Annotated in this window: 51 protein-coding genes and 4 pseudogenes; 45 read left to right on the top strand and 10 right to left on the bottom strand. The window is 48.0% G+C overall.

What is annotated here, in order from left to right; translation table 11 throughout:
- Both H6F72_RS28185 and H6F72_RS28190 read left to right on the top strand, forming a co-directional pair.
- A pseudogene (locus H6F72_RS28185) lies at nucleotides 1–132 on the top strand (IS1 family transposase); the annotation flags it as partial.
- Between the two features lie 14 nt (nucleotides 133–146).
- A complete protein-coding gene (locus tag H6F72_RS28190; protein ID WP_190443227.1) occupies nucleotides 147–917 on the top strand; it encodes a relaxase/mobilization nuclease domain-containing protein in 771 nt (256 codons plus the stop codon).
- A gap of 296 nt (nucleotides 918–1,213) precedes the next feature.
- On the opposite strand, the gene H6F72_RS28200 is transcribed toward H6F72_RS28190, so the two are convergent.
- Nucleotides 1,214–2,167 carry a DUF5996 family protein gene (locus tag H6F72_RS28200; RefSeq protein WP_190443151.1) on the bottom strand — a complete coding sequence of 318 codons (954 nt, stop codon included), beginning with the start codon at nucleotides 2,165–2,167 and terminating at the stop codon, nucleotides 1,214–1,216.
- A gap of 32 nt (nucleotides 2,168–2,199) precedes the next feature.
- Nucleotides 2,200–2,358: a UBP-type zinc finger domain-containing protein gene (locus H6F72_RS31275; protein ID WP_348252579.1), complete on the bottom strand. Its 159-nt coding sequence runs from the start codon at nucleotides 2,356–2,358 to the stop codon at nucleotides 2,200–2,202.
- Between H6F72_RS31275 and H6F72_RS30605 the strand changes: the two genes are divergently transcribed.
- Nucleotides 2,293–2,430: a hypothetical protein gene (locus H6F72_RS30605; RefSeq protein WP_242017197.1), complete on the top strand. Its 138-nt coding sequence runs from the start codon at nucleotides 2,293–2,295 to the stop codon at nucleotides 2,428–2,430. The two genes, H6F72_RS31275 and H6F72_RS30605, sit on opposite strands and share 66 nt — an antisense overlap.
- 81 nt (nucleotides 2,431–2,511) lie before the next feature.
- Here the strand turns inward: H6F72_RS30605 and H6F72_RS28210 are convergent, their stop codons facing one another.
- From H6F72_RS28210 to H6F72_RS30910, 4 genes are all read right to left on the bottom strand, one after another.
- Nucleotides 2,512–3,087 (bottom strand): antibiotic biosynthesis monooxygenase, encoded by a 576-nt coding sequence (locus H6F72_RS28210; protein WP_190443156.1) that lies wholly within the window; start codon nucleotides 3,085–3,087, stop codon nucleotides 2,512–2,514.
- A gap of 44 nt (nucleotides 3,088–3,131) precedes the next feature.
- Complete coding sequence (locus H6F72_RS28215; RefSeq protein ID WP_190443158.1) at nucleotides 3,132–3,749, bottom strand: FMN-dependent NADH-azoreductase; 618 nt, start codon at nucleotides 3,747–3,749, stop codon at nucleotides 3,132–3,134.
- A gap of 149 nt (nucleotides 3,750–3,898) precedes the next feature.
- Nucleotides 3,899–4,561, bottom strand: a complete 663-nt coding sequence (ycaC, locus tag H6F72_RS28220) for an isochorismate family cysteine hydrolase YcaC (RefSeq protein WP_190443160.1) — start codon at nucleotides 4,559–4,561, stop codon at nucleotides 3,899–3,901.
- Nucleotides 4,562–4,797: 236 nt separating this feature from the next.
- The gene (locus H6F72_RS30910; protein ID WP_255527388.1) at nucleotides 4,798–4,923 is read right to left on the bottom strand and encodes a hypothetical protein; all 126 of its coding nucleotides are present in this window, start codon (nucleotides 4,921–4,923) and stop codon (nucleotides 4,798–4,800) included.
- A gap of 188 nt (nucleotides 4,924–5,111) precedes the next feature.
- Here H6F72_RS30910 and H6F72_RS28225 point away from each other — a divergent pair, with 188 nt between their 5' ends.
- The 39 genes and pseudogenes from H6F72_RS28225 to H6F72_RS28400 form a co-directional block, all read left to right on the top strand.
- Nucleotides 5,112–5,354: a hypothetical protein gene (locus H6F72_RS28225; protein WP_190443162.1), complete on the top strand. Its 243-nt coding sequence runs from the start codon at nucleotides 5,112–5,114 to the stop codon at nucleotides 5,352–5,354.
- A gap of 116 nt (nucleotides 5,355–5,470) precedes the next feature.
- Nucleotides 5,471–12,559: a PAS domain S-box protein gene (locus H6F72_RS28230; protein ID WP_190443164.1), complete on the top strand. Its 7,089-nt coding sequence runs from the start codon at nucleotides 5,471–5,473 to the stop codon at nucleotides 12,557–12,559.
- On the top strand, nucleotides 12,556–13,179 hold the full coding sequence (locus H6F72_RS28235) for a response regulator transcription factor (protein ID WP_190443167.1): 624 nt from the start codon (nucleotides 12,556–12,558) through the stop codon (nucleotides 13,177–13,179). The genes H6F72_RS28230 and H6F72_RS28235 overlap by 4 nt, the downstream gene beginning before the upstream one ends.
- A 240-nt stretch (nucleotides 13,180–13,419) precedes the next feature.
- Nucleotides 13,420–13,794, top strand: a complete 375-nt coding sequence (locus tag H6F72_RS28240) for a peptidoglycan-binding protein (RefSeq protein WP_190443169.1) — start codon at nucleotides 13,420–13,422, stop codon at nucleotides 13,792–13,794.
- Nucleotides 13,795–13,920: 126 nt separating this feature from the next.
- Complete coding sequence (locus tag H6F72_RS28245) at nucleotides 13,921–14,478, top strand: DsbA family protein (RefSeq protein WP_190443171.1); 558 nt, start codon at nucleotides 13,921–13,923, stop codon at nucleotides 14,476–14,478.
- A 263-nt stretch (nucleotides 14,479–14,741) separates the two neighbouring features.
- Complete coding sequence (locus H6F72_RS30610; RefSeq protein WP_242017198.1) at nucleotides 14,742–14,894, top strand: helix-turn-helix transcriptional regulator; 153 nt, start codon at nucleotides 14,742–14,744, stop codon at nucleotides 14,892–14,894.
- 100 nt (nucleotides 14,895–14,994) lie between these two features.
- The gene (locus H6F72_RS31280) at nucleotides 14,995–15,114 is read left to right on the top strand and encodes an AraC family transcriptional regulator (RefSeq protein ID WP_348252574.1); all 120 of its coding nucleotides are present in this window, start codon (nucleotides 14,995–14,997) and stop codon (nucleotides 15,112–15,114) included.
- Nucleotides 15,115–15,273: 159 nt separating this feature from the next.
- A pseudogene (locus H6F72_RS28255) lies at nucleotides 15,274–16,062 on the top strand (SDR family NAD(P)-dependent oxidoreductase).
- The gene (locus H6F72_RS31285; RefSeq protein WP_199299367.1) at nucleotides 16,059–16,112 is read left to right on the top strand and encodes a hypothetical protein; all 54 of its coding nucleotides are present in this window, start codon (nucleotides 16,059–16,061) and stop codon (nucleotides 16,110–16,112) included. The pseudogene H6F72_RS28255 and the gene H6F72_RS31285 overlap by 4 nt, the downstream one beginning before the upstream one ends.
- A gap of 30 nt (nucleotides 16,113–16,142) precedes the next feature.
- The gene (locus tag H6F72_RS28265; protein ID WP_190443173.1) at nucleotides 16,143–17,111 is read left to right on the top strand and encodes a CPBP family intramembrane glutamic endopeptidase; all 969 of its coding nucleotides are present in this window, start codon (nucleotides 16,143–16,145) and stop codon (nucleotides 17,109–17,111) included.
- A 50-nt stretch (nucleotides 17,112–17,161) separates the two neighbouring features.
- Nucleotides 17,162–17,344 carry an SDR family NAD(P)-dependent oxidoreductase gene (locus H6F72_RS28270; protein ID WP_190443175.1) on the top strand — a complete coding sequence of 61 codons (183 nt, stop codon included), beginning with the start codon at nucleotides 17,162–17,164 and terminating at the stop codon, nucleotides 17,342–17,344.
- Nucleotides 17,345–17,451: 107 nt separating this feature from the next.
- Nucleotides 17,452–18,033: an ester cyclase gene (locus tag H6F72_RS28275; protein WP_190443178.1), complete on the top strand. Its 582-nt coding sequence runs from the start codon at nucleotides 17,452–17,454 to the stop codon at nucleotides 18,031–18,033.
- A gap of 159 nt (nucleotides 18,034–18,192) precedes the next feature.
- Nucleotides 18,193–18,861, top strand: coding sequence for an NAD(P)H-dependent oxidoreductase (locus H6F72_RS28280; protein ID WP_190443180.1), 669 nt, complete (start codon nucleotides 18,193–18,195; stop codon nucleotides 18,859–18,861).
- 157 nt (nucleotides 18,862–19,018) lie between these two features.
- A complete protein-coding gene (locus H6F72_RS28285; RefSeq protein ID WP_190443182.1) occupies nucleotides 19,019–19,774 on the top strand; it encodes an SDR family oxidoreductase in 756 nt (251 codons plus the stop codon).
- Between the two features lie 267 nt (nucleotides 19,775–20,041).
- Nucleotides 20,042–21,010, top strand: a complete 969-nt coding sequence (locus tag H6F72_RS28290; protein WP_190443184.1) for an SDR family NAD(P)-dependent oxidoreductase — start codon at nucleotides 20,042–20,044, stop codon at nucleotides 21,008–21,010.
- 73 nt (nucleotides 21,011–21,083) lie between these two features.
- Nucleotides 21,084–21,995 (top strand): alpha/beta fold hydrolase, encoded by a 912-nt coding sequence (locus H6F72_RS28295; protein WP_190443186.1) that lies wholly within the window; start codon nucleotides 21,084–21,086, stop codon nucleotides 21,993–21,995.
- Nucleotides 21,996–22,331: 336 nt separating this feature from the next.
- Nucleotides 22,332–23,300, top strand: a complete 969-nt coding sequence (locus tag H6F72_RS28300; protein ID WP_190443188.1) for a zinc-dependent alcohol dehydrogenase family protein — start codon at nucleotides 22,332–22,334, stop codon at nucleotides 23,298–23,300.
- 88 nt (nucleotides 23,301–23,388) lie between these two features.
- A complete protein-coding gene (locus H6F72_RS28305) occupies nucleotides 23,389–24,144 on the top strand; it encodes an SDR family oxidoreductase (RefSeq protein ID WP_190443190.1) in 756 nt (251 codons plus the stop codon).
- 89 nt (nucleotides 24,145–24,233) lie between these two features.
- Complete coding sequence (locus H6F72_RS30620) at nucleotides 24,234–24,401, top strand: hypothetical protein (protein WP_242017200.1); 168 nt, start codon at nucleotides 24,234–24,236, stop codon at nucleotides 24,399–24,401.
- Nucleotides 24,402–24,523: 122 nt separating this feature from the next.
- Nucleotides 24,524–24,613, top strand: coding sequence for an AraC family transcriptional regulator (locus H6F72_RS31290; RefSeq protein ID WP_370527575.1), 90 nt, complete (start codon nucleotides 24,524–24,526; stop codon nucleotides 24,611–24,613).
- Nucleotides 24,614–24,769: 156 nt separating this feature from the next.
- Complete coding sequence (locus tag H6F72_RS28315) at nucleotides 24,770–25,669, top strand: pirin family protein (RefSeq protein ID WP_190443192.1); 900 nt, start codon at nucleotides 24,770–24,772, stop codon at nucleotides 25,667–25,669.
- A 113-nt stretch (nucleotides 25,670–25,782) separates the two neighbouring features.
- Nucleotides 25,783–26,805, top strand: coding sequence for an LLM class flavin-dependent oxidoreductase (locus tag H6F72_RS28320; RefSeq protein ID WP_190443194.1), 1,023 nt, complete (start codon nucleotides 25,783–25,785; stop codon nucleotides 26,803–26,805).
- Nucleotides 26,806–26,867: 62 nt separating this feature from the next.
- A pseudogene (locus H6F72_RS28325) lies at nucleotides 26,868–26,972 on the top strand (SDR family oxidoreductase); the annotation flags it as partial.
- Nucleotides 26,973–27,118: 146 nt separating this feature from the next.
- Nucleotides 27,119–27,982 carry a dioxygenase gene (locus tag H6F72_RS28330; protein ID WP_190443197.1) on the top strand — a complete coding sequence of 288 codons (864 nt, stop codon included), beginning with the start codon at nucleotides 27,119–27,121 and terminating at the stop codon, nucleotides 27,980–27,982.
- A gap of 30 nt (nucleotides 27,983–28,012) precedes the next feature.
- Entirely contained in the window at nucleotides 28,013–28,510 is a 498-nt protein-coding gene (locus H6F72_RS28335; RefSeq protein ID WP_190443199.1) for a lipocalin-like domain-containing protein, read from the top strand.
- Nucleotides 28,511–28,962: 452 nt separating this feature from the next.
- Nucleotides 28,963–29,652, top strand: coding sequence for an NADPH-dependent F420 reductase (locus H6F72_RS28340; protein WP_199299363.1), 690 nt, complete (start codon nucleotides 28,963–28,965; stop codon nucleotides 29,650–29,652).
- A gap of 104 nt (nucleotides 29,653–29,756) precedes the next feature.
- The gene (locus H6F72_RS28345; RefSeq protein WP_370527574.1) at nucleotides 29,757–30,074 is read left to right on the top strand and encodes an alpha/beta fold hydrolase; all 318 of its coding nucleotides are present in this window, start codon (nucleotides 29,757–29,759) and stop codon (nucleotides 30,072–30,074) included.
- 106 nt (nucleotides 30,075–30,180) lie between these two features.
- Nucleotides 30,181–31,074, top strand: coding sequence for a pirin family protein (locus tag H6F72_RS28350; protein ID WP_190443201.1), 894 nt, complete (start codon nucleotides 30,181–30,183; stop codon nucleotides 31,072–31,074).
- Entirely contained in the window at nucleotides 31,067–31,522 is a 456-nt protein-coding gene (locus H6F72_RS28355; protein ID WP_190443203.1) for a hypothetical protein, read from the top strand. Before H6F72_RS28350 ends, H6F72_RS28355 begins: the two co-directional genes overlap by 8 nt.
- The gene (locus H6F72_RS30625) at nucleotides 31,522–31,620 is read left to right on the top strand and encodes a DUF5996 family protein (RefSeq protein WP_370527576.1); all 99 of its coding nucleotides are present in this window, start codon (nucleotides 31,522–31,524) and stop codon (nucleotides 31,618–31,620) included. The genes H6F72_RS28355 and H6F72_RS30625 overlap by 1 nt, the downstream gene beginning before the upstream one ends.
- Before the next feature lie 169 nt (nucleotides 31,621–31,789).
- Entirely contained in the window at nucleotides 31,790–32,365 is a 576-nt protein-coding gene (locus tag H6F72_RS28360) for a TMEM175 family protein (protein ID WP_190443205.1), read from the top strand.
- A gap of 201 nt (nucleotides 32,366–32,566) precedes the next feature.
- A complete protein-coding gene (locus H6F72_RS28365) occupies nucleotides 32,567–33,322 on the top strand; it encodes a glucose 1-dehydrogenase (RefSeq protein ID WP_190443207.1) in 756 nt (251 codons plus the stop codon).
- Nucleotides 33,323–33,462: 140 nt separating this feature from the next.
- On the top strand, nucleotides 33,463–33,840 hold the full coding sequence (locus H6F72_RS28370; RefSeq protein ID WP_190443209.1) for a hypothetical protein: 378 nt from the start codon (nucleotides 33,463–33,465) through the stop codon (nucleotides 33,838–33,840).
- A 68-nt stretch (nucleotides 33,841–33,908) separates the two neighbouring features.
- On the top strand, nucleotides 33,909–34,310 hold the full coding sequence (locus H6F72_RS28375) for a RidA family protein (RefSeq protein WP_190443211.1): 402 nt from the start codon (nucleotides 33,909–33,911) through the stop codon (nucleotides 34,308–34,310).
- 110 nt (nucleotides 34,311–34,420) lie between these two features.
- The gene (locus tag H6F72_RS28380; protein WP_190443213.1) at nucleotides 34,421–34,879 is read left to right on the top strand and encodes a peptidoglycan-binding protein; all 459 of its coding nucleotides are present in this window, start codon (nucleotides 34,421–34,423) and stop codon (nucleotides 34,877–34,879) included.
- Nucleotides 34,876–35,175, top strand: coding sequence for a hypothetical protein (locus tag H6F72_RS28385; RefSeq protein ID WP_190443216.1), 300 nt, complete (start codon nucleotides 34,876–34,878; stop codon nucleotides 35,173–35,175). Before H6F72_RS28380 ends, H6F72_RS28385 begins: the two co-directional genes overlap by 4 nt.
- 66 nt (nucleotides 35,176–35,241) lie before the next feature.
- The gene (locus tag H6F72_RS28390) at nucleotides 35,242–35,619 is read left to right on the top strand and encodes a nuclear transport factor 2 family protein (RefSeq protein WP_190443218.1); all 378 of its coding nucleotides are present in this window, start codon (nucleotides 35,242–35,244) and stop codon (nucleotides 35,617–35,619) included.
- Nucleotides 35,620–35,648: 29 nt separating this feature from the next.
- Entirely contained in the window at nucleotides 35,649–36,377 is a 729-nt protein-coding gene (locus tag H6F72_RS28395) for a type II CAAX prenyl endopeptidase Rce1 family protein (RefSeq protein ID WP_199299364.1), read from the top strand.
- Nucleotides 36,378–36,406: 29 nt separating this feature from the next.
- Nucleotides 36,407–36,913, top strand: a pseudogene (locus tag H6F72_RS28400) (IS6 family transposase); the annotation flags it as partial.
- A gap of 153 nt (nucleotides 36,914–37,066) precedes the next feature.
- Here the strand turns inward: H6F72_RS28400 and H6F72_RS28405 are convergent.
- The gene (locus H6F72_RS28405; RefSeq protein ID WP_190443228.1) at nucleotides 37,067–37,219 is read right to left on the bottom strand and encodes a hypothetical protein; all 153 of its coding nucleotides are present in this window, start codon (nucleotides 37,217–37,219) and stop codon (nucleotides 37,067–37,069) included.
- Between H6F72_RS28405 and tnpA the strand changes: the two genes are divergently transcribed.
- The 3 genes from tnpA to H6F72_RS28420 all read left to right on the top strand — a co-directional run bounded on the left by tnpA (nucleotide 37,205) and on the right by H6F72_RS28420 (nucleotide 39,890).
- Nucleotides 37,205–37,636: an IS200/IS605 family transposase gene (tnpA, locus tag H6F72_RS28410; protein WP_348252580.1), complete on the top strand. Its 432-nt coding sequence runs from the start codon at nucleotides 37,205–37,207 to the stop codon at nucleotides 37,634–37,636. The genes H6F72_RS28405 and tnpA overlap by 15 nt on opposite strands.
- A 435-nt stretch (nucleotides 37,637–38,071) precedes the next feature.
- Nucleotides 38,072–39,448, top strand: a complete 1,377-nt coding sequence (gene ltrA, locus H6F72_RS28415) for a group II intron reverse transcriptase/maturase (RefSeq protein WP_199299365.1) — start codon at nucleotides 38,072–38,074, stop codon at nucleotides 39,446–39,448.
- 121 nt (nucleotides 39,449–39,569) lie between these two features.
- Nucleotides 39,570–39,890 carry a hypothetical protein gene (locus tag H6F72_RS28420; RefSeq protein WP_190443222.1) on the top strand — a complete coding sequence of 107 codons (321 nt, stop codon included), beginning with the start codon at nucleotides 39,570–39,572 and terminating at the stop codon, nucleotides 39,888–39,890.
- 255 nt (nucleotides 39,891–40,145) lie between these two features.
- Here the strand turns inward: H6F72_RS28420 and H6F72_RS28425 are convergent, their stop codons facing one another.
- From H6F72_RS28425 to H6F72_RS28435, 3 genes are all read right to left on the bottom strand, one after another.
- Nucleotides 40,146–40,922, bottom strand: coding sequence for a transposase (locus tag H6F72_RS28425; RefSeq protein WP_255527390.1), 777 nt, complete (start codon nucleotides 40,920–40,922; stop codon nucleotides 40,146–40,148).
- Between the two features lie 13 nt (nucleotides 40,923–40,935).
- Nucleotides 40,936–41,316, bottom strand: a complete 381-nt coding sequence (locus H6F72_RS28430; protein ID WP_190443226.1) for a ParB N-terminal domain-containing protein — start codon at nucleotides 41,314–41,316, stop codon at nucleotides 40,936–40,938.
- A gap of 192 nt (nucleotides 41,317–41,508) precedes the next feature.
- The gene (locus H6F72_RS28435; protein WP_190443223.1) at nucleotides 41,509–42,108 is read right to left on the bottom strand and encodes a ParA family protein; all 600 of its coding nucleotides are present in this window, start codon (nucleotides 42,106–42,108) and stop codon (nucleotides 41,509–41,511) included.
- Between the last annotated feature and the right edge of the window lie 412 nt (nucleotides 42,109–42,520).

Below are 42,520 nucleotides of genomic sequence, written 5' to 3' on the forward strand. Positions count from 1 at the left end.
CGCTTGCGGCACTATCTGGCTCGTCTGCATCGTCAGAGCTTCTGTTATTCCAAGTCACAAGAGATGCTGGAAGCCTCTATCTGCTTATTGACCTACTATCTGAGACATTGGAAAGTACTGATTCCTGTCTAAATCATTCGCTCTTTGTGCAACGCCCCTCCTTGAGCCTGCCCCATTCTGAGCATCTAGAAAATGATATCTGGCACGAAATTGCCAAAAAATACCTCCAGGCCATGGGCTTTGATATGAATCAGTATGCGGTAGTACGACATCGCGATCGCGACCACGATCATGCCCATATTGTTGCGAGTCGAGTGCGGCTGGATGGCACAACGGTTTCGGATAGCTGGGACTATCGTCGGAGTGAGGAAGTAATTCGCCAGTTGGAACGGGACTATGGCTTGCGTTCACTCCACTCAAGTCATGAAAAGGACAACCGCAGCCCCACGACTGGAGAGCGCCGGTTACTGGCTCGCACGGGTGAGGAGAGTGTGCGAGTGCAGCTTCAGCGATCGCTTGATCAAGCGACCCAAAATTCTGCCACCTTGCCGCAATTGGTTGAGCAATTGCAGCAGCAGGGAATTCGTGTTCGAGTGAGTTATCATCAGACGGGAGAAATAAAAGGCATTAGCTATGAATCCAACGGGATTGCTTTCAGTGGGACTCATTTAGGAAAAGCCTACACTTTCATCGGCTTGCAGAAATACCGGGGGGTGAATTATGACTCATCCAAAGATGCTGAATTAATCAGAACACTGATAGAACCACCCATCCATTCATCAACCAAAATGAATAGCAGTTCAGGCGCGCTTGTGCACGTGTCAAATATAGAAGAGAACCAACGAAACGAGCACGTAGCCAAGGATTGCCAAAAATCAAAATTGCCAAAACACCCACAACGAGAATTAGAACTTTAGATCGCCAGAGTAGCTAACGCCACCAAGAAAAGTAATTCTTGTGACTTAACTGTAATGTCTGCCAATTTACGACAAATGACGATTCAATTTCTTAGGCACATTGCCTTTGTGCTGGGTGCTAAGATTTGGCTACGGATCTCCTGGGATCTTACTCTAGAACTGATTCCCGATAATTGGAGTAATTGCCATAGGTTCATTGGAATTGACCTTCACGCTCAAGGGTTAAGCGTCTTATAAATCAGTCTGCGAAATTGTCCTACATTTCACCACTTAAGATCCGCCAGTTAAACGCCAATTTAGGAATGCAGTTGCGACTTAAACGTCAACTGCTGAAGTTCCTTTTGATTCCAGTTGCCTAACCTGGCGGCAGCTTCGTAGGTGCTTTGCAAGAACTCTAACAACATCTGATCCGGTGATTCTGCCTCGCGGACAGCGTCATAGGGCAAAATAAATTCACCCAACTCCTTACTGTAAAATGCAGCATCAGGGCGAACCTCAGCCTGCTTAAACCCATCGGGTTCTGGGTACGCATAGGAATAAAACGCTGGGTATGATAACCCGGCTCCGGGCCAAAATCCGGCGCTACTGACTTCCTGGGAATAGGCTTCCTTTGCCACTACATCTGGCAAATTCGGCACCCCTCCCGGATGCTCAGGAGCCGATCGCCCCGAAAAACGAGTCACTGCTAAATCAAAACTCCCCCAGAAAAAATGAACCGGACTAACCTTGCCGGAAAAATGTGAACGAAATTCTCGAAAGACTCGATCGGACTGTAGCAGCACTCGCCAGCATCGATTGGCATAATCTGCATCATAAGCAGCATGGGTTTCATCCTGCTCAAATCGAATCGGATCTGGAACTTCATTCGGTTTGGTGTTAATCGTGATGTGAAGATCTAATTCTCTCAGAGTTTCCATCACAGTCTGATAAAAATCAGCAACAGAGCGAGGGTAGAGGGCGATCGCCCGTCTTGCCCCTTCGCTGGTTTGAATCAGCAGCTCATGATCAATGAAATCGAAGTCGATTTGGAAGATCCGGCTGCCGTAGGGAATCGTGGAAGTGGTCAGTCCCCGAACGGTTAAATAGAGGGGAATATGCCAGGAATGATTAATCCACGGAGTTTTGGCAAATCGGATTTTGCCGATGATTTGCGTCCACATGTGTAGGGTGACATAGGTATCCTGCCATGCGTCCAAGGGTAAACTCGGCCAAATATCCGTTGAGGTCAGAGTAGGCTGATTTGACATCATGGTTTCCTCGCGAGTAGAAAAGGGGCGCGTGATCAATAGTTCTTCTGTTGTTCATCGTCAAAGCACCACAGCCATTGTTCTCCCAATTCGGCTGAAGTGATTACCGCATGTCCACTTTCTTCATAATGACGGCGTGCGTGCTGATTTTTAGACGAGTCGCAGCACAGTATTTTGCCGCAGGTTTGACAAATTCTCAAGTGAACCCAGCGATCGCCAACTCGAAGGCATTCCTCACAGCGGAATACCGGGTAATTGGCTTTTGAAATCATGTTCTCTAGCGTCAGTTCGTCCAGGTGTTGACAAGACATGGAAGATTTCTGTGAATGTGCAAGATATGTACTTGATCAAGTGGGATAAAGCCATGTGCGAAAGAGTTGAGTGAGGCGCGGCATAATCACGTAGGTCAGCAGGGCAACCGTTAGACCTGTAACCAACAAGGTTCTGAGCAATACCGGAAGCCCAGCTAGGAGTGGTACTAGCAAACGATTGAGAATAGATATTGTGAAAAACACTGCCAGCCATGTCACGATCGCCATTTTGTAGCGCGGAGGTGGAGCCTTCATGGGTTTGTTGGGAAGCGTAAACCAAGTTTCCAGACCCGTTAGAGTTTGAATGGTTTCAGGCTTTTCAATTAAGGGCTGCAACCGCTCCAGCCAGTCTTGCCGCACACTGGATTCCAGCCAGGTTTTAAGGTTGTTGTAATGATCAAACTTGACAATTGCCACATATTCAGGATGAGCGGGGTTACAGGGGCGAATCACATTGACCCCTAAATGTCCCTGAAATTGATGAGCAGCCGTCGCAATTCCATGCAACCATTCCTCATATCCTTGCTCACGCCCAGGTCGAATGAAGTGAGAAATGATGGCGGTTACCTGGTGAATTTCTTCATCTGTACCCACGACTAGTGGATCCTGCATTACACATGACCTCAAAAACTCTAGCTGCAAGGAAGTGATGATGGTTAATGAGCGATCGCTGCTTTTAAGGCAGCTTGGGCATTAGCGATCGCCAGATTCCGGGCTTCATCCCCAAGATTAAGGCTATCGGCATAGACGAACTCAATATCCGTTATCCCAATAAACCCGAAAATGTGTTTTAGATAGGGTGTTTGTAAATCATAGGTATGGGTTGGGCTACCTTCGGGGTAGGCTCCTCCCTGCGCTATAATGATCGTCATTTTCTTGTTGTGAACTAGTCCCTTGTAACCTGTTTCATCAACGGAGAATGTACGTCCCGCTCGCACAATCTGGTCAAGATAAGCTTTGAAGTTAGCAGGAATGCTGAAGTTATACATGGGGATACTGAAAACGTAGCGATCGGCTGATAAAAACTCGTCGATCAATTCGTTGGAAACTTGAATTGCAGCGGCTAACTCAGGTGTATGTTGATCGGACGGAGTAAATGCAGCCGCGATCCAGTCTTCGCTCACAAAAGGAACAGGGTCATGCCCAATATCACGGTAAGTGATGGTGTCGTTGGGATGAGTGGTTTTCCACTGGTTAATGAACTCTTTAGAGAGTGTGCGGGAGATGGAGCGATCGCCACGCGGACTCGCATCTAAATGGAGAATGTGGGTCATAGGATAAATCTTAGATTGTGAATGAAGAATGTAGCGGAGACAAATGAGCAACCGCTGGCGATCGCCCCTATTTTATGCACGAAATCATCCAGTGCTGCTGCAATGCCGCAAATGAACTGGATCACTGAGCAATGACAACATTCACTTAGTTACACACGAGTCATGAGGCGTTCGCGATTGGCAGAGCCAGCATTTGATGTTGCTGCATAGCTCGTCATTAGATTTTTGTAGTCAGGACTAAACCCTGCAAGGAGATTACCTAGCCCTTCAATATCGTTACGCCAATCACGGTGCAATTCACCCACAACGCTATACCAATTGACCAACTGAGCGCCAGCACGAGACATCCGATCCCAAGCTGCATCGCGACAGGTTTCATTGAAGGTGCCAGAGGCATCGGTGACAACAAAAACGTCATACCCTGCCTCCAATGCTGAAAGTGTGCAAAAAGTGACACAGACATCCGTGACAATTCCGGCAATAATCAATTGCTTCTTACCAGTTGCTTCTACGGCTTTAATAAATTCCTCGTTGTCCCAAGCATTGATCTGTCCGGGGCGCGGAATGAAGGTAGCATCAGGAAACTTCTCCTTCAGTTCCGGCAGGATGACTCCATTGGGACCGTCCTCAAAGCTAGTGCTCAAAACAGTAGGCAGGTTGAAAAACTTGGCTACACTTGCTAGCGCTAGCACATTATTTTTGAAGTCGGCAGCACCAATATCACGCACAAGCGAGAACAGTCCAGTTTGGTGATCCACTAGTAGAACCGCAGCATTATTCTTATCTAGGCGATTGTACTTGAATGTAGACATTAGGTAATTCTCCTATTTGAGTGATTAGTGAATGAGGAATTGCAGAATGAAATCAAAAGCTAAACATCTCTGCTTGTGCTTTTAAGTGAAACGTCTGTTTACCCTCAAGGGTTGATGACGTAAGCGATCGCGCCATGAACTGAGGCTGCAAGACAACGCCAAATTTCGCCACTTAAGCTCCGCGAGTTAAGCACAGAGTAAAGGCATTCGCGTCGCGTGCCCAAAGGGCATTCGCTTCACTGTGCGATCGCTCCTAATGCTTTCAACGTCGCTGCTTGAGTGTGCGTTAATCCAGTTGCGCCTTGAATATTCATGCCTTCAAGCATGGAACCGTGCAATTCCCTTGCTCGATCAAATTGCATGACTGTTTGCACAAACTCAATATAGGGGGTCGCCTTGAAGCTGTCGCCTATAGCAAGTTGAATTTTTTACAGTGCAAATTGATAGATTAACCATGCCATCGCAGAGTAGAAGGCTGGCTCTAACTTAAGTTAGAATCCGAATTTGATCGAAAGTACATTCGTACAACCGATCGACTATCAATGTCTGAATGCAAAATCCGGTAGCGATGTCCCACACCTCTGATGCGGGCGACCACCTGTTTGCCTCCCGAATGAAGCGGTTGTCACTACGAGCTATTGCCGTGAACCGACGACGACAGACCCTGGCTGCCTTAACGCTTCAGCAATACGGCTCTCGATTCCGAGGCAGCCTGTGGGAGATCTTGAATGTATCTCTGCCTTCCAGGCTATTTCCCATGCCCTTGTCTCACACCAGCCTGATTGGCTACTGAGTTGAGCAATTACAAGTCAGGATATAAAGGATCTACACAAGGAGCTTTATATTCTGAAGTTTGGCAAGCGATATACTTTGGGAAACGGATGACAGTCCTTCATGGGGGAGCGTTCAATGATTACCCTGCCTGGAATTATTATCCACAGCAAAATCTATGAGAGCTTAGCTTCTTTAGTGTATCGGGGCATCAGAGAGCAAGATAACTGTGCAGTGATTGCCAAAGTTCTCAAGCAGGATTATCCCTCTCCTCAGGATTTAACTCGTTATCGGCAGGAATATGAAATCACTCGCTTTCTCAATATTGAAGGCGTAGTCAAGGCATACAGCCAGCAAGACTACCAGCGCACGCTGGTTATTCTTTTGGAAGACTTTGGTGGAGAGTCTTTAGAATGCTGGATGCGGCAACAATTAGACTTCTCTCCCATGCCGCTGTCGGTTTTTTTGAATATGGCGATCGCCATTACGGATACTCTAGGCAAAATCCATGCGGCTCATGTCATCCATAAAGATATTAATCCTGGCAACATTGTCTTTAATCCGAGGACTAGCGTTGTCAAAATCATTGATTTTGGCATTGCCACTCGCTTCAGTCGCACCAATCGCACATTCAAAAGTCTCCATCTTCTAGAAGGAACCCCCGCATACCTGTCGCCAGAGCAAACCGGGCGAATGAACCGGATGCTCGACTATCGCACTGATTTCTACTCACTGGGTGCAACCTTCTACGAACTGTTGACGGGACAATTGCCGTTTCCCACTAACGATCTCCTAGAGCTAGTCCACTGCCACATTGCCAGACCGCCGGCTCCCCCGCATGAATTGAACGCAACGATTCCCCAACCTGTTTCAGATCTTATTTTGAAACTGATGGCAAAGAACGCGGAGGATCGCTATCAAAGTGCTTGGGGCATCAAAGCAGATTTAGAACGCTGTGCGCAGCAACTGGCAGAAGTGGGTTTAATTGAACCTATGCCATTGGGTCTGCAAGATGTTTCTGAACAGTTTTGCATTCCTCAAAAACTGTATGGGCGAGAAGCGAAGATTGAAGCATTATTGGCGGCGTTCGACAGAGTGGCAGGGAATGAGGGAGTAGGGGAATGGAGAAGTGGGGGAGCAGAAGAAGACATTACCCTACTACCGCATCGTGAAATGATGCTGGTCTCCGGTTATGCTGGCATCGGCAAAACAGCATTGGTGCAGGAACTCCATAAACCGCTCACAGCAAACCAAGGCTATTTTATCTCTGGCAAATTTGACCAATTTGGGCGCAACATTCCCTACAGCGCCATTGTGAATGCCCTGCAAAAGTTAGTGCAGCAACTCTTGAGCGAACCGGATGAGCAGGTGGAAGTGTGGCGATCGCGCCTGCTCACTGCTTTGGGCAGCAACGGACAAATCATCATTGATGTCATCCCTGAAGTTGAGTTTATTGTTGGTGAGCAGCCACCCGTGCCCGAAGTTGGAGCAACTGAGGCACAGAATCGCTTCAATCTCACGTTTCAAAGATTTGTGCGGGCGTTTTGTGCAAAAGAGCATCCCCTAGTCATTTTTTTAGACGATTTACAGTGGATTGATTCTGCAACGTTGAAGTTAATCGAACTCATCTTACTTGATGAGCAAATCCAGTATCTGTTTTTGATCGGAGCTTACCGAAATAACGAACTGACTCCAACGCATCCGTTGGTCTTAACGCTAGAGAGCCTGCGAAACCAGGGAGCAGTGCTTCAGGAAATCATCCTGACCCCCTTAACCCTGGAACCGTTGAGTCAACTGATAGCTGAGACATTACATCACAATCCTGATACCGTTCGTTCTTTAGCCCAAGTCGTGTTGCGTAAAACCGAGGGCAACCCTTTCTTTGTTGGTGAATTTTTGAAGCTGCTGCATAGCGAAAACCTGTTGACCTTTGATGCCCAACAGTTGAGTTGGCAGTGGAATTTAACTGAGATTGAAGCTCAAGATATCACCGATAATGTGGTGGAGTTACTGCTGCGTCAGTTGCAGAAATTGCCGGAAGCAACACAGCAAGTTCTCTCCATCGCTGCTTGTGTTGGGTCTGAGTTTGATTTGGAAACGTTGGCGATCGTTTGCGAAAAATCACCGAAAGCAATTTTTCAGGATTTATTAGAAGCAATACAAGCAGGATTAATTCAACCTCTGTCTGAATTGGACGAAGATTTGTTGGTTCAAGAGTATAAGTTTCTGCACGATCGCGTTCAGCAAGCGGCTTATGCCCTAATTGATGAGTCGTGCAAACAAGTGGTTCATCTCCAAATTGGTCGCAATCTCCTCAAAAAAACGTTGCCAGAACAGCTATCAGAGCGGTTGTTTGAAATTGTCGATCATCTTAATCATGGAATTGAGCTTGCCTGTGATCAGGCAGAGCGAGATGAAATTGCCAAACTGAATCTATTGGCAGGTCAGAAAGCAAAAGGAGCGATCGCGTATAGTACGGCAGGAAACTATTTAGCTACAGGGAGACAATGGTTAGAAGACTTTAGCTGGCAAACGAACTATGACTTGACCTTAGAGTTATATGTAGAAGCAACAGAAGTTGCTTACTTGTGTGGTGAGTTTGAACAGGTAGAATACTGGGCAGCGATCGTCCTGCAAGAAGCTAAAACGGTTCTCGACACTGTAAAAGTTTACGAAGTCAAAATTCAGACCGATATTGCACAGAATCAGCCATTAAAAGCAACCAATACAGCATTACAAGTGTTGCCGCAACTAGAAATTAATTTCCCTACAACGCCCAGTCAATCGGATATTCGTCTTGAACTAGATACGATCGCCGCTCTCTTCAATGAGAAAGAGGTTGAGAGCTTGATCGATTTGCCAGAGATGACTGAACCGAGCAAGCTAGCGGCGATGCGAATCTTATCTAGTATTACGATCGCTGCCCAAATTGCTGCTTCTAATTTGATACCTCTGCTTGCGGCTAAACAAGTCAACTTATCGATCCAGTATGGTAATGCGTTTGTGTCTCCCTTTGCCTATGCCACCTTTGGGTTAATCCTTTGTGGAAGGTTCGGAAACATCGAGACTGGCTATCAATTTGGACAGCTTGCTCTAAAGCTATTGTCACAGTCTCATAATCACGTACTCAAAGCTAGAACATTGCTGATTGTCAATAACTTCATCATTCACTGGAAAAAACATACTAGAGAATTATCGCAGCCATTACTTGAAGGCTATCAAATTGGGCTAGAAACTGGAGATTTAGAGTCTGCTGCCTACTGTGCTTATACTCACTGTTCTCAATCCTACATCAATGGAAAAGAACTCGTAGAGGTTGAACGCGATCTGGTGACCTATGGCGAAGCAATCCATCACATCAAACAAAAAACAGCACTCACTTGGAATCAGATCCTTCGACAAGTCGTCATCAACTTAATGGGAGGTTCGATCGACTCAACCCGCCTCGTCGGCGAATTCTACAATGAGGAAATTGAACTGCCACAGTATGAAATTGCAAATGATGAAAGCACTATTTTTAGTGTACGTTCCAAAAAACTTTTCCTATGCTACCTTTTTTCTGATTATGCTCAAGCCGTTGAAAACGCAGCCCTAGCAGAAACTTATTTGATCCGATTAACTGGCGCAACCCCTGAGCCTTTGTACTATCTCTATGATTCTTTGGCAAGACTGGCAACCTATTCTGAAAGCAGTACTCAAGTGCGGTCAGAAATTCTCAAAAAAGTTGCTGTCAGCCAGGAAAAAATGAAGCACTGGGCATATCATGCACCGATGAATTATTTGCACAAATATCATCTAGTCGAGGCAGAGAAAGCACGAGTCTTAGGGCAATTTCTTGAGGCTGAAGAGTTTTATGAACGGGCGATCGCAGGTGCTGCTGAAAATGAGTATATCCAGGAAGAAGCATTAGCTTATGAATTAGCGGCTAAACATTATCTGGCGCGAGGTCGGGAAAAGATTGCTCAAACCTATATGAAAGAGGCGCACTACTGCTACGACCGCTGGGGCGCAACCGCTAAAGTTAAAGACTTAGAAAACCGCTATCCACAGTTCTTTTGTCAGTCGCCTAAAGCCGCTTCCACATCAATTCCTATTACTGCTGAAACTATCACTAATCCCTCCCATACTGCTTTCGATTTAGCAGCAGTGATGAAAGCTTCACAGGCGATTTCTCGTGAAATTGAACTGAAGCAACTGCTGCGATCACTGATGCAAACTGTAATTGAGAATGCTGGCGCACAAACCGGATATCTGATTTTAGAAAACTCAGGAGAATGGTCGATTGAAGCGGCTTGTGAAGTCAATGCCGATGAGAATGCTTGTGCGACTCAGGTGTTACAGTCTATTCCAATTGCCGATCAATTGCCAGAGTCAATCATTCAATATGTGATTCGGACTCTGGAGCCTGTCACCTTAAATGATGCGACTCGTGAAGGTGCTTTTATTAATGAGCCATACATTCAACAGAACCAGCCTCAATCTATTTTCTGTTTGCCGCTGCTGAATCAAGCCAAGCTGGTCGGTGTATTGTATTTAGAAAATCGGTTAGCCACTGGAGTCTTTACACCAGAGCGATCGCAGGTCTTGCAGCTATTATCGACTCAAGCAGCGATCGCCATCGAAAATGCCAACCTTTACTCAGAACTGCAGGCTAAGGAAAGCAAGATCACCCAGTTCCTCGAAGCGATTCCGGTGGGAATTGCGATCGTGGATGCGACGGGTTGCCCTTACTATACCAACCAATGCGGCAATCAACTCATGGGCAAAGAAACTGATACTTCCATAGCACCGGAGCAGATCTCAGAGGCTTATCAGCTTTATATAGCGGGAACGGATCAAATCTATCCAGCGGAGAGTTTGCCTGCACAGCAGGCATTAAGGGGCGAACGCATCAGGACTGAAGATATAGAAATTCGTCGAGATCATGTCTCAATTCTAGTTGAGGCACGGGGAACACCAGTTTTTGATCAACAGGGCAATATCACTCATGCGATCGCTACCTTTCAGGACATTACAGAGCGCAAACAAGCCGAGAAACTCCTAGCCGACTACAACTGCACTTTAGAGCAACAGGTCGCAGAACGAACTGCTGCGTTACGACAAAGTGAAGCAAATTACCGCAACCTGCTACAAACCGCGAATTCCGTCATCATTTGCTATGACACGCAAGGACGAATTCGATACATCAACGATTATGGGGTAAAACTTCTTGGCTATGAAGAACATCAGATTGTAGGGCGAACCTTATTTGAAACCATCATTCCAGACATCGAAACCTCTGGACGCGATGTGAGACCCATGGTCCACGATTTACTTCGTAATCCTCAATTGTACCCGCAAGGCGAGGGTGAAAACCTGTGTCGAGACGGTCGGCGAGTTTGGATGGCCTGGTCGAATCAAGCCATCTTCAATGACCAGGGAGATGTCGTTGAAATCTTATCGGTGGGCAACGACACTACCCAGCGTAAACAAGCAGAAGAGGCTTTACAACGCAGTGAAGCCAAGTTCCGAGCTATCTTTGAAAACTCGCAGGTTGGCATCTACCGAACCCGCCTCTCGGATGGATTAATTCTCAATGCCAATCAACGCTATGCCAATCTGCTTGGCTTTGATTCACCAGAAGAAATCATTGGGCTGGAACACACCATCGACTATTTTGTAAATCCCAGCGATCGCCAAAAAGCCATTGAGGTGATGAAGCGGGATGGGGAAGTGCGAAACTTTGAAACTCAGCTGCGAAAACGAGATGGGACATTGTTCTGGGGACTTTCCTCTGCTTATCTGAATGCAGACGATGGCTACCTCGAAGGGGTGACTGCGGATATTAGCGATCGCAAACGAGCAGAAGTCGCTCTACAAATGAGTGAAGAACGACTGCGCTTAGCCTTAACCGCTTCAAATCAGGGACTCTACGATATGAATCTCAAAACTGAAGAAATCGTGGTTAACCCAGAATACGCTTTAATGCTGGGCTACGATCCAGCAACATTTCACGAGACCAAATCTAGGTGGGTTGAGAGTTTGCATCCTGATGACAGAGAAGCAATGTTTGCAGTTTACAATGGTTTTATGACCGGAGAAGCCCCCAACTATCAAGCAGAGTATCGCCTGCGTACCCGAGATGGTCAGTGGAAATGGATTCTTTCTGTCGGCAAAATTGTTGCCTGGAATGAATCCGGTGAACCTCTCCGAGCGTTGGGAGTTTATACGGATATTGATGATTGCAAACAGGCAGAAGCCGCGCTGCAAGCCTCTGAAGCAGAACTGCGGGCACTCGTTTCAGCCATTCCCGATCCGCTGTTTGTCCTTACTGCTGAAGGGCGGGTGATCGAAGCAGTCGAAGTGAAACCGAATCAGTTGTATCGACCTATTGAGGAGCAGATTGGTCAAACACTGCACCAGATTTTTGAAAAAGAACAAGCCGATGAATTCCTGGGTTACGTTCGGCAAGTACTGAGAACCCAACAAATGCTCACAGTTGAGTACAGCTTGCAGATAGCTGAACAAGAAGCTTGGTTTTCGGCTCGCATTGCCCCAATCAGCCTCGATCAGGTGATTTGGTTGGCGCGAGATATTACGCCGCAAAAGCAAGCAGAAGCAGCCTCAATTTTAGAGGAGCGCAACCGCATGGCGCGTGAAATTCACGACACACTCGCTCAGGCGTTTACGGGCATTCTGGCTCAGGTGGGAGCAGCAAAACAGGTGCTAACAGATGATTTAGAAGCAGCTCAAGCACACCTAGACCTGATCAAAGAATTGGGGCGAACTGGACTGACTGAAGCACGGCGATCGGTCGTCGCACTCCGTCCTCAGCTTCTAGAGGAGGGCAGTTTACAGAGCGCTCTGCACCGTCTCGTCGCTCAACTCAGAACTGCCGCAATGGATACCACTTTGTATTATGAGATTGAGGGTGCAGTGTATTCTCTACCGGCTGAAGTCGAGAATAACCTACTACGGATGGGGCAGGAAGCATTAACCAATGCGATTAAACATGCCAATGCTGACGAAATTCGAGTTGAGCTAGTCTACGATCGCGATCAGTTTTGCTTGCGCGTGAAAGACAATGGACAGGGCTTTGGAGTTGGAAGTATTTCAGCCTCTGAGGGGTTTGGCTTACTCGGCATGAGCGAACGAGCAGAGCGCATCGGTGCACAACTCACGATTCGGAGTCAACCTGGAGAAGGAACAGAGATGATTGTCACCATCGATCGGGAGGCATCACAATGAGCCAAGCCATTCGGGTTCTGATTGCAGACGATCATGCCATTTTTCGGCAAGGATTAGCCACGATTATTAATCGTGACCCAGATATGCAGGTGATTGCACAAGCCGAAAATGGGGAACAAGCGATCGCTCTATTTGGGGAACACCAACCGGATGTCACGCTCATGGATCTGCGAATGCCTGAAGTGGAGGGAGTTGCCGCCATCGGTGCAATTCGTGCTACGGCTAAATCTGCTCGGATTATTGTACTGACCACGTATGATAGTGACGAAGATACCTATCGGGGATTGCAGGCAGGCGCAAAAGGATACCTGTTGAAAGAAACTGAACCTGACGAGCTTCTAAATGCCATTCGTACCGTTCATCGGGGTCAGAAGTATATTCCGCCTGACGTGGGAGCAAAGTTGGTACAGCGGCTCAGCAATCCAGAACTGAGTGAAAGAGAACTGGCGGTACTCCGCTCACTCGCACAGGGGATGAGTAACGCTGATATTGCGGCTGCTTTGAGTATCGGTGAAGGTACGGTTAAATCCCATGTCAATCGGATTTTGAATAAGCTAGATGTTAGCGATCGTACTCAAGCTGTGATTGTTGCCGTCAAACGCGGCATTGTGAATTTGTAGGATGTGCTTTCGATCAGATTCGGCTTCTAACTTAAGTTAGAGTCAGCCTTCTACTTTGCGATCGCATCGTTACTCTACCAATTTGTACTGTAAAAGTTTTAACTTGCTGTAGAAGACGACTTAAAGGCGATCTCCTACATTGAATGTATGCAATAAAAGTGCATCCAATCAGACAAATCATACTCCTCTAAAGCGGTAAACCTGATCGAATTTTCAATCCTAATTATTGGAGATAAATCTATGACTTCTACCCCCACAGCCACAGCGACAGACCCAACGCTACGCCAAGGCGATTCTGGTGCTGCTGTCAGTGAGCTACAACAATTGTTGAATACCAAAGGAATCAACATTGCAGTCGATGGAATCTTTGGCAGTGCGACTCGCGCCGCGGTGGTTCAGTTTCAACAGCAAAGTGGACTTGCTGTAGATGGCATCGTTGGACCTAAAACCTGGCAAGCCCTTCGTCGAGGTGGCCCCATTCAACTGACTGATGCAGCCATTTACTACGAGCCATCGAAATATCCCTATCAAAAAGAGGCGTTTGAATGGTTGCAATCCCAGATTTCTAGATCAAATCTAGAGGAATTTGCTCGCCGTTGGCGGAACCTACGCTAACGCAGCCATCACCGATTTCAAAGTTATTCAGCCTAGGTTCAAATTGCTGACGCTGGGAATGCCTAAATCATAGGGTTTTTCCCAGCTTTCGTGGCAATGTTCTAGGTTTGATACAGATGTAGAAAAATGAACGACGATCGTAGCCATAGTTCCTTACTTGTACCTCCTTCAACCCAAGATTGGATGCAAGGTGTGCTGAGTGCTAAGGTCGTGCTGGTGATGTATGGAGACTATCAATGTCCTAGAAGTGCAGACGTTTATAAGCTGATTAAAGCGATCAAACGAGAGCTTAGTGCTGCTTCTGGAGGGGATGATTTATGTTTTATCTTCCGTCATTTTCCACAAACAAAGATTTATCCCCATGCTCAACGGGCAGCCCAAGTCGCCGAAGCCGCCGCCGCCCAAGGAAAGTTTTGGTTAATGAGCGATACTTTATTTGACCATCAACAAAGGTTGGAGAACGGTTATCTTGTCGAGTACGCCAATGATTTAGGGCTTGACATTCCTCAGTTTCTCAAAGAGTTGTCTAAACAAGTGCATATCGATCGCATCAACGAAGATATTGAAGGCGGAATGCAGAGTGGAGTAACGACTGCTCCAGCCCTATTCATCAATAACATTCGATATACCGGACGCTGGAAGATGACAGAGTTAATAACAGCCATTGTTGCTGCAAGTCATTAAGCTTCCCAACCTTTGCTTGCCATCCATTTTTGACTGAGGACAATTTTATGAAATTCAGTCCACGATCGACCAAAAATGATTTCAAGCAATCGAGGTTTTCAACTCAGACTCATTTTCCCACTGCGCGCTCTCCTAATCATGCTCTTGTTACGGTTGCCCAAGAGGTCGCTGAGCGGCTCCAATAAGCCTATCCTCTTTCATCTGATGACAGTAACTCGGTTGAGGCGATCGATATTCGCGCAGTTGATTCAGACTTGAGGCAAATGATTCTCGCTGAATCACTCACAGATCGGGAGTTGGAGGTGTTGCAATTGATTGTTGATGGAGACAACAGTATCGCGATCGCTCGGAAGCTTAATATTTCTGTGGGTACGGCAAAAACTCATATTCGCGACATTCTGAAGAAGTTCAGATGAGCATTCAAACAGGCGATCGACATTTCTCCACACCAGTATGTGATTCAACAACGAGTGGAACAAGCAAAGTTAATGCTGTCGAAAACGGATTTGGCGATACGTGCTACGCACAGGCTACGCCAACGCAGATATTGCTTTACAAGTCGGTTTCTCTAGCCAGAACCATTTAAACCAACAGTTTAAGCGCCGCACTGGAATGACCCCAAAACAGGTGCGCTAACAGGAAGAATCTGACGAGTTAGGTTAAGAATCTGAAAGAAGTCGAGCACAAGAACTCAGAACACTCAGAACATTCAAAATAGATAGAACGGCAGGATTAATATCTCCATTAATCCTATTTAGAAGTACGCCTGATCGTCTTTCATGGAGAAATAAGGCAATGACACAAGATAAACCAAAAATTGCTCTAGTGGCAGGAGCGAGTCGAGGACTGGGAAAGAATACTGCTTTAGCAGTGGCAAAGAAAGGAGTGGGCGTAATTGTGACCTACCTCAACGGTGAAGCGGAAGCAAAATCCGTTGTTTCTGAAGTTGAGGCAATTGGCAATAAAGCAGTGGCATTGCAGCTCGATATCGGCAAAATCGAAACCCTTGATGCGTTTGTAATAAAAGTCAAGCAAGCCCTGCAAAACACTTGGGACATCGAGCAGTTTGATTTCCTCATCAATAACGCCGGAATTAGTAGCGGCTCACTGTTTGCAGAAACAACAGAGGAAGAATTTGATCGAATATTCAACATTAACTTCAAGGGTGTCTTCTTTCTCACTCAGAAGTTGCTGCCATTGCTCAAAGATGGTGGACGAATCGTGAATGTTTCATCGTTTCTGACCCGCACCATAAGCCCAGGACGAGCGATCTATGCCAGCACGAAGGGCGCGATCGAGGTTCTGACTCGCTCCTTAGCGAAGGAACTAGGACAGCGGCAAATCACAGTGAATGTAGTCGCTCCAGGAGCGATCGCAACCGAGGGCAGTGTCGTGCAGGACAATCCAGAGATCAATAAGTACGTCGCGTCCCAAACTGCTTGAGGTCGGGTGGGTGAACCTGATGATATTGGAGGGGCGATCGCGCTGTTGCTGTCGGAAGAGAACCGATGGATTACTGGACAGAGAATCGAAGTCTCCGGGGGCAGTCTCTCTAGCTCGAACTCGCCAGTCAAAGCCATCTGACGCAACAGTTTAAGCGCCTGACTGGAATGACCCCAAAACAGATTCGCTAACTCTATGACGCACGAGTTAAGGAGACAAAGATGAGGATCAAAGCAATCAAAGGACATCTGGGAATCGGACCGGAAGTGAAAGACGCGACTTACGTAGAGGCTGCGAGGTGGGGTAAGTATCGGGGGTGGCGGTATGTTCTGGGGCTGGTGATCATCCTCTTTGCGTGGCTGGTGGTCGGGACTGGTGCCAGCGTACTCGTCGTGATCATCGGCCAGCCGGATTACTTCGTGCTTGATTACCTCGTGCTTGATCCTTTCGAGAAGTTCCTGTTTGTTATGGCAGGTTTCCCATTTTTCCTCGCGGGGGTTCTCATCGCCGTTACCCTTATCCACCGCCGTCATCCCCTGACGCTAATTACGGCGCGGAAGAAGATAAGCTGGCGTCGCATCGGTCAGGGGTTTGTGGCGTGGTCCGTTCCAGCGTGTCTGATAGGCGTGCTGGGACAGTACCTCTTCTACCCCGACACCTTTACCTTCAACTTCGACCTGGCGACATTCGCGCTCTTCGTGCCACTGGCACTGGTCTTCACCGCGATCCAGACGACCACTGAGGAGCTGTTCTTTCGCGGATACATCGTGCAGGGTGCGAGCCTCATCTGGAGCAACCGCGTTTTTCTGGCGCTCGTGGCAGCCGTGGTATTCACCCTGCCGCACCTCTTAAACCCGGAGGTGAGCGCAGGCGGCTGGCTCACGGTCTTCTCCAACTACTTCCTCGTTCCGGGTCTGTTGTGGACCGTGGTCTCGTTGATTGACGGAACCACTGAACTCGCCATCGGCGCACATTTCGCGAACAACATCGGTAGCATACTCCTGTTTAACATCACTGGAAGTGCTGTGACCACACCGGCTCCGTTCACAATCAGCGAGTATCACGCCACCTACGGGGCGCTATCGGTGCTGGTTGCAATACCCATATTCCTGGCGATCGCCTACAAGGTGTTCAAACACGACGAGGCATCCAAACCCGTTTTCCAGGGTGGTCGGATTGGTCGTCGGTGATTTCGTCAGTTCGTTGCTGAAGGTCATTTAATTACAACAGGAGAAACAAAATGATACTGCAAGATAAAGTAGCGTTAGTCACTGGTGGAACTTCAGGAATTGGTCATACAACCGCGGTCGCCTTCGGTGCTGCTGGAGCAAAGGTTGTATTCTCAGGCAGACGCGACGCAGAAGGTGAAAAAACCGCCAAACTGATTCGCGAAACAGGCGCTGAATGCTTATACGTCTATTGAAACAAGTTCACTAACATCACAAGAATTTGACAAATCATTTTAAGAATCTGAAAGCAGTCAAGCATTGGAACTCAAGACACTTTAGATAGAACCAGGAGTATTTAATCATGGTCAAAGAGCAAACTGTAGACGGACAAACAAATTTACAAGCAACTGCCAATTTGACACCAGCCCAGGAGTCTTTGCAAGCACTTTGGGAAGAGCACTTACAGTACGAGTTTGGCACTCACAGTACTGAAGATGCCCTCGCTACGATGGTTGAAGATGCTTACGTTAACCACATTCCGGTAATGATTGGGGGAGTCGGGAAACCAGCACTGCGCGAGTTTTATTCCAAATACCTCATTCCACAGATGCCGCCGGACATGGAGTTGACCCCAATCTCGCGCACGATCGGGACAGATCAACTCGTGGATGAAATGGTGGCTAAGTTCACTCATACTGTTTGGATGGAATGGATATTACCCGGCGTTGCTCCCACCGGAAAACGGGTAGAAGTGCCAGTAGTAGCGATTATTCGGTTTTGTGACGGCAAGTTAGCCCACGAACACATTTACTGGGATCAGGCAAGTGTATTGGTTCAAGTCGGCTTGCTCGATCCGAGTACACTTCCCGTCGTGGGCATTGACAGTGCGCGTAAGGCGATCGATCCCAACTTACCTTCAAACACACTAATCGATCGCGACTAAGTGTAGGAGCCAGCAGATATCAATGCCTAAACCCGCCATTTTGCAACCAGGATCGCAACTCGCCTGACCCAGCCACGTTCTATACCCATGGTGAAAAAGGCTATCTGGATTATCCAGCCCTAGCAAAAGTTTAGAAACTTAGAAAACGAAATAACTCACATGAAAGTTTTGATTGTTCTTGCACACCCAGAGTCGAAAAGCTTTAACGGAGCAATGTTCCAGACAGCAATTGACACTTTCAAAGACTCTGGGCATGATGTTCAATATTCAGATCTCCATACCATGAGATTTGACCCTGTATCCGATCGCCGCAACTTTACGTCTGTCAAAGATCCTGACTACTTTAAGCAGCAACTTGAAGAGATGTATGCAACTGAAGTTGGAGGATTCATTCCAGAAATTGAAGCTGAGATCCAAAAACTGGAATGGTGCGATCTGATGATTTGGCAATTCCCTTTGTGGTGGTTCAGTGTCCCTGCAATTTTGAAGGGGTGGGTCGATCGTGTCTTTGTTATGGGGCGTGTTTACGGTAATAGACATATTTATGAAACGGGCAGATTTCGAGGTAAGCAAGCAATGCTCTCGTTGACCACAGGTAGCACAGAAGAGGACTATCTTGCAGGCGGTTTTAACGGTGATATCCATGCTATTCTGCGCCCAATTCAGCGAGGGATGCTGCAATTCGCTGGTTTTGACGTTCTTGCTCCGCAGATTGTTTATGCCCCCGTTCGCCAAACAGATGCAGTTCGTCAACGTATCTTGAATGATTTTTCGCAACGATTGCGAACCATTGAACGTGAGTTGCCGATCGCCGTAGGTCAGTATTGATCGGCATGGAACTGGCGGGAGTGGATTTATGGGGCACGCAGCCAGGATCGTACTCATCCTGGTTGTAGGAGGCGCTTCTTATTGCTGGCTCCTACACGTATTGCTCATTGAGTTTTTGACAAAGTGACACAGCTATTCACAACAAGAGGTAACTATCATGATGCTTAAAGACAAGGTGGCATTAGTCACTGGCGGAACTTCAGGAATTGGTCGTGCAACCGCGATCGCTTATGCCCAACAACAGGCAAAGGTAGTGGTGGTGGGTCGTCGAATGGATGAAGGTGAAGAAACAGTTCGATTGATTCAGGAAGCTGGCAAAGAGGCTATTTTTGTGCAAGCAGATGTCACGAAAGAAGCCGATGTTGAAGCAATGCTTGATAAAGCAGTGAGTGTTTTTGGTCGGTTAGATATTGCCTTTAATAATGCAGGAATGGTCGGCGAAAACCCCTCATTGATTGAGCAAACAGAAGCGGAATATGATCGCACGATGAACGTCAATGTCAAAGGCGTTTGGTTGTCGATGAAGCATGAAATCGCTCAGATGTTGAAACAGGGAAGTGGTTCAATCGTCAATATGGCATCTGCGAATGGAGTCGTTGCATTTCCTACCCAACCCCTCTACACCGCGAGTAAACATGCAGTAGTCGGTTTAACAAAAGCTGCTGCGCTCCAATATGCCAAAGCAGGTATTCGCATCAATGTCGTTGCACCAGCAGTAATCGAAACAGATATGTTTGAAGCAGTTACAGGTGGGCAGGATGAGGTCAAAGCTTACATAACAGGACTCCACCCGATCGGACGGGTTGGGACACCGCTTGAAGTTGCAAATGCAGTCCTGTTTTTATCATCTGACCTGGCATCGTTCACAACAGGTGAAACGTTGATGGTAGATGGTGGGTATGTAGCGCAGTAGTCGATCGGCAGTGCGACACGTTGCGACCAAGTCGCGATCGACCTGCATTATCTGCTCGATCACTCTCCGTGCTGTTGGTTCCTCAAGGGCATCCCGGTAATACGCGGTGTTTGATTGAGCAGTAATACATCTAAAGGAGTCCATCATGACGACAACACTTGCAGGCATTGCACTGGTAACGGGTGGTTCTCGCGGTTTAGGAGCGGTGATCGTAGGGTATGCGAAAGATCAAAACTTTTACACTCACAATTAACGAAAGGAAAAGAAATGGCTGAAAAATTTGGTGCAAAATCGACCGCCGACGAGGTGCTTTCTGGCATTGATCTCAAGGGAAAGCGATTTCTCATTACGGGTGCATCGTCAGGCATTGGACTCGAAACCGCCCGCTCACTGGTCTCGCACGGCGCTAGTGTAATCGGCGCGGTCAGGAACCTCACTAAAGCTGAGCCAGCCACTGCATCGGTTCGTGATGCCGCGTCGCAAGGAGGTGGCAGCCTGGAGTTGATCAATCTTGATCTGGCATCCTTGCAAAGCGTTCGTGCCTGTGCGGATAAACTGTTGGCTGACGGTCAACCGTTCGATGCCATCATCGCCAACGCTGGCGTTATGGCAACTCCGTTCGGTCGGACGATCGATGGCTTTGAAGTCCAGTTCGGAACTAACCATCTTGGTCATTTCGCCCTGATCAATGGGATCGAGCCGTTGCTCGCCGATAATGGACGGCTGGTCGTCCTGTCGTCGCTCGCGCATCGCGGTGCCGATATCGACTTGGACGATCCGAATTTCGAGCAGCAGTCGTACGATCCATGGGTTGCCTATAGCCGATCGAAAACCGCCAATTCACTGTTCGCTGTGGAGTTTGACAGACGGCATCGCGATCGCGGCATTCGGGCTGCTTCGGTGATGCCCGGAAACAGTCTGACGGACCTACCCCGCCATTTCTCGCAGGAGGAGTTGCAGGGACTTTTACAGACCGTTGACGCAGCGCGCACCGAAGCGGGTCTGCCGCCGAAAGAGTTGAAAGAGATTCCGCAGGCAGCCGCGACATCGGTCTGGGCAGCAGTCGTGGCGAATAAAGACGAGATCGGCGGACACTATCTTGAAGATTGCGCGATCGCGCCAATCAATGACACACCCAACCCATTTGCTGACGGTGTCAGGTCGTATGCACTTGACGCTAACAAAGCTAAGCAGCTTTGGGCGAAAAGCGAGGAATTGATCAGCGCTGTATCTTAAAGGTTTTCGACTTTTGTCAATAAAATTTAGATGCGTTTACCCTGGGATTTGGAATAGTCAGGAAAAACTATTCATGAGAAAGTTCACTCTTCGGTTAGTTATTATCGTTCTGGTTGTCAGTGTGCTTGTTGGCTCTGGTTGGCTGAATCGCGCAACTCCTGCTTCAACCTGTGACATCGCAACTCGCTCTACCCAAATCGGGAGTGGAACGCTCTCCTATAATCAAGCAGGGACAGGACAGCCGATTTTACTGCTGCATGGATTATTTGCCGAGAAAGAGCAGTGGAATGGCATGATGTGCGAGTTGGCTAGAGCAGGCTATCAAGCGATCGCACCCGATCTACCCGGTTATGCCAAGAGTACTGGATTTACCGTGAAAGACTATGCACTAGAGAATCAGGTAGCCCTCCTGCACCAGTTTGTCGAGCAGCTAAAGATTCAATCCCTTGATGTTGCAGGTAGCTCGATGGGGGGCACGATCGCAACCCTTTACAGCCAGCTTTATCCCAACCAAGTTCGCAGCCTCGCCTTTATCGGCTCACCGCTAGGCATAACGAATTGGGCAACTAGCGTCAGGAAATCGATTATTGAGGGCATCAATCCCTTTATTCCGATTACCAAAGAGCAGTTCGATCTAGAAATCAGTCTGCTTTTCGTGACGCCTCCTACGATTCCGGATGAGGTCAAAACCGAGAAAGTGAACGATTATGTGAATCGTAATCGAAATTATCAGCAGACTTGGGACATTGTGAATCTTTATGATGATGTGCTTTGTCAGTTGCCTCACAGTCGGGTTCCGACCCTGGCAATTTGGGGTCAGGAAGACAAAATCTATGATATTCGGGATGTCGATCGCTCACATCGCTGTCTTTCAGGGAGCCAAATTATTCAATTACCCAAAGCAGGACATTTGCTGTTGATCGAAAACGCTCAGGAAGCAGCATCGAATTATCTTGGTTTTCTGAAAACAATCAAAAATCGATAGACGAATCAAGCATTCAGCAATTAGGCTTCGGTGTCGAAGAATTGAATCTCAGCCAGTTGTTGGCTAATGACCTGAACCTTAGGCTTACAAAAGAAAGGAGATCGCTATGAGAAACAATGGAACGACATGACTATTTAGTTAAGTTGCACATCGCCTTTGGCTGGGAGCAAGAAAACTTTTTTGGTGTGCTACGAGGCTGTGATATCTGCATTTGCTACTAAACGGTAACTACCTTACCAAATCGTGCTGACTTACGAAGTTAGGGAGAACTTACCTCCGCTGAGTGGTATCGAAATCCCATCACTGTTAATTCTAAATCAAGGAGAGTTGGCACAGATGAAATCTATGAAGGCAGCCGTATTAACTGCGTTTGGTGATGCTGAGAAGTTTGAGATTCAAACTGTTCCCATACCAACACTGAAGGCGAATCAGGTGTTAGTCAGAGTTTGTGCAACCTCGATTAACCCGGTCGATTATCAAACTCGTCGTGGTGATTACAAGGAACTGGTTCGATTACCCGCCATCATTGGAGTTGATGTTTCAGGGGTGATTGAGGCAGTTGGAGAAGCTGTGACTGATTTCAAGGTGGGAGATGAAGTGTATTACTCGCCGCAAATTTTTGGAGAATTCGGTAGCTACGCTCAGTATCATGTGGCTGATGCAGCGATTGTTGCATTGAAGCCTGCAAATCTATCGCACATTGAAGCAGCTTCTTTTCCGCTTGCAGGCGGAACGGCTTGGGATTGTCTAGTGACTAGGGGCAATCTACAAGTTGGGGAAACAGTTCTCATCCATGCGGGTGCGGGTGGAGTGGGTTCGATCGCAGTTCAACTCGCCAAAGCAATAGGGGCATACGTTTTTGCAACGTGTAGTTCTAGAAACCGAGATTTCGTGACAGAGCTGGGCGCAGATCGGGTGATTGATTACAAAAATGAAGATTACGTAGAAGTCATTCGTCAAGAAACAAATGGACTGGGTGTGGATTTAGTTCTAGATACGATCGGCGGAGAAACAATTCAGCGTAGTCTAGAAATCATTCGTCCCTTTGGTAGGCTTGCAAGCATTGTAGACGTTGCAATACCGCAATCGCTGCTTGAAGCATGGGGTAAGAATCTGACGATTCATTTTGTTTTTTCACCCCAGTACCGAGGAAAATTAGAGGCTTTGACAAAACTCATCGAGCGTCATCAGCTTCGCCCAGTGATTGATTCAGTATTTTCTTGGGATCAGGTCGTTCTGGCACATCAGCGTCTAGAGCAGGGAGGAACACGGGGCAAAATTGTGCTGAAGTTTACAGAAGATTAAACCAGCTTTACGGCGTTGGTAATTGCTAAACGGATCGGATTTTGATTGTGTGTTGAAGGTCAATATTAATTGGAACAGGAGAAATAAGATGATACTGCAAGATAAAGTGGCTTTAGTTACTGGTGGCACAGCGGGAATTGGCAGAGCAACGGCGATCGCTTATGCACAACAACAAGCAAAGGTGGTGGTGGTGGGTCGTCGAATGGATGAAGGCGAAGAAACGGTTCGATTGATTAAGGATACTGGCGGAGAGGCGATTTTTGTGCAAGCAGATGTCACGAAAGAAGCCGATGTTGAAGCAATGGTTGATAAAGCGGTTGGCGTTTTTGGTCGGTTAGATATTGCCTTTAATAATGCAGGAATGGTCGGCGAAAACCCCTCATTGATTGAGCAAACAGAAGTTGAATACGAGCGCATTATGAACGTCAATGTCAAAGGCGTTTGGTTGTCGATGAAATATGAAATCGCTCAGATGTTGAAACAGGGAAGTGGTTCGATCGTCAATACATCATCTGGGGCTGGAGTCGTTGCAGTTCCTACCCAACCCCTCTACACCGCGAGTAAACATGCGGTAGTAGGCTTAACAAAAGCCGCCGCACTCCAATATGCCAAAGCGGGGATTCGCATCAACGTCGTTGCACCAGCAGCAATCGAAACAGATATGTTTGAAGCAGCTACAGGTGGGCAGGATGAGGTCAAAGCTTACATAACAGGACTCCACCCGATCGGACGAATTGGAACACCACTTGAAGTTGCAAATGCAGTTCTGTTTTTATCATCTGACCTGGCATCGTTCGTAACAGGTGAAACGTTGATGGTAGATGGTGGATATGTAGCGCAGTAGTCGATCGGCAATGCAATATTTTGCATTGATCGAATGCGCGATGGCTAGCTTTTGCCTGTTTTGTTGAGCAAATTGCCAATCTTTAAACCATGCTAACAATTACAACGCCAACCCTTGAAGCCAAGCTCAAAGGCTTAACGCACAACCGATTACAGCAAGTACTCGGCTATATTCGTACTCACCTTCGAGATTTGTCACTGACTGAGCTTGCAGAAGTGATCAATAATTCGCCCGACTTACTTTGCGAGTTTGCTTAAGCAAACAATGGGAATTTCTCCCCGTCAGTACGTGATTCAACAGCGCGTGGAACAGGCGAAATTGATGCTGTCGAAAACAGATTTGGCGATAACCCTTCGGGATAGCTTCGCTTACCGCAGACATTGCCCTACAAGTAGGCTTCTCCAGTCAAAGCCATTTGACGCAGCACATCAAGCGATTCACGGGAAAGACCCCCAAGCAGATTCGCTAGCACTATAAGAATCTGAAAAGTTGTCCTAAGAATCTGAAAGAAATCGAGTCTTGGCACTCATTACATTGAAGTTGAGTTAGGCAAGAATCTGAAGCAGAAACCGAACTAAGGTTGTATCTTCGTCCACAACGTCAACTAAGAATGGAGCGTACAAAAATGAGTATTCAGCAATTAATCACGCCTGAAAAGCATGACTTAGGTGGGTTTAGTGTACAGCGCATCTTACCGAGTGAAACCCTAAAAATGGTTGGACCTTTCATCTTCTTTGATCACTTAGGCCCAGCTATTTTCCCGGCTGGAAAAGGCGTCGATGTTAGACCCCATCCACACATTAATTTAGCGACGGTTACCTATTTGTTTGAAGGAAGCCTTCTGCATAGAGATAGTCTAGGTACAGTACAAGAGATATTTCCGGGCGAGGTGAACTGGATGACAGCGGGCAAAGGTATTGTTCATTCTGAGCGATCGCCCGAGAGCTTTAGAGAGAAAGAATCTACTCTTCACGGCATTCAGACCTGGATTGCTCTCCCCGAAATCGCTGAAGAAGTTGAACCCAGCTTTTCACATTATCCGGCGATTGATTTACCGAGGTGGACTCAAACAGGCACCAGCGCGACCTTGATCGCCGGTAGCTATCAGTCTCACCAATCACCAGTTAAAACCTACTCTGCCACTCTTTACCTAGCGCTCGTTTTCACGGAGGGTAGTCAATTTCAGCTAGCACCAATAGAAGGTTTAGAAAGGGCAGTTTATAGCGTCACATCCGGCCTATTCATAAATGGAAAGCCGTTAGAGCCATATCGTTTAGCCGTTTTAGCGCCGGATGAATCAGTAGATATCCGTGCGGGGGCTGAGGCAAAAGCAATGATTATCGGCGGGGCACCAGTGGGCGATCGCACAAAGTACTGGAACTTTGTGTCGAGCCGCTCAGCGCGTATCGAGCAGGCAAAACAAGATTGGCAAGACCGCCGCTTCCCAGCGGTCCCTGGTGAAACTGAATTCATTCCGCTCCCTGATAATTCAGATCGCGATAGTAGCGTGACCCCTCTGAGTTGAGAATGGTTAGGCGTTCTTTGCTGAGCGAGAGAACAGCAGCTTAACTCGTACAGCAAGGCTTTCTACTATTTCGGATTAAGTCTATTTCATTCGCAAAACGCTTGGGAAATGATATGGAAGTTGGAATTGACAGTTTTGCCTCGGTTGGAACGAGTGAAAATGGTGAAACGGCGGATGCCACGCAGTCTGTCGCCGAACTGCTGGAGAGAATAGAGCAGGCGGATCGTTCCGGCTTGGATATCTTCGGTATTGGCGAGCATCATCGGCATGAATTTTTAGATTCGGCAAACGCGGTTATTCTCGCCGCTGCCGCCGCACGCACCGAGCGCATCCGTCTAACCAGCGCGGTTACGGTGCTGAGCGCGGCTGACCCGGTACGCGTGTTTCAACAATTCGCCACGCTCGATTTGATCTCAAAAGGTCGCGCCGAAATGGTTGTCGGGCGCGGCTCGTTCACCGAAGCCTTTCCGCTATTCGGATTTAGTCTCGGAGATTACGACGAGATTTTCGCTGAAAAGCTCGAACTCTTGCTCAAAATTCGGGACAATGAAACAGTCGATTGGTCGGGCAAATTTCGCCCCGCGCTGGAAAACCAAGCAATTTATCCGCGTCCGCTGCAAAAGCCGTTTCCCATCTGGATCGGAGTCGGCGGTACGCCGCAATCTTTCCGCCGCGCCGGAATGCTTGGACTGCCGCTCGTGGTTGCCATTATCGGCGGCGAAACGCATCGCTTTCGCTCGCTCGTAGATTTATACCGCGATGCCGGAGCGCGCGCTGGGTACGCGCCCGAAACATTGAAAGTTTCATTGCATTCAATCGGTTATGTCGCCGACACGACTGAACAAGCCGTTGAAGAATTTTTTCCGGGCTACGCCGAAACCTTTACTAAAATTGGCAGAGAGAGAGGCTGGCCGCCTGTTACGCGCGCCGATTTTGACGCGCAGCGCGGCTCAACCGGCGCGTTACTGGTCGGCAGCCCCGAAGAAGTGGCGGAGAAAATCCGCCGTCACAGCGAATCGCTCGGCGGCATTTCGAGAGTAACTTTTCAAATGGACAACGCGCAGATGAATCACGCCCAACTGATGCGCTCCATTGAATTGATTGGAATGCAAATGTCGCCTCTCTTAAACAATTAAAATATGCGGGCATGGTTCAACTTAAGTTCCGTTAGGGTAACAAGACAGAGAGACGAGTTGGAACACCGCTTGAAGTTGCAAACGCAGTCCTGTTTCTATCATCTGAGATGGCATCGTTCACAACAGGTGCAACGTTGATGGTGGATGGTGGGTCTGTAGCGCAGTAGTCGAACGAAAGTGCGAGATGACAACACTTACAGGCAAAGTTGCACTGGTATAGCTGTAGCCAATTAGATTAGGACACAGACTATAAGTCAAGATAGTCGCCGTAAAACAACCATCATTAATCACGTAACTAAAAAGGAGTTTGATCGTGCAGAACATCACACTTGACACTATCACTGAAGCCGTCATTAATCATGGCGATCGCGGCAAATCTCACCCGCGACTCTATGAAATTTACACGAGCTTAGTTCCACATTTGCATGATTTTGTGCGTGAGGTGAATCTGACAGAATCAGAATTGCAGCAGGGACGTAATTTTCTCAACCAGGCAAGTCATCACACTCAAGAGATTCCCACTGGAGAGATCCATTTGTTGACGGATCTACTAGGGATCTCAGAGTTGGTAGAATTGCTGCACGATGCCCATCGCGGTACAGAAAGCAATTTAGAAGGACCATTGTATGTGCCGAATGCACCAGAACGGCAGATGGGCGATCGCTTGGGTATTGATACAGAAGGAGATTCGCTTTTCCTGTCAGGCAGGGTTTTAGATTTGAACAGTCAACCGATCGCCAATGCTCTGATTGATGTTTGGCAACCCAATTCCAAAGGATTATATGATGGCCAAGAGCCATCTCAGCCGTTGGGGAATTTTCGCGGACGTTTCAAAACGAACAAGAGTGGAAAGTATATGTTTGAAACCGTCGTGCCACTAGGTTACAAAGTGCCAAGCAGTGGTCCATGTGGCGAGTTGCTGGGACTCTTGGGACGGCATCCCTGGCGGCCGGCTCACATCCATTTCAAACTCAGTGCTCCGGAGTACACTCCACTGACAACACAAATTTTTATTGCTGGCGATCCTCACCTGGATTCAGATACAACCTTTTCCGTGCGATCGACGATCGTTCAATTGCAAAAGCACGAAGTGCTAGACGAACTCAAGGCACACAATCAAAGTAAACCGTTTTACACGACTGAGTTTGATTTTGTGTTGAAACCCGCTACTCTCTAGCGGAGAATCATCAAGCAATGGTTGCACATTATGTCTACACCATCAATCCAGAACAATCTGCTAATTGGCATTTGGAAGTTAATTTCTGCAACTGCCATTTACGCTGATGGAACGGTGACTCCAGACGTGTATGGAACTCATCCGGTTGGCTACATCACTTACACATCAGATGGTCACATGATGGTGATGTTTTCTAGGAGCGATCGCACACCGTTGAGTCAGGAGGTCAGATCACCGCTGACTCCCCAGATGCAATCTTTACCCGTGGAAGAGCTTGCTCAAGCATTTACAACATTCAATGCTTACGCTGGAACTTATACGTTGAGTGGCAACACAGTAACTCACCAAATTAAAATTGCATCAATTCCTAATCGCGTTGGTACAACGTTAGTTCGCACGTTTACTCTTAATGAGAGCCGACTAACGCTCGTGACGCCGCCGGTCTTGAGTGATGGTGTTGAAGCGGTTTTTGAGCTGCTGTGGGAACGCATTAGTAGCAAGGGGAGTTCGTTGTCGATAACGAAGTAGAGGCAAGTACGATCACTTTTCACTCACTGAAAACGTCGCTATCCTCAGTTATCTCGACGGACGAAACTGGCTCACTGGCGAACGATCGATTGCCGATCCCTACCTGTTTGTCATTCTGCGTTGGGCGATCAACACTCAGGTCGGACTACAAGGCTTTGAGAACCTGAGAACCTGTCACGATTTCTAGACCGCATGAATCTCGATGCTGGTGTGCGTGCCGCGCTGGCTACCGAAGCAGAATCAAAACCATCTTAGAGGCGGCAAACGCGGTGATCGCGCTCAGGCAACAATGAAGGATTCTTGCCGTTCTGAAGTGACGGTAGGCAATGGATGCTTGCCCCATCTTGAAGTCTGCTTAACGCAACATTGTTAAGACGGTGCTCGATCGCTGCATCACAATTGTGATGCAACAGACAAAAACACATCATCGATTTACAAAGGAGAAACCTCTCATGTCTGACATTACCCTTGGTCAAGAAAACTCTGCAAACATCGATATGAGTATCGGAATTATTGGTTCAGGAGCCCTCGGCTCGAACCTGGCGCGCATGTTGGCAAAAAATGGCATTGCAGCCACCATAGCCAATAGCCGCGGACCGGAATCGCTGGCTGACTTTGTAGCCGAAGTGGGCCCCTCCATAAAGGCCGGCACTGTTGCCGAAGCCGCCAGCGCCGACATCGTCATTGCGGCTGTACGCTGGGTCGATGCAGAGAAGGTATTCAGTGCCCTGCCTGCATGGAATGGTCGCATCGTCATTGACAGCACCAACCCAGTTGAATTCCTCGACCCAGATTCACCTGATGCCAAAGACCCCAGCAATCCGCTGGCAGCCTACGGTATCAGGGCTGTTGATCTAGGCGGCAAATTCTCCAGCGAGGTGTTCAAGCAATACGTACCGGGTGCACGCGTAGTGAAAGCCTTTAATCATCTGGAGGTGAACCTATTGCAGGAGCCTAAAGTGTCTGGTGGACAGCGGGTGCTGTTCTACTCAGGTGACGACGCCGATGCCAAAACCCAAGTGCGAAAAATCATTGACGGCACGGGCTTCTTCCCTGCGGATCTAGGCACTCTGGAAGCTGGCGGCACGATTGCGTCTTTGCCGTTTGGTTCATTGGCTGCGCACAACTTCATCAAGATCTGATCGCGCAGAAGAAGTCTCCGACGAGCATCGAAACTTCATCGCGTCGGCCCTAGCTGCGGGCCATAAGCGCGCATCGGGTTTCACGACTGTGAAGCCGCTGGGCGTTGGTCCCTAGCATCAGCAATGAAGCGATTCAAGCCAGTTGGAATGTAGCAGTAGGGGCTTCTGCTAAAGGGACTTTGGACTGTGTACCCTCCTGGCTCACCGATTTCCGCGATGATCTGCCCCGCATTGATGTACCGACTCTGATTATTCATGGAGATAGCGATCGCATTCTGCCACTTGAGTCCACCGCAGCAAGACTCCCGAAGCTGATCAAAAACAGTCAACTGGTTGTCATTCCCGGTGGACCGCACGCCATCAACTGGACTCACGCTGATCAGGTCAATCCCGTGTTGCTGCACTTTCTTCAGCAGGAATAATTAGTGATCTGCTGCATTTCTGGCTTGCGAAAAAACTCTGTGATTCACCCTGTTGAGTCAGGCTCAAACAATACACATATTTGTCTAGTTCTGAAGAGGCAATTCTATGACTGTCCCCACTCAAACGTCTCGAACCGTTGCCGGAGTAATCAACAGCGTTGAAACACTCGAAGGGGCCGGATTTCTTGTACGTCGGCCCTTTCCCAAAAGTAGCTTCTCTGAATTTGACCCGTTTCTCCTCCTCGACGAGTTGGGTCCGATTAATCTAAAGCCGGGTCAAGCAAAAGGTGCACCCGATCATCCGCACCGGGGTTTTGAAACCGTCAGCTATGTCTTGGATGGGCGGTTAGAACACAAAGATTCTGCGGGGCACGCCGGGCTACTAAATCCGGGTGACGTCCAGTGGATGACAGCAGGTGCCGGGGTTGTGCATTCCGAGATGCCGGAGTCAAGGTTTACCCAAACTGGTGGACGGCTCCACGGCATTCAACTATGGGTCAATCTGCCACAACGAGACAAAATGATGCCACCTCGCTATCAGGAAATTCCAGCGGCTCAAATTCCGGTCGCTCAAACCGAAGATAGGTCTGTGACAGTGCGGGTGATTGCGGGAGAAGCGTTAGGGGCAAAAGCCGTAATTCAGACGCGCACGCCGATAATTTATCTCCACTTCACACTGCAACCAGGGGCAACGATGATCCAGCCTGTACCAAAAGAGTACAACGCCTTTGTCTATGTACTGGAGGGGTCTGGGTTGTTTGGGACAGAGCCAGCGCCTGGTGATGATGGGCAGATGGTGCTCTTTTCTCAAGATGGAGAAGATGTAGTGATCTCCAACCCTGCTGATGCTCAGCGTCCTTTAGATCTTCTGCTGATTGCAGGTGTACCCCTTAACGAACCAGTCGTGCGCTACGGTCCGTTTGTAATGAACACTGAAGCTGAAATTATCCAGGCGATCAACGACTACCAAGAAGGAAGGATGGGACAGATTTATGCTTAACACATTTCAAGATTGGACTAGTCAACATCAACGCTTGAGTGAGATACGAATCAAACTACTGCATCTGTACAAGCTTTTACTAGAGACTGAGCGTCTTACCTATGAGCAAGTTCGAGGGCAAGTTTCTAGAGGTGAATTGCTACAACTGGTGATTAGTCATAAGCAGTTTGCCTGGTTGCATCGACTCTCAGAATTGATTATCCAAATCGATGAGTTGCGTCATGCCGATGAATCTGTTATATCGGAGGCAATTGAAGCGATCGACAGTGACATTCGTACACTGCTCAGCCCCGATGAATCGGGCGATGAGTTTGCCATGAAGTATAATACGGCGCTTCAACGCCACCCCGATGTCGTGTTAGCTCATGCAGATGTCGTGATGTTGCTGACCTCTGACAGTATTCAACCTCCAAAATTCACAGATTCTGAACTTGCTCCGATTGTGTAATTGCAAACCTCCTTGCTTTTCTCCAAAGCACCTATGAGGCAGCAGCCAACTTAGGACATTGGGATCGAGTAGCCCTGGAGCGTTCCCCAGCCGTGTAAGGCTAACAAATTGCAAATTGCTGAAGCGGATGGACTAGCGACCTTGATACAAAGTTTGAGGCGATCTGCTGCCACTTAGAGATACTGAACGGATAGTGGATAACCGGACAACAATTTTTGCAAACGGCAGTTATACAACGCGGTAAGCAAACAAGGAGCATATCCAAAAATGGTTAAAGGTAGGTTAGAAGCATTCAGTGATGGGGTAATTGCTATTATTATCACCATTATGGTGCTGGAGTTAAAAACACCTCATGAGTCAGATTTAGCTGCACTACGTCAGTTGATTCCAACCTTTCTAAGCTATGTGTTGAGTTTCGTGCATATTGGTATCTACTGGAACAATCACCATCACCTGTTTCAGGCAGTCCGACAAGTGAATGGTTCAACTTTGTGGGCAAACCTACATTTGTTGTTCTGGTTATCATTAGTTCCCTTTGTCACCGCATGGATGGGTGAAAATCACTTTGCTGCGTTGCCTGTGGCGCTTTATGGTGTGGTTCTATTGTTGGCTGCGATCGCCTACTTCACTCTGACCCGCACGCTTGTTTCTCACCACGGTCAAGATTCCACAATTGCAAATGCTCTTGGTCGAAATTTTAAAGGCAAGTTATCAGTATTGACTTATGCAGTTACAATTCCACTTGCTTTTGCAATCCCTTGGCTTGCATGTGCATTATACGTTCTGGTTGCGGTCCTGTGGCTCATTCCCGACCGTCGTATTGAAAAGGCGTTGAACTCATAAAGTTCCATGTTCGATGCAACAAAAATTAGCTAACAAACCCTCTGCACCAAAACAAATATAGGTTGTTGGTCACAGACAAAGGTGATCTGCGTCCGGTGTGCGGGCACGTTATGCCGCTTATGGATGTACTCACTCATCCTGGCATTTTACGCCCCACGGGGCGGGGAATTTACCCACAGAAATTGAAACAGGAGAAACAAAATGATACTGCAAGATAAAGTAGCGTTAGTCACCGGGGGCACATCGGGAATTGGTAGAACAACGGCGATCGCTTTCGGGGCTGCTGGAGCAAAGGTAGTATTCTCCGGTAGACGCGACGCAGAAGGTGAAAAAACCGCCAAACTGATTCGCGAAACAGGTGCCGAATGCTTATACGTTCATTCAGATGCCTCGAATGAGGAAGACATCAAAGCATTAGTGCAAAAGACGGTTGCAACCTACGGGCAACTCGACTGTGCCTTCAATAATGCAGGCACTAACGGCTCTTTTAAGCCTCTGCATGAACAATCAATTGAAGATTTTGACAACCTGATGGCAATCAATGTTCGGGGGCTGTTTTTGTGCATGAAGTACGAAATTCAGCAAATGTTGTCTCAAGGATCTGGTGTGATCGTGAACAATTCGTCAGCGAGTGGTCTCGTTGCGTTTCCGAAGACTTCTCCTTACGTTGCCAGCAAACATGCAGTAATGGGGCTGACGCGAGCGGCGGCGCTGGACTATGCCAAGCAAGGCATCCGGGTTAATGCGGTGAATCCTGGAGGCACTGCGACTGAACTGCTCGATCACGCCTTTGGGCAACTGGGTATCACAGCGGATGATTTAGGCTCTTTGATTCCAATGGGTCGGATCGGTCAGGCAACGGAAATTGCTCAAGCGGTTGTGTTTCTCTGCTCCGACGCTGCCAGCTATATTACGGGGCAACCCTTAGTAATCGATGGTGGATATACAGTGAGTTGATTTTTGATTGTTGATCGTGGACTCACAGTGAATCGATCCATCAACAAATCAAACCGCGATCGCTTCTTCATGAGATGGTCAACCAATTGCTTTCAATGTATGCGTGTCTGGTACGGAGAGTAAACTCTATTGGAGAAAGAATGAAACGATTTACCTGGTTTACCTTCCTGTATCTTGCGCTAGGAGTTTGCCTGACAGCGATCGCACTTGGATACCCAAACCTGCCTTCGGGTCTTCAAACTAGCCTGTTCATCAGTGCAGGAGTATCCTACTTTGTTTGTATTCTCAGTACCTTCCCTTTTTGGCGGGAGGCGACGATCCGCTTCTATCGCAGACGGAATGCAGCAATCATTCTACCCTGGTTGGGGATTGGAGTGAACATTATTGTGACGGTCTGGGAGCTTCAGAGTCAGAACTGGACAATGGAAACCATTTTACAAGCATTTTCGCGGCTATTAGTTGTCTTACTGTTTGCAGAAATCATCGTTGTTACATGGCAAGTGAATTCTGAACATTAGTGTCTAGATCGGATGTTCCTGAAACGAACTCGCTCCGCACCATAAGAATTTGAAAGAAAAGAAACACCATGAATAAGCCTGAGTTTTTTGTTACCCCCGGTTATGGGGAATACATGCTGAATAACTTGCATTACTCGCAAGCCGTAAAAATTGGCGATCGCGTGGAGATATCCGGTCAAGGTGGCTGGGATGACAATCTGCAAATTCCCGAATCGCTCGCGGACGAGATCGCTCAAGCGTTTCGGAACATAGAGCGAACCTTGGCAACTGCCGGGGCGGGCTGGGAGCATGTTGTTCATGTCAATTCTTACCATGTTGGTGGGTTGCCCCCAGAAGTTAATGAGGTGATGGTCAAGCTATTTCGTCATTACATGCCCAACCATGCCCCCATTTGGACAGAGGTAGGAGTCGCGGCTCTTGCACTTCCAAAAATGCGGATTGAAATTCGTGTTACTGCAATTGTTTCGTGAATTTTGCATCAATGGCAGCGCTGCTCTACACCGATCGAAGCAAACAGATGGAGTAATAATTCTGACACGAAATTGATGCCAACTAGAACTGATCCATCAGGAGGACAATCATGAAACTTCAAACCATTTTCAGCTTACTAACAATCGCTACAGGGTTGCTCGGAGGTTCATTCACTCATCCAGCGAGCGCACACAGCCTTTCTTCACAGCAAACATCACCCGTTCTGATCGCAACTGCCTACACTGATTTAACCTTACCCACCTTGCGCCAAGGCGATCGCGGCAGAGACGTACAATTGTTACAGCGCATTCTTCAAGACAATGGCTTTTTAGGAGCCGCAGGTGTGAGGTTAGGCAATCCAAGAGGGGCGATCGTCGATGGCATCTTTGGTGCGGTCACAGCGTCTGCGGTACGCGATCTCCAGCAACGATACGGAATCCCAGTTACAGGGCGAGTCAATCCAACCACCTGGGAAGTCCTGGATATGCACGAAAACCCCTATCGATCGCCGCTTCCCTGGAAACAACAGAACATTAAACAACCACAAGCCACAGGAGATTTCTCATGAACCGAAAGATTCTTTCAACCAAAATCACAACTACAACCACAATCGCAATCACAATTCTGTTCGGCGTACTCCTACTGTTCAATTTTCCATCCCTGGCTCAAGTCAGTTCACAAGTGATTCCCAGAATCGAACTGATCGGAAGTTCTGGAGGGATTCCACCCAGCTACCGTTTAGTCATTAGCCGATCTCAGGACAATGTTTATGTCTTCTGTCCGACTGGCTTCGAGCCACAGTTGAACTATCTACGAAATGTGAAGGCGATTCAATGTAAGCCGTTTACCAGTCCCGAGAAGTAAACCAGTGAGGGGCAACAGCATAACAACTCACACCACTTTGTTGCTTTGAACAGAGGAGAGATTCAGATGTCAGAGAACAATAAAGCCATCTTAGAAGCGGCAAACGCGGCGATCGCTGCAGGCAACTATGAAGGATTCTTGTCATTCTGCACTGACGACACGAAATGGACGTTCGTAGGGGACAAGACCCTGAACGGAAAAGAAGCTATTCGCCAATATATGGCAGAGACATACATAAAGCCGCCAAAGTTTACAGTTGTCAACTTAATCGCTGAAGGTGATTTCGTCACGGCAGTTGGCGACATCACACTGGAGGACGCAGACGGGAAGGCAGCTTATTACTCGTACTGCGATGTCTGGCGCTTTCGCGGCGGCAAGATGGTCGAATTAAAGGCTTTCGTGATCAAAAACAAGGTCAAGGATGAAACCAGTAGCGCAGGGTAAATCATCTGCAAAAGTCAGGATATATTCTCATGAAAAATGCAACTTATGTAGAGGCTGCTCGGCGAGGTAGTCACCGCTGGTGGCGGTATCTTTTGGGCTGGTCAATCATCCTCTTTGCGTGGCTGGTTGTCGGCACCGTTGCCAGCTTACTCGTGGCGATCGCCATCGGCGGACAGGAGGGGTTTGCAGTGTTCAGGCAAGCGGATTACTCCACGCTCGGTTCTATGGGCAGCTTCCTGGTGATCATGGTGGGTTTCCCGTGCTTCCTCGGGGGAACCCTGCTCACCGTCTCCCTCATCCACCGCTGCCCTCCCCTAACGCTGATCACGGCGCAGGAGAAGATAAGCTGGTATCGCGTCGGGCATGGGTTCGTGGCGTGGTTCGTGCCATTCTGCCTAATCGGTGGGCTGGGACAGTACCTCTTCTACCCCGACACCTTTTCCTTTAACTCCGACCTGGCAGCGTTGGCGCTCCTCGTACCGATCGCACTGATCTTCACCGCCATCCAAACCACCGAGGAGCTTTTCTTCCGTGGATACATCTTGCAGGGTGCGAGCCTCATCTGGAGTAACCGTGTCTTTTTGGTGATCGTGTCAGCCGTGATCTTCACGCTGCCGCACCTCGGCAACCCGGAGGCGATCACGGGTGGCTGGCTGATGGTCTTTTCTAACTACTTCCTCGTTCCGGTTCTGTTGTGGACTGTGGTCTCGTTGATTGACGGAACGTTGTGTCGCAAAAATTGGTGTGTGGTAAGGTAAATAGTCCTAACCTTCCTTCTCCTGCTCTAATGTCTACTCCTACTCTGTTCAAGTGGTGGCATTCCTTACCTGAGATCGTCTTGGTAAATGTGCGGTGGTATTGTCGCTACTCCTTGAGCGATCGAGATTTGGAGGAGATGATGGCAGAACGAGGGGTGGAAGTAGATCATTCGACCGTCAACCGTTGGGTATTGAAGTACGCACCAGAGGTGGATAAACGGATTCGTCCGCATCTAAGTCCCACTAACGACTCCTGGAGAGTTGATGAGACGTACATCGAGACTAAAGAGAAATGGAAATATCTGTATCGTGCAGTGGGCTCAGATGGGAACACGCTAGATTTCATGTTAAGTGCGAAGCGGGATGGTAAAGCGGCAACTCAGTTTTTTTGTAAACTGCTGAAAGCTAGTCATGTAGAGAAACCGCGCGTCATCAATGTGGACAAGAATGCGGCTTATCCCGTGGCAATTGAAGCGCTGAAGCAGGAGGAACCCCTGATGGCTGAGACCGAATTACGGCAGGTAAAGTATTTGAATCCTCTGAACTCCATCCGGCTGGTTAAACGTCCCTGAAGTTGACTTAGGGAATAAACTCAGCCAAGAATTCGAGACTTTATTCCCTAAGTCAACTTCAGAGCTACCGCTCTAAATGCTTCAAACGTTTAGCCTCAATGCGAGATGGAGCACTATCTAAATTTCAACCTGCTTGGTGAATCTCACCGCTTTCATATCAGTCTTCCCTGGAGCAATCTCTATATCGTCAATTTCAATCTCTGCGGGTCGATTCCCCGCTGCTCTGCGGCGTAAAATGCACAGATGAGTGAGTAGATCCACAAAAGCCATAACGTCACGGTTTTGCTATACCATCTTGTCTTTCCAGCTAAGTATCGTCGGGCGGTGTTCGATGAACAAGTTGATGCAGTCTTGCAAGAGGTGTGCTTAGAGATTGAAAAGCGCTATGAGATCAAGTTCGTGGAAATCGGGGTAGACAAAGACCATGTGCCTTTTCTCGTGCAGTCGGTGCCAAGCTACAGTGTGACGAAACTGGTGACGATGCTCAAAAGCTTGACGGCACGTGAGGTGTTCAAGCGATGCCCTCAGGTGAAACGACAGCTGTGGGGTGGAGAGTTTTGGAGTGATGGCTACTTTGCCAGCACCGTCGGCAAACATGGTGATGAAAGCATGATTGCCAAATACGTTAAAGCTCAGGGCAACGACTATCTTCGGCTACATAGAGCTGAGCAATTGACTCTTTTTTGATGCTGATACCCCGCTGCTTGCGGCGGGGTAGTTCATGTGTGCCGGACATGTGTACACGCTAGGAGGTGAAAGTCCTCTCCCAACCTGATGGAGGTGAAGGGTAGTGAAGCGCAAGGGCGTTATCGCGAGGTAAGGTCTGAAGGAAGCGTGGAGCAAAGGTATGAGCCGACGAATAGAAACTGGATTAGAGGCGTGAAGGTGGGACGAGTGAGCATGAGATCACAAAGTCCATATCCATCAAGCACCGGCAACGTAAATCCGGCGGTTGTGTACCAAAAGTGTGTGAACTTACTCCGGGAGGTCTGCGGCACGTCCAAACGGACTAAGAGTAGAGCAATCTGCTCTGACCCTGACGCAGAAGTCAGCAGCGGACATAGTAGGCGAGGATCGCTGAAGGTCCAAACAATCGAGAGTGGTGAATAAGACCTGGAACCTATGAGTAATTCTAAAAGGCAGATAACTTCGCAAGGAGCGTCTCCTGCATTCGAGCAGGTGAAGCCTGGCTCGAATGCGGGAACGGCTGATTTACTCATAGCGGGACAGCCTTCCCAAAGCCCGATGTTTGATGCAGCGTTAATGGAGGAAATTTGTCAACGAAGTAACTTGCTCCCAGCGCTGAAGCGTGTGATGCAGAATCAAGGAGCCCCTGGGGTAGACGGAATGACCGTCGAGGAACTACCAAACTACCTCAAAGCTCACTGGCTCGACATCAAGGAACGTCTTCTTCATGGGGTTTACAGACCACAACCAGTTAGGAAGGTGGCAATCCCAAAACTGAATGGTATGGGAGTTCGCCAACTTTGCATTCCCACTGTATTAGATCGCCTGATTCAGCAGGCAACTTTGCAGGTTCTGCAAGCAAAGTGGGATAGAAGCTTCTCTGAACACAGCTACGGATTTCGCCCTCGGCGGTCGGCCCATCAAGCCGTAGCACAAGCGCAAAGCTATCTCAAGGCAGGGTATGAATGGGTGGTTGACCTCGATCTGGAGAAATTCTTCGACCGAGTGAATCATGACCGCCTCTTGAGTGTCCTGGCACAACGGATTAGCGATGCCCGAGTGCTTCAATTAATCCGAGCGTATCTAAAAGCTGGCGTTTTAGAGAATGGTTTAGTGAGTCCTCGCCATGAAGGAGCCGCCCAAGGTGGACCGCTTTCGCCATTCCTGTCCAATGTTGTTTTAGATGAATTGGACAAGGAATTAGAGAGACGAGGGCACCAGTTTGTGCGCTACGGGGATGATTGCAACATTTATGTGTGCAGTCAACGAGCCGGAGAACGAGTGATGGCGAGCATTAGCCGATTCATCACCCATCGCCTCAAGCTCAAGATTAATCAGAGCAAGAGTGCGGTGGCTCGCCCTCATGAGCGCAAGTTTCTGGGATTCAGCTTCACAGCAAGCGGAGGACTGCATCGACGGAAAGTGGCTAATGAAGCCATTCGGCGATTCAAGCAACGAGTGCGGCAATTGACTCGCCGGACTCGAAGTGTGAACTGGCAGGAACGGATAGCCGAGTTATCCCAATACCTGCGAGGATGGAAAGCCTACTTTGAATTTGCCGAAACCATCCGGCAATTCAAAGACCTCGATAGCTGGATTCGTCGTCGATTGCGTTGTGCATTGTGGAAACAATGGAAAACCTATCGGCGGCGCAAGCGGGAGTTGATAGCGTTAGGTGTTCCACCGTTGTTGGCTCATACCACTGCGTGGAGTAACAAGGGACCGTGGCGGATTTGCCATACACCTGGCGTTCAACTGGCGTTAAGCAACGATTACTTCAACAGACAGGGACTACCAAAACTTAACGACTGATTTGGCATTCAACTCGATTGAACCGCCTTGGTACGGACCCGTATGCCAGGTGGTGTGGGAGGGGGGAACTGCGAGGTTTCTCCCTATCCCGATTGTCATTGACGCCCATCCAAAAAGCGTAGTGCCAGAAGCTATTTATGAACGCACGCGCAAACTTAAACCTAGCGATCGCACGTCTGAACCGCAAAGCATTGATTTTCATAGCTGGCTTCGGCAAATACAGACTAATCGGAACATTACGATGAACCCCTATCAACAAGAGCTCGTCAAGCTGATTGGTGGTCAAATTTACCAAGCTGGCTTAACTCATGAGGGTTACCCTTACCTGATTGTTAAACAATCTAATGCAGAAGCCTTCTTCTATGTGATTGTTCAGGCAAACCCAGAAGGTACTAATAGTGGGTTCCTGCATATCACTGAACGAACACAAACTCCTATTTAAGACTACAACCCCTCTTTTATCAGTGCCTCCAGACCTCTGTTTGGAGGACTTTTTGTCTCTAAGTCATGATTCCTCAACTACATCTTCTCAACTGGGGTATGGGAGTCGAGAGCACAGCAATTCTAGTCCGTTGGATGCTGGAACCTCAATTTCGTCCTTTCAAGAACTTGTGCAATTTGATTGTACTAACCGCGCAAACTGGTGATGAGATAGTTGACATCCTCCCACGGCTAAAGCGCGTGGGATTCCTAAACCTCACGATTTAGGTTTCTGCTTCCTCGCACCTGCCTTCCGAGATTTACTCTCCTCAGGTCTGACGGTCGCTCCACAGACTAACACCGCTTGCCCAGCAGCTAAATGGTTCAAAGCAGCATTCACATCCCGCTCATGGTGAGCTTCGCACTGAGGACAATCCCACTCCCGAATGTTCAAAGGTAGTAAGTCTACTTTATGTCCACACTTCGAGCAAGTTTTAAAGCCAGGGAACCAGCGATCAAGCTGAACGAAGTTACGCCCATACCAAGCAGCTTTGTAGGCCAGTTGACGCATCAACTCACCCCATGCTGCATCAGAAATCGCTCGCGCCAACTTCCGATTCTGGCCCATGTTTTTAACTGCCAGCGACTCCGCGACGATGGTTTGGTTTTCTCTCACCAATCGCGTCGTCAACTTGTGCAGAAAATCCTGACGGGCATCCCGAATCTGAGCATGAACACGAGCCACTTTAAGCCGTGCCTGATGTCGATTGCGAGAACCTTTGTGTTTGCGACTCAGCCTCTTCTGAGCACGTCTCAACTTTTGGTAGAACTTAGCAAAGTGCTTAGGGTTGGCAACTTTCTCACCGTCGCTAGTGGTGATCAGGTTGGTAATCCCCGCATCAATTCCAATGGCTTTATCCACCTTAGGCAATGGCTGAATCGCCTCGTCATTTATCAACAACGAAACACTCCAGCGGCCAGATGGGTCAAGCTTGACGGTGATCGTGGACGGCTCAGCACCTTTAGGCAAAGTGCGACTCCAGCGGATCGGCAATGGTTCAGAGCACTTAGCACTTGATGTTTAAGCCTTCGAGGATCTTAATAATGGCTTCTCCCATTGGCTGTCCTATAACGTTATAGGACGCTCGTCGAACGTCATGATCCATTTGCTTCAGCAAAGCGATCACAGCCTCAACAGGCTTTTCCAGTTCAGCAGACAGCAGTGCCAGTGCCCCCTCAACTTCCTCAATCGGGTTCAGTTCTTCGTGATGTTTGTTTTCAATGAGTTGTAACTTGAGGATTTTTTTGGGCTCAGGTTCATCAATAATCCGAACCGGAACTTCCGTCAACCCTGCAATTCCAGACGCACGATAGCGACGCTCGTCAAAGACTAGATGATAGTATCCTGGACGCTCTGGTGATTCATAAACGACTAAGTCTTCTAAGATGCCTTCCTCACAATCGTCTGAGCTAAGCTATTCAATTTATCCGGGTCAAAGTACTTTCGGACCTGCTCCGGATCACGAATAATGCGATCACGGTTTAGGGATTGATGGACATCTTGTGATTTGGTTGGAGTACTTAGGGTGGGGATTGGCGTTTCTTTCTCTTCCTGCAGTGCAGACAACAGTTTATTAAATCTACCCATTCAAAATCTCCTTGCCAATGGCAACGTACTCATTCCAAGCAGTCCCCGCTCGGCGATCGCTGACTTTACGAACCACGACACCTTCAAGCGCCGCCTTCTGAAAGGCTACTAATTCCCGAATCCGACCTTGGAAGATCGGGAAACCCGCTCCTACCAACATCTCTCTAGCGTCTTCTCCATCTTTACGAGGAGGTGGGGGTACACGAGTCAATAAAACCCGATATTGATCCGACCCCAGCTTCTTCATCAAGTGAATAGTCTGCATTAAGGCATCTAAAGATAAAACATCAGGGGTAGTGGGCAAAATAAGCAAGTCACAACCATCGACTAAATCCTTTAAGTCTTCTTCTTCAGGGCATGCTCGTGTGTCAATCACAATATGCTGAAAATCTTTCGCGTACTTAGCTGCTTGTTGTTCACTCACAACCTTAAAGGGAAAACCAAGACCTCGCTTTGCCCATCGAGTCGCAGATCGATTGGGGTCTCCATCCACTAATAAAGTTTCCCCCTTCATTTGCAGGTAAGCAGCAACATGAACAGCTGTAGTTGTCTTACCCACTCCACCTTTAAATGATGCAGTCGTGATAATCATGTTGCTTTCAGGCTTAGGTGTCGCAGAATTAATGTTCTAATTATGCACGTTCGGAACGTTATTTCATAATCTCACAACAAATCAATTTTTCTTTTCCTAGCAGAGACCTTAAACTGCTTAAAAGATGCAGCTAGCTTGATGATAGTAGGCCTGAGCTATACACATATGGAGAGGTGATCAGGCTCCCCATTGTTAAACTGCTCAAGCCACCGCAGATTTCAAGAGCTTTTAGCAAACCAAGCACTCGAGAAATCGTTTATCAGAACATCTTTACAATGGTTTCTATGAATTCCGTAATGGGCGTTGCTGAATAGGTAATGATTTAAGCTGAGAGAGGAATTGTCCGATACTTCAAATAATGCAGCAGCAACCGAAGTGAACACTTCAACATCTCAACTGATTTGGAGTAGCA

The sequence above is a fragment of the Trichocoleus sp. FACHB-46 genome, from assembly GCF_014695385.1.
Classification (GTDB): Bacteria; Cyanobacteriota; Cyanobacteriia; order FACHB-46; family FACHB-46; genus Trichocoleus.

Coding starts and splice junctions, on each gene's coding strand:
- H6F72_RS28200 (WP_190443151.1), bottom strand. CDS start 2,167: ATGATGTCAAATCAGCCTACTCTGACCTCAACGGATATTTGGCCGAGT.
- H6F72_RS30605 (WP_242017197.1), top strand. CDS start 2,293: ATGACGGCGTGCGTGCTGATTTTTAGACGAGTCGCAGCACAGTATTTT.
- H6F72_RS28210 (WP_190443156.1), bottom strand. CDS start 3,087: ATGCAGGATCCACTAGTCGTGGGTACAGATGAAGAAATTCACCAGGTA.
- H6F72_RS28215 (WP_190443158.1), bottom strand. CDS start 3,749: ATGACCCACATTCTCCATTTAGATGCGAGTCCGCGTGGCGATCGCTCC.
- ycaC (WP_190443160.1), bottom strand. CDS start 4,561: ATGTCTACATTCAAGTACAATCGCCTAGATAAGAATAATGCTGCGGTT.
- H6F72_RS30910 (WP_255527388.1), bottom strand. CDS start 4,923: ATGCAATTTGATCGAGCAAGGGAATTGCACGGTTCCATGCTTGAAGGC.
- H6F72_RS28225 (WP_190443162.1), top strand. CDS start 5,112: ATGCAAAATCCGGTAGCGATGTCCCACACCTCTGATGCGGGCGACCAC.
- H6F72_RS28230 (WP_190443164.1), top strand. CDS start 5,471: ATGATTACCCTGCCTGGAATTATTATCCACAGCAAAATCTATGAGAGC.
- H6F72_RS28235 (WP_190443167.1), top strand. CDS start 12,556: ATGAGCCAAGCCATTCGGGTTCTGATTGCAGACGATCATGCCATTTTT.
- H6F72_RS28240 (WP_190443169.1), top strand. CDS start 13,420: ATGACTTCTACCCCCACAGCCACAGCGACAGACCCAACGCTACGCCAA.
- H6F72_RS28245 (WP_190443171.1), top strand. CDS start 13,921: ATGAACGACGATCGTAGCCATAGTTCCTTACTTGTACCTCCTTCAACC.
- H6F72_RS30610 (WP_242017198.1), top strand. CDS start 14,742: ATGATTCTCGCTGAATCACTCACAGATCGGGAGTTGGAGGTGTTGCAA.
- H6F72_RS28265 (WP_190443173.1), top strand. CDS start 16,143: ATGAGGATCAAAGCAATCAAAGGACATCTGGGAATCGGACCGGAAGTG.
- H6F72_RS28270 (WP_190443175.1), top strand. CDS start 17,162: ATGATACTGCAAGATAAAGTAGCGTTAGTCACTGGTGGAACTTCAGGA.
- H6F72_RS28275 (WP_190443178.1), top strand. CDS start 17,452: ATGGTCAAAGAGCAAACTGTAGACGGACAAACAAATTTACAAGCAACT.
- H6F72_RS28280 (WP_190443180.1), top strand. CDS start 18,193: ATGAAAGTTTTGATTGTTCTTGCACACCCAGAGTCGAAAAGCTTTAAC.
- H6F72_RS28285 (WP_190443182.1), top strand. CDS start 19,019: ATGATGCTTAAAGACAAGGTGGCATTAGTCACTGGCGGAACTTCAGGA.
- H6F72_RS28290 (WP_190443184.1), top strand. CDS start 20,042: ATGGCTGAAAAATTTGGTGCAAAATCGACCGCCGACGAGGTGCTTTCT.
- H6F72_RS28295 (WP_190443186.1), top strand. CDS start 21,084: ATGAGAAAGTTCACTCTTCGGTTAGTTATTATCGTTCTGGTTGTCAGT.
- H6F72_RS28300 (WP_190443188.1), top strand. CDS start 22,332: ATGAAATCTATGAAGGCAGCCGTATTAACTGCGTTTGGTGATGCTGAG.
- H6F72_RS28305 (WP_190443190.1), top strand. CDS start 23,389: ATGATACTGCAAGATAAAGTGGCTTTAGTTACTGGTGGCACAGCGGGA.
- H6F72_RS30620 (WP_242017200.1), top strand. CDS start 24,234: ATGCTAACAATTACAACGCCAACCCTTGAAGCCAAGCTCAAAGGCTTA.
- H6F72_RS28315 (WP_190443192.1), top strand. CDS start 24,770: ATGAGTATTCAGCAATTAATCACGCCTGAAAAGCATGACTTAGGTGGG.
- H6F72_RS28320 (WP_190443194.1), top strand. CDS start 25,783: ATGGAAGTTGGAATTGACAGTTTTGCCTCGGTTGGAACGAGTGAAAAT.
- H6F72_RS28335 (WP_190443199.1), top strand. CDS start 28,013: ATGTCTACACCATCAATCCAGAACAATCTGCTAATTGGCATTTGGAAG.
- H6F72_RS28340 (WP_199299363.1), top strand. CDS start 28,963: ATGTCTGACATTACCCTTGGTCAAGAAAACTCTGCAAACATCGATATG.
- H6F72_RS28350 (WP_190443201.1), top strand. CDS start 30,181: ATGACTGTCCCCACTCAAACGTCTCGAACCGTTGCCGGAGTAATCAAC.
- H6F72_RS28355 (WP_190443203.1), top strand. CDS start 31,067: ATGCTTAACACATTTCAAGATTGGACTAGTCAACATCAACGCTTGAGT.
- H6F72_RS28360 (WP_190443205.1), top strand. CDS start 31,790: ATGGTTAAAGGTAGGTTAGAAGCATTCAGTGATGGGGTAATTGCTATT.
- H6F72_RS28365 (WP_190443207.1), top strand. CDS start 32,567: ATGATACTGCAAGATAAAGTAGCGTTAGTCACCGGGGGCACATCGGGA.
- H6F72_RS28370 (WP_190443209.1), top strand. CDS start 33,463: ATGAAACGATTTACCTGGTTTACCTTCCTGTATCTTGCGCTAGGAGTT.
- H6F72_RS28375 (WP_190443211.1), top strand. CDS start 33,909: ATGAATAAGCCTGAGTTTTTTGTTACCCCCGGTTATGGGGAATACATG.
- H6F72_RS28380 (WP_190443213.1), top strand. CDS start 34,421: ATGAAACTTCAAACCATTTTCAGCTTACTAACAATCGCTACAGGGTTG.
- H6F72_RS28385 (WP_190443216.1), top strand. CDS start 34,876: ATGAACCGAAAGATTCTTTCAACCAAAATCACAACTACAACCACAATC.
- H6F72_RS28390 (WP_190443218.1), top strand. CDS start 35,242: ATGTCAGAGAACAATAAAGCCATCTTAGAAGCGGCAAACGCGGCGATC.
- H6F72_RS28395 (WP_199299364.1), top strand. CDS start 35,649: ATGAAAAATGCAACTTATGTAGAGGCTGCTCGGCGAGGTAGTCACCGC.
- H6F72_RS28405 (WP_190443228.1), bottom strand. CDS start 37,219: ATGGCTTTTGTGGATCTACTCACTCATCTGTGCATTTTACGCCGCAGA.
- ltrA (WP_199299365.1), top strand. CDS start 38,072: ATGAGTAATTCTAAAAGGCAGATAACTTCGCAAGGAGCGTCTCCTGCA.
- H6F72_RS28435 (WP_190443223.1), bottom strand. CDS start 42,108: ATGATTATCACGACTGCATCATTTAAAGGTGGAGTGGGTAAGACAACT.